The 41,856-nt window shown below is 63.1% G+C and carries 40 protein-coding genes; 11 read left to right on the forward strand and 29 right to left on the reverse strand.

Going from position 1 to position 41,856, the window contains the following annotated elements:
* Nucleotides 1-49: 49 nt before the first annotated feature.
* The 6 genes from IAE39_RS16080 to nhaB form a co-directional block, all read right to left on the reverse strand.
* Entirely contained in the window at nucleotides 50-589 is a 540-nt protein-coding gene (locus IAE39_RS16080) for an AAA family ATPase (RefSeq protein ID WP_201204097.1), read from the reverse strand.
* 35 nt (nucleotides 590-624) lie between these two features.
* A complete protein-coding gene (locus IAE39_RS16085; protein WP_201204099.1) occupies nucleotides 625-1,584 on the reverse strand; it encodes a ribonuclease Z in 960 nt (319 codons plus the stop codon).
* A 16-nt stretch (nucleotides 1,585-1,600) separates the two neighbouring features.
* Nucleotides 1,601-2,047, reverse strand: a complete 447-nt coding sequence (locus IAE39_RS16090) for an NUDIX hydrolase (RefSeq protein ID WP_201204191.1) — start codon at nucleotides 2,045-2,047, stop codon at nucleotides 1,601-1,603.
* 84 nt (nucleotides 2,048-2,131) lie between these two features.
* Nucleotides 2,132-2,677, reverse strand: coding sequence for a lipocalin family protein (locus IAE39_RS16095; RefSeq protein ID WP_201204102.1), 546 nt, complete (start codon nucleotides 2,675-2,677; stop codon nucleotides 2,132-2,134).
* Nucleotides 2,678-2,753: 76 nt separating this feature from the next.
* A complete protein-coding gene (locus IAE39_RS16100; protein ID WP_201204104.1) occupies nucleotides 2,754-3,371 on the reverse strand; it encodes a dihydrofolate reductase family protein in 618 nt (205 codons plus the stop codon).
* Between the two features lie 197 nt (nucleotides 3,372-3,568).
* The gene (nhaB, locus tag IAE39_RS16105; RefSeq protein WP_201204113.1) at nucleotides 3,569-5,071 is read right to left on the reverse strand and encodes a sodium/proton antiporter NhaB; all 1,503 of its coding nucleotides are present in this window, start codon (nucleotides 5,069-5,071) and stop codon (nucleotides 3,569-3,571) included.
* A gap of 150 nt (nucleotides 5,072-5,221) precedes the next feature.
* On the opposite strand from nhaB, the gene IAE39_RS16110 reads away from it, so the two are divergent.
* Together IAE39_RS16110 and nudC are read left to right on the forward strand one after the other, a co-directional pair.
* Complete coding sequence (locus IAE39_RS16110) at nucleotides 5,222-6,034, forward strand: crotonase/enoyl-CoA hydratase family protein (RefSeq protein ID WP_201204115.1); 813 nt, start codon at nucleotides 5,222-5,224, stop codon at nucleotides 6,032-6,034.
* A 36-nt stretch (nucleotides 6,035-6,070) separates the two neighbouring features.
* Nucleotides 6,071-6,901 (forward strand): NAD(+) diphosphatase, encoded by an 831-nt coding sequence (gene nudC / locus IAE39_RS16115; protein WP_201204117.1) that lies wholly within the window; start codon nucleotides 6,071-6,073, stop codon nucleotides 6,899-6,901.
* On the opposite strand, the gene IAE39_RS16120 is transcribed toward nudC, so the two are convergent.
* The 12 genes from IAE39_RS16120 to IAE39_RS16175 form a co-directional block, all read right to left on the reverse strand.
* Nucleotides 6,869-7,648, reverse strand: a complete 780-nt coding sequence (locus IAE39_RS16120) for a TSUP family transporter (protein ID WP_201204126.1) — start codon at nucleotides 7,646-7,648, stop codon at nucleotides 6,869-6,871. The genes nudC and IAE39_RS16120 overlap by 33 nt on opposite strands.
* 125 nt (nucleotides 7,649-7,773) lie before the next feature.
* Nucleotides 7,774-8,658, reverse strand: a complete 885-nt coding sequence (locus tag IAE39_RS16125) for an RHS repeat-associated core domain-containing protein (RefSeq protein ID WP_201204128.1) — start codon at nucleotides 8,656-8,658, stop codon at nucleotides 7,774-7,776.
* Nucleotides 8,659-8,887: 229 nt separating this feature from the next.
* The gene (locus IAE39_RS16130) at nucleotides 8,888-9,718 is read right to left on the reverse strand and encodes an alpha/beta fold hydrolase (protein WP_201204131.1); all 831 of its coding nucleotides are present in this window, start codon (nucleotides 9,716-9,718) and stop codon (nucleotides 8,888-8,890) included.
* A gap of 208 nt (nucleotides 9,719-9,926) precedes the next feature.
* The gene (locus IAE39_RS16135) at nucleotides 9,927-11,216 is read right to left on the reverse strand and encodes an NAD(P)/FAD-dependent oxidoreductase (RefSeq protein ID WP_201204133.1); all 1,290 of its coding nucleotides are present in this window, start codon (nucleotides 11,214-11,216) and stop codon (nucleotides 9,927-9,929) included.
* A 280-nt stretch (nucleotides 11,217-11,496) separates the two neighbouring features.
* Nucleotides 11,497-13,452, reverse strand: coding sequence for a DNA topoisomerase III (locus tag IAE39_RS16140; RefSeq protein WP_201204135.1), 1,956 nt, complete (start codon nucleotides 13,450-13,452; stop codon nucleotides 11,497-11,499).
* Nucleotides 13,453-13,560: 108 nt separating this feature from the next.
* The gene (locus IAE39_RS16145; protein ID WP_201204137.1) at nucleotides 13,561-13,950 is read right to left on the reverse strand and encodes a GNAT family N-acetyltransferase; all 390 of its coding nucleotides are present in this window, start codon (nucleotides 13,948-13,950) and stop codon (nucleotides 13,561-13,563) included.
* The gene (locus tag IAE39_RS16150) at nucleotides 13,943-15,109 is read right to left on the reverse strand and encodes a ribosomal protein uL16 3-hydroxylase (RefSeq protein WP_201204145.1); all 1,167 of its coding nucleotides are present in this window, start codon (nucleotides 15,107-15,109) and stop codon (nucleotides 13,943-13,945) included. Before IAE39_RS16150 ends, IAE39_RS16145 begins: the two co-directional genes overlap by 8 nt.
* A gap of 81 nt (nucleotides 15,110-15,190) precedes the next feature.
* A complete protein-coding gene (gene purB, locus IAE39_RS16155) occupies nucleotides 15,191-16,561 on the reverse strand; it encodes an adenylosuccinate lyase (protein WP_201204147.1) in 1,371 nt (456 codons plus the stop codon).
* A 201-nt stretch (nucleotides 16,562-16,762) separates the two neighbouring features.
* Nucleotides 16,763-17,389 carry a high frequency lysogenization protein HflD gene (gene hflD, locus IAE39_RS16160; protein WP_201204149.1) on the reverse strand — a complete coding sequence of 209 codons (627 nt, stop codon included), beginning with the start codon at nucleotides 17,387-17,389 and terminating at the stop codon, nucleotides 16,763-16,765.
* Nucleotides 17,386-18,510, reverse strand: coding sequence for a tRNA 2-thiouridine(34) synthase MnmA (gene mnmA, locus IAE39_RS16165; RefSeq protein WP_201204151.1), 1,125 nt, complete (start codon nucleotides 18,508-18,510; stop codon nucleotides 17,386-17,388). Before mnmA ends, hflD begins: the two co-directional genes overlap by 4 nt.
* A gap of 59 nt (nucleotides 18,511-18,569) precedes the next feature.
* Complete coding sequence (locus IAE39_RS16170; protein ID WP_201204152.1) at nucleotides 18,570-19,010, reverse strand: NUDIX hydrolase; 441 nt, start codon at nucleotides 19,008-19,010, stop codon at nucleotides 18,570-18,572.
* A 187-nt stretch (nucleotides 19,011-19,197) separates the two neighbouring features.
* A complete protein-coding gene (locus tag IAE39_RS16175) occupies nucleotides 19,198-21,423 on the reverse strand; it encodes an NADP-dependent isocitrate dehydrogenase (RefSeq protein ID WP_201204154.1) in 2,226 nt (741 codons plus the stop codon).
* 427 nt (nucleotides 21,424-21,850) lie between these two features.
* On the opposite strand from IAE39_RS16175, the gene icd reads away from it, so the two are divergent.
* Nucleotides 21,851-23,107: an NADP-dependent isocitrate dehydrogenase gene (gene icd, locus IAE39_RS16180; protein WP_201204156.1), complete on the forward strand. Its 1,257-nt coding sequence runs from the start codon at nucleotides 21,851-21,853 to the stop codon at nucleotides 23,105-23,107.
* A 73-nt stretch (nucleotides 23,108-23,180) separates the two neighbouring features.
* On the opposite strand, the gene cspD is transcribed toward icd, so the two are convergent.
* On the reverse strand, nucleotides 23,181-23,435 hold the full coding sequence (gene cspD, locus IAE39_RS16185; RefSeq protein WP_201204158.1) for a cold shock domain-containing protein CspD: 255 nt from the start codon (nucleotides 23,433-23,435) through the stop codon (nucleotides 23,181-23,183).
* A 230-nt stretch (nucleotides 23,436-23,665) separates the two neighbouring features.
* On the opposite strand from cspD, the gene clpS reads away from it, so the two are divergent.
* The gene (clpS, locus tag IAE39_RS16190) at nucleotides 23,666-24,028 is read left to right on the forward strand and encodes an ATP-dependent Clp protease adapter ClpS (RefSeq protein WP_003251220.1); all 363 of its coding nucleotides are present in this window, start codon (nucleotides 23,666-23,668) and stop codon (nucleotides 24,026-24,028) included.
* A gap of 30 nt (nucleotides 24,029-24,058) precedes the next feature.
* Nucleotides 24,059-26,329, forward strand: a complete 2,271-nt coding sequence (gene clpA / locus IAE39_RS16195; RefSeq protein ID WP_201204160.1) for an ATP-dependent Clp protease ATP-binding subunit ClpA — start codon at nucleotides 24,059-24,061, stop codon at nucleotides 26,327-26,329.
* Nucleotides 26,330-26,512: 183 nt separating this feature from the next.
* Here the strand turns inward: clpA and infA are convergent, their stop codons facing one another.
* The 3 genes from infA to aat form a co-directional block, all read right to left on the reverse strand.
* Nucleotides 26,513-26,731: a translation initiation factor IF-1 gene (gene infA / locus IAE39_RS16200; RefSeq protein ID WP_002553999.1), complete on the reverse strand. Its 219-nt coding sequence runs from the start codon at nucleotides 26,729-26,731 to the stop codon at nucleotides 26,513-26,515.
* Nucleotides 26,732-26,833: 102 nt separating this feature from the next.
* A complete protein-coding gene (locus IAE39_RS16205; RefSeq protein WP_201204162.1) occupies nucleotides 26,834-27,541 on the reverse strand; it encodes an arginyltransferase in 708 nt (235 codons plus the stop codon).
* 57 nt (nucleotides 27,542-27,598) lie between these two features.
* Complete coding sequence (gene aat, locus IAE39_RS16210) at nucleotides 27,599-28,282, reverse strand: leucyl/phenylalanyl-tRNA--protein transferase (RefSeq protein WP_201204164.1); 684 nt, start codon at nucleotides 28,280-28,282, stop codon at nucleotides 27,599-27,601.
* Between the two features lie 399 nt (nucleotides 28,283-28,681).
* On the opposite strand from aat, the gene IAE39_RS16215 reads away from it, so the two are divergent.
* From IAE39_RS16215 to cysG, 6 genes are all read left to right on the forward strand, one after another.
* Nucleotides 28,682-31,249 carry a DNA translocase FtsK gene (locus IAE39_RS16215; protein WP_442968446.1) on the forward strand — a complete coding sequence of 856 codons (2,568 nt, stop codon included), beginning with the start codon at nucleotides 28,682-28,684 and terminating at the stop codon, nucleotides 31,247-31,249.
* A gap of 62 nt (nucleotides 31,250-31,311) precedes the next feature.
* Nucleotides 31,312-31,935 carry an outer membrane lipoprotein chaperone LolA gene (gene lolA / locus IAE39_RS16220; RefSeq protein WP_201204174.1) on the forward strand — a complete coding sequence of 208 codons (624 nt, stop codon included), beginning with the start codon at nucleotides 31,312-31,314 and terminating at the stop codon, nucleotides 31,933-31,935.
* 12 nt (nucleotides 31,936-31,947) lie between these two features.
* The gene (locus IAE39_RS16225; RefSeq protein ID WP_201204176.1) at nucleotides 31,948-33,273 is read left to right on the forward strand and encodes a replication-associated recombination protein A; all 1,326 of its coding nucleotides are present in this window, start codon (nucleotides 31,948-31,950) and stop codon (nucleotides 33,271-33,273) included.
* Nucleotides 33,270-33,644 carry a fluoride efflux transporter CrcB gene (gene crcB, locus IAE39_RS16230; RefSeq protein ID WP_201204178.1) on the forward strand — a complete coding sequence of 125 codons (375 nt, stop codon included), beginning with the start codon at nucleotides 33,270-33,272 and terminating at the stop codon, nucleotides 33,642-33,644. The genes IAE39_RS16225 and crcB overlap by 4 nt, the downstream gene beginning before the upstream one ends.
* Before the next feature lie 30 nt (nucleotides 33,645-33,674).
* Nucleotides 33,675-34,955, forward strand: a complete 1,281-nt coding sequence (gene serS / locus IAE39_RS16235; protein ID WP_201204180.1) for a serine--tRNA ligase — start codon at nucleotides 33,675-33,677, stop codon at nucleotides 34,953-34,955.
* Nucleotides 34,956-36,347: a siroheme synthase CysG gene (cysG, locus tag IAE39_RS16240; RefSeq protein WP_201204182.1), complete on the forward strand. Its 1,392-nt coding sequence runs from the start codon at nucleotides 34,956-34,958 to the stop codon at nucleotides 36,345-36,347.
* Nucleotides 36,348-36,471: 124 nt separating this feature from the next.
* On the opposite strand, the gene IAE39_RS16245 is transcribed toward cysG, so the two are convergent.
* The 7 genes from IAE39_RS16245 to IAE39_RS16275 form a co-directional block, all read right to left on the reverse strand.
* A complete protein-coding gene (locus IAE39_RS16245; protein ID WP_201204183.1) occupies nucleotides 36,472-37,431 on the reverse strand; it encodes a glutathione S-transferase family protein in 960 nt (319 codons plus the stop codon).
* Between the two features lie 94 nt (nucleotides 37,432-37,525).
* On the reverse strand, nucleotides 37,526-38,527 hold the full coding sequence (locus tag IAE39_RS16250; RefSeq protein WP_201204193.1) for a glycosyl transferase family protein: 1,002 nt from the start codon (nucleotides 38,525-38,527) through the stop codon (nucleotides 37,526-37,528).
* Nucleotides 38,528-38,538: 11 nt separating this feature from the next.
* Nucleotides 38,539-38,874 carry a TusE/DsrC/DsvC family sulfur relay protein gene (locus IAE39_RS16255; RefSeq protein WP_029887836.1) on the reverse strand — a complete coding sequence of 112 codons (336 nt, stop codon included), beginning with the start codon at nucleotides 38,872-38,874 and terminating at the stop codon, nucleotides 38,539-38,541.
* Nucleotides 38,871-39,167, reverse strand: a complete 297-nt coding sequence (gene tusB / locus IAE39_RS16260; protein WP_201204185.1) for a sulfurtransferase complex subunit TusB — start codon at nucleotides 39,165-39,167, stop codon at nucleotides 38,871-38,873. The genes IAE39_RS16255 and tusB overlap by 4 nt, the downstream gene beginning before the upstream one ends.
* Nucleotides 39,167-39,526, reverse strand: coding sequence for a sulfurtransferase complex subunit TusC (tusC, locus tag IAE39_RS16265; protein ID WP_201204187.1), 360 nt, complete (start codon nucleotides 39,524-39,526; stop codon nucleotides 39,167-39,169). The genes tusB and tusC overlap by 1 nt, the downstream gene beginning before the upstream one ends.
* A gap of 1 nt (nucleotide 39,527) precedes the next feature.
* Complete coding sequence (gene tusD, locus IAE39_RS16270) at nucleotides 39,528-39,920, reverse strand: sulfurtransferase complex subunit TusD (RefSeq protein ID WP_110676046.1); 393 nt, start codon at nucleotides 39,918-39,920, stop codon at nucleotides 39,528-39,530.
* A 304-nt stretch (nucleotides 39,921-40,224) separates the two neighbouring features.
* Complete coding sequence (locus IAE39_RS16275) at nucleotides 40,225-41,604, reverse strand: nucleobase:cation symporter-2 family protein (RefSeq protein ID WP_201204189.1); 1,380 nt, start codon at nucleotides 41,602-41,604, stop codon at nucleotides 40,225-40,227.
* Between the last annotated feature and the right edge of the window lie 252 nt (nucleotides 41,605-41,856).

Consider the following 41,856-nt stretch of genomic DNA (forward strand, 5'->3'; position numbering starts at 1 on the left):
CCGCGGGGGGCGCGGGCGGCGGCGCCCCCCCACACACCCCCCCCCGCTCCTACAAGGACCGCGCAATCGGTGCAGGTGGCGTTAGGCTCGTTAAAAACGCCGCAATCTGCCGCCCACCGCACAAACGCACCACCGGCACCTGCGGCCCGACTGCCTGGCGGTTCGCCTCGATCCCTGGCCGATACCCCCGGTCAAACGTCCATACAAACTTCAGGAACTCCACAAACGCCCGGTCCAGCCGTTCGGTACAACCCGCCGGCAGGTCCGGCCGTGGCCGGTTCAGCACGCTGCGCATGATCACCCGCTTCAGGCAAGTCAGCCGTGGCGTATCCAGCCAGATCACCAGGTCGGCCCGTGGCAAGCGCAAGTCGAACGTACGCCGGGAGTAGTTGCCTTCACACACCCAGGCATCACCGGCCACCGCATCACGCACCCGGCTACGGAACGTCTCGGCATCCGGCTCTACCCAGCCGGCCTCCCAGAACAACGTATCGAGGTGCACCACCGGCGCGCCCAGGCGTTCGCCGATCTGTCGGGCCAGGGTCGATTTGCCACTGCCGGCGTTGCCGAGAATCACGATGCGTTGCATGGCCAAGTCCTTTTGCAAAAACCGGCCATGCTAATTCATCCCGCCGGCTCAAGACAGCCATCACGGCCAATGTGATAGCGCTGCAGGTCCTGCGCCAGGATCAATTGGCCACTGTAGTGGGCCAGCGCTTCGGCACGCACATCGTTGATGCTCGGGCTGCGCCGTGGGTCGCTCTGGTAGCGGGCGCTGAAGTGCGTCAGCACCAGGTTGCGCACGCCAACTGCCTCGGCAAAGCACGCCACCGCTGCGGCGGTGCTGTGGCCGAAGGTGACCCCGGTACGCTCCACCACCGCCTGGGTGAAGGTGGCTTCGTGCACCAGTACATCGGCACCCTTGGCGGCGTTGGCCAGCAGCTCGGGGGTGTCGTTGTCGCCGCACACGATCACCCGCCGGGGTGGGCGCGAAGCGCGCAGGTAGTGGTTGCCGTTCAGCAACTGCCCGTCGTGTTGCACCGACAGGCCTTTGGCCAGCTCGCCCCATAACGGGCCACGCGGGATGCCTTCGGCTTCCAGGCGCGCAATGTCCAGGCGCGGTTCAGGGTTGAGCTCGGTGAACACAAAGCCCACGCTGGGTACCCGGTGCGACAACTGCACCGCAGTCACTTGCAAGGTCTGGTTACGCCACTCGACCAGGTCTTCCACGGCCAGCAAGCGCAGCTCGAACGGCAGGAACGTGTCGCTGGCCACCAGCCCGAGGCGTACCCAGTCATGCAGCGCGGCGGGCAGGACAATATCCAGCGGCTGGGTGCGCCCGCTCATGCCGGCGCTGGCCAGCAGGCCGGGCAGGCCGAAGCAATGGTCGCCGTGCACGTGGGTAATGAAGATCGCCTGCAGGTCGCGGATCGACAGCGGCGTGTGCAGCAACTGGTGCTGAGTGCCTTCGCCGCAATCGACCAGGTACCAGTGGCTGCCACTGGCTTCGATCACCGCAGTGGCGCTGACGTTGCGGGCCTTGGTCGGCACGCCGGCGGAGGTACCGAGGAACAGCAGGTCCATGTTCAGGCTCCTTGTTTCAGCCTAACAGCGCCAGGTCGCGCAGCAGTGCCTGCAGCCCTTGCGGCACCAGCGGGCCGATGCGGGCGAAATCGTCGCTGTCGCACCAGCGGGCGCGGAACGGGCTGCCGTTCGATTCATGGCCGTCCAGCCAGTCCCGCTGGTACAGGGTGGTATCGACGAAGCGCGCATCGTACACCTGCACAATCTCATGCCCCGGCTTGCCGGCATAGGTGAACAGGCTTTCCAGCGTACCGAGCAGGCGCACATCGCTGATCGGCTGGCCCAGTTCCTCAAGAATCTCCCGGGCGATGGCGTCCACGCCCAACTCACCAAATTCGATTCCCCCTCCCAGCGGGCGGCACAGGGTCTGGCCGTTGGCCGGGTCGTCGAACACATTGACCAGGATCCTGCCCTGGTGATGGAACACACACAGGGCAAGAAAACGGATACGGGGGGCTTGCAGCGGCGCGGTACTCACGGTCTCGTTCCTTCGAGGCAATAAAGGGCGCACACCTTAGCCTGATTGCCGCAAACCGTCGATGGCCCGCTACTCGGCCTGCCGCCAGATCAGCTTGCTGGTGTCATAGCCCTGTTCGCGGGCAATCTTCAGCAGCTGTTCGCGCTGCTGGTCGGTCACCGCCGGCGTGCGTGAAAGCAGCCACAAGTACTCGCGGTTGGGGTGGCCGACCAGTGCCACGCGGTAGTCCTTGTCGTGGTACAGCACCCAGTACTCGCCCTTGGTCAGGTCGGGGGCCAGGCGGCTGAACCAGTTGTCGAAGCGCACCCACAGCTTGTCGGTGCTGCCCGATTGCTGGGCCTCGGCGATGCCCTTGGCTTCATTCCACTGGCCGTCCTTTTCCTGGCAGCGGTTGGTCACGTCGATCCGGCCATCCGGGCGCAGGCCATAGTGCGCCTCGGACTGCACACAGTTGCGCTGGAAGAACATCGGCAACCGCGCCAGTTCATACCAGGTGCCCTGGTAGCGTTGCAGGTCGACCTGCTGCGTGCGCGGCGGCGCCGGGTGATCGTTGCCTGCGCAGCCGAGCAGGGCCAGGGTCATGCAGGAAAGCAGCAGCGTGGTGCGCAGCGCCATGGTCAACCTCCTTGAAGCGGATGGGCTTACCTGTGCTTCGATACCGGTGCGGGGCAAAAGTTGTACGTAATTACACTCAGTCGAACGAACCGGTCTGCACCTGGCCGGCACGCACGTAGCGGGCGATGATCACACCTGTGGGCGTGACCTGCGAGTGCTGCAGGGTGAAGGCTGCCGCTGCCGCGTCGTCGCCGAACAGGCGTTTGCCGTGGCCCAGCAGTAGCGGGTGAACCAGCAGCTGCAGTTCATCGACCAGGCCGGCGGCCAGCAGTTGCTGCACCAGGTCGGCGCTGCCCTGGGTCAGCAGGTCGGCGCCGTCCTGCTGCTTGAGTGCACGCACCGCGGCGGCAACGTCCGTGCCGAGGGCGTGGCTGTTGTGCCAGTCGAGGGTAGCGGGGGTATGAGTGGCCACGTGCTTGGCCACACTGTTGAACAGGTTGGCGATGGAGAAGTCTTGCGAATCGTCTTTTATCTTTGGCCAGTAGCCGGCAAAGATGTCGTAGGTGCGCCGGCCCAGCAGCAGTTCGAAGGGCTGTGTGAACAGGTCCTGCATGGCTTGGCCAAACACTTCTTCGGCGTAGGGCACCAGCCAGCCGCCATAGTTGAAGCCGCCACTGGTGTCTTCCTGCGGGCCGCCAGGGGCCTGCATGACGCCGTCGAGGCTGACGAAGGCGGCTACGATGAGTTTGCGCATGGGGACTCTCCTGATGGCAGCCGGGGTGGCTGTGGGCATGGGATAGTCGAATGGCGCAGGGCAGAATCGACAGGGTAGTCCTGTGCCGGCCTCTTCGCGGGTAAACCCGCTCCTACACAGGTATCGCCGTATTCGAAAGCGGTGCAAAACCAGTGTAGGAGCGGGTTCACCCGCGAATAGGCCGGCACAGGTTCACATCACAGCCAGTAAGTCACCGCCCACCATCCCAACCCACCCATCACAACGGTATAGGGCAATGCCATCCACACCATCCGCCCATACGACAGCCGTATCAACGGCGCAATCGCCGAGGTCAGCAGAAACAGGAACGCCGCCTGCCCATTCGGGGTCGCCACGCTGGGCAGGTTGGTGCCGGTGTTGATCGCCACCGCCAGCGTTTCGAAGTGCTCGCGGCTCATGCCACCATTGAGAAACGCCTGCTTCACCTCGGTGATATAGATGGTGGCAACAAACACGTTGTCACTGATCGCCGACAGCAAGCCATTGGCCAGGTACAACATGCCCGGCTGCTGCTCGGCCGGCAGCGTCAGCACCCAGCTGATCAACGGGCTGAACAGTTGCTGCTGGTGAATCACCGCCACTACGGCAAAGAACACCACCAGCAACGAGGTGAACGGCATGGCGTCCTGGAAAGCGCGGCCCAGGCGGTGTTCGTCGGTGATGCCGGTAAACGCGGTAATCAGCACGATCACCATCAGGCCGATCAGGCCAACCTCGGCCACATGCAGCCCCAGGCACACGATCAGGACCAGTGCAGCCAACCCTTGCACCCACAGCGCAATGCGCTGGGCCTGGGTACGCGCGGCGTCGTCTTCGGCGGCACAGGCAGCCAGCACCTGGCGCACCGGCTCAGGCATCAGCGTGCCGTAGCCGAACAGGCGCAGCTTCTCCAGCAACACACAGGTCAGCAGGCCGGCGCCGAGCACCGGCAGCGATACCGGTGCCACCTTGAAGAAGAAGTCGGCGAAATGCCAACCCATCTCATGGCCAATCAACAGGTTCTGCGGCTCGCCCACCAGCGTACACACGCCGCCCAGGGCAGTACCCACCGCGCCATGCATCAGCAGGCTACGCAGGAAGGCGCGGAACTGGTCCAGGTCGTCACGGTGCAACGGGGCGATCTGCTGGTCGCTGTCCAGTGCGCTGTCCTCACGGGGATCGGCGCCGGAGGCAACGCGGTGGTACACCGCATAGAAACCGACTGCCGCGCTGATGATCACCGCCGTTACGGTCAGCGCATCGAGAAACGCCGAGAGAAACGCCGACAGCACGCAGAACAGCAGCGACAGCATGGCTTTTGAGCGCACGCCCAACAAAATGCGCGAGAACAGGAACAGCAGCAGTTCCTTCATGAAATGGATGCCGGCCACCATGAACATCAGCAGCAGGATCACCGGGAAGTTGTGCTGCAGCTCTTCGTACAGCGCCTGTGGCGTGGTCATCTGCAACAGCAGGGCTTCGATCAGCAACAGCCCGCCGGGCATCAGCGGGTAGCACTTCAGCGCCATGCCCAGGGTGAAGATGAACTCGATCACCAGCGCCCAGCCGGCTGCGGCCGGGCCCACGGTTACCAGCAGCAGCGGGTTGAGTACCAGGAACAGGCAGATGACCGCCTTGTACCAAAGCGGCGACTGGCCCAGGAAACCATGGGCGAGGGCGCCGGGCAGGGAGCGCGACATGAATATGTATCCTTATGATTCAGCGATGGCGCACGGTGCCGGATCGGCACGCCTTAGGCAAGGCGCGCAGTCCCGTTTTTGGCACAAGTACGGTCACCGGCCTGGGTTACCATCCGCGCTATGAACCCTTCACCCGCAGGAGTACAGCCCGTGACCGAGTACAGCGCGTTCAAGGTCGAACTGACCGACAGCATCGCCCACGTCCAGATCAACCGCCCGGAAAAGGTCAACGCGATGAACGCGGCCTTCTGGGAAGAGATCGTCGACATCTTCCAGTGGGTCGACGACACCGATGCCGTGCGTGCGGTGGTCATCAGCGGTGCCGGCAAGCATTTCTCGGCTGGCATCGACCTGATGATGCTGGCTTCGCTGGCCGGGCAGATGGGCAAGGACGTGGGCCGCAACGCGCGTTTCCTGCGCAAGACCATCCAGCGCCTGCAGGCCTCGTTCAATGCTGTCGACAACTGCCGCAAGCCGGTCCTGGCTGCGGTGCAGGGCTACTGCATCGGTGGCGCCATCGACCTGATTTCGGCTTGCGACATGCGCTACTGCAGCAGTGATGCGCAGTTCTCGATCAAGGAAATCGACATGGGTATGGCCGCCGATGTCGGCACACTGCAACGTTTGCCACGTATCATCGGCGACGGCATGATGCGTGAGCTGGCCTTCACCGGGCGCAATGCAGCGGCTGACGAGGCGCTGCGCATCGGCCTGGTCAACCGGGTCTATGATGATCAGGCTGCGCTGCTGGATGGGGTCTTTGCCATCGCCCGCGAGATTGCGGCAAAATCGCCGATCGCCGTGGCCGGCACCAAGGAAATGCTCAGCTACATGCGTGACCATCGCATCGACGATGGCCTGGACTACATCGCCACCTGGAACGCCGCGATGCTGCAGTCCGAAGACCTGCGCGTGGCCGTGGCGGCGCACATGAGCAAACAGAAACCGACGTTCGCCGACTGATCAAACCGGGGGACGTGCAGTCAAGGAACCCCCGACATGTCAGCACGCTGGACTACCGCAGTACTCGACCCGCAGATCACCGGGGGGCTGGCCGTGGCGCGCAGCCCGGAAGGGTTCCTGGTGGACGCCAACGGCGCGCTGTTCCCCCGCGACTGGCTCAAGCGCCAGGACCTTGACGTGCTGTGCGAGCACGGCATCGGCCACTTCGACGGCCAGCCGGTGTTCCTGCTGGAGCTGCGCAGCGCCACTGACGTGCCAGGCTGCAGCTGGCGCGGGTTGCGCGCGTTCATGCTCGAAGGCGACTTCGACACCTACAAGGTGCTGGGCTACGCCGCACAAATCGGCACCTGGGCCCGCGAGCACCGCTTCTGCGGCAGCTGCGGCCAGGCGATGGCGCAAATCCGCTGGGAGCGGGCAATGTACTGCCAGCCCTGCGACCTGCGCAGCTACCCGCGCATCTCACCCAGCATGATCGTGCTGGTGACCCGTGGCGACGAAATCCTGCTGGCACGCTCGCCGCGCTTCGTCACCGGGGTGTACAGCACCCTGGCAGGCTTTGCCGAGCCGGGCGAGTCGGCCGAGGACTGCCTGGTGCGCGAAGTGCGTGAAGAAGTGGCGGTGGAGGTGCAGAACATCCAGTACGTCGGCAGCCAGTGCTGGCCGTTCCCGCACTCGATGATGCTCGGCTTCCATGCCGAATACGCTGGCGGCGATATCGTCATGCAGCCGGACGAGATCGAGGACGCCCAGTGGTTCAGCGTCCACGACTTGCCACCGCTGCCGGCCGGGCGGTCGATTGCCCGGTACCTGATCGATTTGTACGTGGCTCGCCGTTTAGGCCTGCCCGAACCAGTGTTGCCACGCTAGGCGCACGGTCAACGCCAGCACCACGGTGATGAAGACGGGGCGGATGAACTTGCTGCCGCCGCTGATCGCCGTGCGTGCGCCGAAGAAGGCACCGACCATCACAGACATGCCCATGCACAGGCCGACGATGTAGTCCACCTGCCCGGAAATGATGAACACCGTCAGCGCCGCGATGTTGCTGACGAAGTTCATGCTGCGCGCCACGCCGCTGGCGCGTACCAGGTCGATGGGGTACAGCAGCAGGGTGCTGACCGTCCAGAACGCCCCGGTCCCAGGGCCGGCAACGCCATCATAGAAGCCCAGGGTGAAGCCTTGCGGTACCTGCCACTTCTTCTTGATCGGTGCGTCGGCGTCCAGCGGCGCCTTGGGCGTGCCGCCGAACAGCAGGTAGATGCCACAGGCGAAGACGATCACCGGCAGCATCTTGTTCAGCCATTCGGCCGGCATGTAGTGGGCGATGACGGCGCCCAGCAATGCGCCGGTCAAGGTGGCGAACAACGCCGGGCGCCATTGTGCCGGGTGGAACAGCTTGCGCTTGTAGTAGGTGAAACCGGCGGTGGCCGAGCCGAAGGTGGAGCTGAGCTTGTTGGTGCCCAGTACCAGGTGTGGCGGCATGCCGGCGGTGAGCAGCGCCGGGGTGGTGAGCAGGCCGCCGCCGCCGGCGATGGCATCAATGAAACCGGCGACGAAGGCGACCAGGGCCAGGATCAGCAGGGTTAGGGGTTCTACGGTGAGTTCGAAGGGCATGGGAGGCTTCAGGCAGTGAGTTCGCAGCTCAACCTGCTGCGGTTTGGGCGCTATGTTAATGCCTTTGGGCTTCGACTGTCAGTGGCTTAATTGCCAGATAGCGTGGTTCGATTTTCTTGGTTTTACTACGTTCTGATCAATTTGTTTGCTGCTGTTGGAGAAGACGAAGAATGCGAGGTGAACGATGTGCTAGGTAGGGGTTCTTGAACTGCAGGGTAAGACGGCAAAATGCTCTGCAGATTTTTTTCATTTTCTGCCACTATCCCCTCTAGGGATTGGCGGCTTTCACGTTCAAAAGGGTCAATGATTCGATCGTATGCAAGGTTGCCTCTACTATCGATGTAGATTTCACCCTTGTTCAGCGAACTCTTAAGGACGCCCAAGGCTTTGCCTGTGTCCGAAATATATTTCAGTTCTTCTGGATTTGTACTTTGGTTAGCGATAGTTCGATATTTTTCCAGTTTTGGGTTTTTCTCTATCGCAGCGAGTGCTAGATCACGCCGCTGCATTACTGATTTACCCTTGAATAACGACTTAAGCCATGCGATCGGGCTGTGACCCGAGGGGTCGTGATAGTTTAGTGGGTCCCCACTGCAATAAGCATAGGTGTTATGCCCCCCCCTGCCGAACGGGCTTTCACTATCGGGTGAATGAAATCTCATTAACGCAGGGCTGTAAGTACGGTAGCCATTACCAAGGAAATAGCAGTGGGTGAGACGGTCATGCCGCTGTCCGGTGAATGCTAGAAAAACGTCGGTGGCATGGAGTCTGCTGGTTTGGCCGTAAGCGGTATAAATGAGGTTGATTGTGTGGCCGTGATAAGTGCTGTTCAAAATGGATAATTGTGCATCTGTGATCAATAGTGGTGTTTCGATGGAATGTTCGTTTGTGCGTCGTTCTGCGAAAGGTGTACTTAAGTTTGAGAATACCGTAACGGACTGATCGCTGCCAATTGCTGAGGACAGATGGCCATTTTTGTAGAATAAACGCTGCTTGCTGTTCTGTGGCATGGTCAGCCTGCTGGTGCGGGAAGTGATTGATTGGGACTAACTTCGGACAAAATGGACAGGCGCGCAACTGACAGATTTGCTAGTTGCATACAGACATAAGAAACTGTGTTGCCTGTACCGGCCCTTTCGCGGGTGAACCTGCTCCTACAGGTTATATGCACGTCTGAAGATTTGTGCGGTCCCTGTGGGAGCGGGTTTACCCGCGAAGAGGCCAGTGCAGGTGATTGCATCAGCTACGAATAAACGCCAGCAAATCCGCATTGATCACATCGGCATGAGTGGTCGGCATGCCATGCGGGTAGCCTTTGTAGGTTTTCAGCGTGCCATTGGGCAGCAGCTTCGCCGACAGCGGTCCGGCGTTTTCATACGGCACGATCTGGTCATCGTCGCCGTGCATCACCAGTACGGGCTGCTGGATGCCTTTCAGATCCTCGGTAAAGTCGGTCTGGGAAAACGCCACGATGCCATCGTAATGGGCCTTGGCGCTGCCAATCATGCCCTGGCGCCACCAGTTGCCGATGATGCCCTCACTGGCTTCGACACCTGGGCGGTTGTAGCCGTAGAACGGCCCGGTCGGCACATCCCGGTAAAACTGCGCGCGGTTGCTGGCGACCTGGGCCTGGAAACCGTCGAACACCGACTTGGGCAAGCCGCCGGGGTTACCGGGTGTTTGCACCATCAAAGGCGGTACGGCGGCGATCAGCACTGCCTTGGCCACCTTGTCGCCGGGGTGGCGGGCCATGTAGCGCACCACTTCGCCACCGCCGGTGGAGTGGCCGACATGCACGGCGCCCTGGGTGCCCAGGTGGGCGACCACGGCGGCCACATCGTCGGCATAGTGGTCCATGTCGTGGCCGTCCCATACCTGGCTGGAGCGGCCATGGCCACGGCGGTCGTGGGCGACCACGCGGTAGCCGTGGGCGAGGAAGAACAGCATTTGCGCGTCCCAGTCGTCGGCGCTGAGTGGCCAGCCGTGATGGAAGTGGATCACCGGCGCGTCGCGGGGGCCCCAGTCCTTGTAGAAGATCTGTACGCCGTCCTTCGTGGTTACATAGCTCATGGTCGTGTCTCCTGGGTGCAGGAAGCGAAGGGAGCTATTGAGAATAGGAGGGATTGCCAAAGCCATCAGGGCCATGCGTCACCCTGTGCGGGCCTCTTCGCGGGTGAACCCGCTCCCACAGGTACTACACAGTATTTAAAATCTGTGCGGTCCCTGTGGGAGCGGGTTCACCCGCGAAGGGGCCCGCACAGGCGACACAAATTACCCATCAGACACGGTCGCGCATCCGGTACCAGGCTTTCGCGGCTGCTTCTAGCGGCGCGGCCAGCAGGTCGCCACCAGGGAAGCGGCCGTTGTCGATGCCCTGGTACAACTCAAGCAGGTCTTCATCGCCAAGAATGGCATCGCTCACCGCGCGCGCCGCCGCCAGGGTCGGCAGCACGCCGTGGCCGGAAAAACCCTGCAACCAGTAACGCTGGCCGTCGCGGCCGACGTCCGGGGTACGTTGCATGCTGCAATCGATATGTCCACCCCAGGCATAGTCGATGGCCACCCCGGCCAGTTGCGGGAACACGCGCTCCAGGTAGGGGCGGGTCGCACTGGCGACATCTTTGGGAATACCGCCCAGGTAGGTGCAGCCGCCGCCGAACAGCAGGCGATTGTCCGGGGTCAGGCGGAAGTAGTCGGGTACGAACTGGTTGTCGATCACGCAATTGTTGCGCGGCAGCAGCGAACGGGCGAAATCGGCCTCCAGCGGTGCGGTGGCGACCTGGTAAGAGCCGACCGGCAACAGGCGACGCGACAGTTCACGGTCGAGGCGGTCGATGTAGGCGTTGCAGGCCAGTACCAACACCTGGCAGCGTACTTCTCCATGGTCGGTGCGTGCGACGTACCCGTCGCCAGCTGCTTGGTAGCTGAGCACCTGGCTCTGTTCATGGATGCGCCCACCGCCAGCTTCGATGGTGTTGGCCAGGCCCTGGGCCAGCTTCAACGGGTTGAGGTGGGCACCTTTGGCGTCGTACAGCGCAGCCTGGTAGCGCGGGCTGTCGATCCATTGTGGCAGCTCGTCCCGGTCGATCAGGCGCAGAGCGTCGTAGCCCCATTTGTGTTCAGCCTCGTGCAGGGCTTCTTCAAGCATTTTCACCCGGCGCGGCATGACCGCAGTCCACAGGCTGCCCAACCGGTAGTCGATGTCGAAGCCGTGGCGCTGGGGCAGTTCGCGCATTTCGTCGGCGGCCCAGCACATGCTGGCCCACAGGCGTTGGGTACGTTCGACGCCCAGGGCCCTTTCCAGCGGCGGCATGTCGCAAGACCAACCCAGCAACGCCTGGCCGCCGTTACGCCCGGACGCGGCCCAGGCCACCCGGCTGGCTTCCAGCAGCGTTACGCGCTTGCCGGCCTGGGTCAGGCGCAGGGCGGTGTGCAGGCCGCTGAAACCGGCGCCGATGATCAGTACATCGGTGTCGTGGGTGCCTTGCAGGGTAGGGCGTAGCGGGATGTTGGCGGGGTAGGTCTGGGCGTAGTAACTGGCGACGTGCTGGGCGGACTGCTTGAACATGCAAAGGCCTCATGAAAATTATTGTGATTATTTTCATGAAAACTTAGCAGGTTAATTTCATGCTGCCAATGTGTTGGGTGGGATTTGTAGTTTGCCTGTGGGTGAAGTGTTGATTGGGCTGGCCTCTTCGCGGGTGAACCCGCTCCTACATGGATCGCGCAGTTTTCAAAAATTGTGCATGACGCAATATTGCAGGTCCGACACGAATCCTGAGGCAAATGGAGAACCCTGTAGGAGCGAGTTCACTCGCGAAGAGGCCGGACCTGAGATTGCAATAACCTCAGGTTGCCGCGTTTCTACGGGGCTGCCGCGGCTTGCTGGCTGTCTTGGCCCCGGCCGCCTTGCTCTTCCCGCCACTGCGCCGCTTCTTCTTCCACGGCGGCGCCGCCCCGGCCGCCGGCCCACTGATGGTCATGCGCATGCCGCTGCAACGCTCCACCAGCTTGCCCATCCACGCCGACTGCCGGGCGACGAACTCTTCCAGGGTCATCTCGCCGCTCTGCACCATGTCCAACGCCTGCTCCCAGATCGCCGTAGTGCCGGGGTCTGCAATGGCGCGCGGCACTGCATCGATCAGGCTGAACGCCGCAGGGGTGGCCGACAGTGCCTTGCCGTTCTTTACCAGATAGCCCCGGTCAAGCAGCCCCTGGATGATGCTGGCACGGGTGGCCTCGGTGCCGATACCGGTGGTTTCCTTGAGCTTCTGTTTCAGCCGCGGGTCATCCACCAGTTTGGCCACGTTCTTCATCGCCTTGATCAGGTCGCCTTCGGTGAACGGTTTGGGCGGCTGGGTCCACAGGTCTTTCAGTTGCAGGCCCTGCACGCTGCAGTCCTGGCCTTCGCGCAACGCAGGCAACACCTGGGCCGGTGGCGCCTCGCGGCCCTTGGTTGGGGTCAGCGCCTCGGGCAGGGCGCGGCGCCAGCCGGGTTCGACGATCTGCTTGCCCACAGCGCGCAGGGCATGCCCGGCACAGTCGAAGTCGGCCTGGGTGCGGTCGTACTCGTGGTTGGGCAGGAACTGCGCCAGGTAGCGGGCGCGGATCAGGGTATACACCGCCTTGTGCTTGGCTGGCAGGCGCGAGGGGTCGCTGGCCGCGGCGGTGGGGATGATGCCGTGGTGGGCGCTGACTTTGGCGTCGTTCCAGGCGCGCGAGCGGCGCTGCGGTTCCAGGTAGGGCTGCAGGGGTGCCAGGCTGGTATCGGCGCGTTGCAGGGCAGCGAGGATGCCCGGCGCCTCGGCGTGCTGGCTTTGCGGCAGGTAGCCGCAATCGCTGCGCGGGTAGGTGATCAGCTTGTGGGTTTCGTACAGCGCCTGGGCGATGTCGAGGGTTTCCTGGGCGCCGAGGCCGAACTTTTTCGAGCACAGCTCTTGCAGGGTGCCAAGGTCGAAGGGCAGCGGTGCCGCTTCGCGTACACGTTCGGTGGCGACCTTGACGGCCCGGGCCGTGCCGGCCTGGTGGATGTCGGCGGCAGCCTGCTGTGCCAGCGCCTGTTTCAGGCAGCGGCCTTGATCGTCACAAGCGTCTTCGGGCGCGCGCCATTGGGCGTTGAAGCGCTGGCCGGCGTGTTCCAGTTGCACGTCGATGGCCCAGAACGGCACCGGCACGAAGTCGGCGATGCTGCGATCACGGTCGACCACCAGGCGCAAGGTAGGCGTTTGCACCCGGCCCACCGGCAGCACGCCCTGGTAGCCGGACTGGCGGCCCAGCAGGGTGAACAGCCGGCTCATGTTCATGCCGATCAGCCAGTCGGCGCGCGAGCGGCCCAGCGCCGAGTGGTACAGGTTGAAAGTTTCGTGGCCGGGCAGCAGGCGCGCCAGTGCCTTACGGATGGAGGCGTCGTCCAGTGCCGACAGCCACAGGCGCTGCACCGGGCCGCGGTAGCGGCAATGTTCTACCAGCTCGCGGGCGATCATTTCGCCCTCGCGGTCGGCGTCGGTGGCGATGACCAGCTCCCGTGCTTCGCCGAGCAGGCGCTTGACCGCCTTGAACTGGCTGGCGGTCTTGGGTTTGACCAGCATCTTCCATTTGTCCGGGATGATCGGCAGGTCGGCCAGGTTCCAGCGCTTGTAGCGCTCGTCGTAGCTGTCGGGCGGGGCGGTTTCCAGCAGGTGGCCGATGCACCAGGTCACGCAGACGTCAGTGCCTTGCCAGCAGCCGTCGCCCTTGCGGGTGGCGCCGAGCACTTTGGCGATGTCTTTTGCCTGGGAGGGTTTTTCGCAGAGGAACAGGCGCATGGCCGGGGACGCTTTATCGGGGGTGATGGGCACTAGGATGCGCAAGCGGGGGCGCGGAGGCAAGTTTTATCTGGATGGATGTACAGGTTTTTGTCAGCAAGCATGTCTTCAGCCAGTGCTGGCCTCTTCGCTGACTACGCGAAAGCCCAGCCGTTCGTAGAACGGTGTGGCATGCACCTGGGCGCTGAGCATCTGCTGCTTCAGGTCGCGGTTCTGCGCTTCGGCGATCACGGCGTTCATCAGTGCATCACCCACCTTCAGCCCGCGCCAGTCCTTCAACACCGAGATGCGCCCGATGGTGCCGTCGGCCAGCAGGCGCGCGGTGCCGATCGGGTAGTCGCCTTCCAGGGCCAGGAAGTGTTGGGCTTCGTGGTCTTCCGAGTCGAACTCCAGTTCTGGCGGAATGTGCTGTTCGGCAACGAACACCGCTTCACGAATACGGCGGATGTCGGCGTTGTCCTTGTGCCAGTCGGCGAGGCGAACGCTGATCTTATTCATTGGCAAATCCCAGGCTTCCTTGTTTGACCAGCTGCTGTACCAGCATAAGGCCATCTTCGTCTTGCAGCCAGTCTGCCAGGTTTTCAATGTGCAGGGCGTCGGCCGCGCACACCAGCTTCAGCAGCTCGCGCAGCTTGCCCGGCAGCGGGCAGCTGCGGCCGCTGGCGAACAGCAACAGGTCGTCTTCGAACTCCGACCAGGCCAGGCGTGCAGCCGGGTTGCGGATCAGGATGGCGCCTTGTTCAAGGGCGTCGATCAGCTCTTCCTCGCTCAGCTCCTCGCCCGCGATCTGCTCCGGGTAGCGCGGCTCGGTCATGAATTGGCCGAACCAGGTCAGCAGCAGGTCCTTGTCGCCCATGTGCTTGTCGAGCAGCGCCTTGAGGCGGTCGAGGGCGTCGTGCTGGATCTGGTGCGGGTCGCTGACCGGCTGGGCGTCGGCGTCGCTGTAACGCTCTTCGTCAGGCAGGAACTGGCCGAGGAAGTCGGTGAAGTGGGTCAGCACTTCGGCGGCGCTCGGGGCGCGGAAGCCGATCGAGTAGGTCAGGCAGTCATCCACGGCCACGCCGTAGTGGGCCAGGCGCGGTGGCAGGTAGAGCATGTCGCCCGGTTCCAGGGTCCATTCTTCGCTCTGCTCGAACTCGGCCAGGATGCGCAGGTCGGCGTGCTCCAGCAGCGGGCTGTCGCTGCTGCACATCTGGCCGACTTTCCAGTTGCGCTGGCCGTCGCCTTGCAGCAGGAACACGTCGTAGTTGTCGAAGTGCGGGCCAACGCTGCCACCCGGGGTAGCAAAGCTGATCATCACGTCATCGATGCGCCAGCTTGGCAGGAAGCGGAAGTGCTCCAGCAGTTCGGCCACTTCCGGGACGAACTGGTCCACGGCCTGCACCAGCAGGGTCCAGTCCTTTTCCGGCAATTCGGCGAAGGTGTCTTCGTTGAACGGGCCGCGGCGCAGTTCCCACGGGTGGGTGCCGTGCTCCAGCACGATACGCGACTCGACTTCTTCTTCCAGGGCCAGGCCGGCCAGTTCGTCGGGGTCGATCGGGCTGATGAAGTCCGGGAAGGCCTGGCGCACCAGCAGCGGCTTCTTCTGCCAGTAGTCACGCATGAATTCGCGGGCCGAGATGCCGCCGAGCAGCTGCAGTGGAGTATCAGGATTCATGGTCAACCTATTGAAAAAACGTAATTTTCGTCCGGGAATAAAAACGCCCGGCCAGGCCGGGCGTTGTACGCGACGGTCAGCTTAGATGCGTTTGGCCTGGGCTGCCGCGTTACCGATGTAGGTAGCGGGGGTCAGCAGCTTGAGCTCGGCCTTGGCGTCGGCGGGCATGTCCAGGCCGTCGATGAAGGTCAGCAGCGCTTCAGGGGTGATGCCCTTGCCACGGGTCAGCTCTTTGAGCTTCTCGTAGGGGTTTTCGATGTTGAAGCGGCGCATTACTGTCTGGATCGGCTCGGCCAGCACTTCCCAGCAGGCGTCCAGGTCGGCAGCGATGCGGGCTTCGTTGACTTCCAGCTTGCCGATGCCTTTCAGGCTGGCTTCGTAGGCGATAACGCTGTGGGCAAAGCCCACGCCCAGGTTGCGCAGCACGGTGGAGTCGGTCAGGTCACGCTGCCAGCGCGAGATCGGCAGCTTGCTGGCCAGGTGCTGGAACAGTGCGTTGGCGATACCCAGGTTGCCTTCGGAGTTTTCGAAGTCGATCGGGTTGACCTTGTGCGGCATGGTCGACGAGCCGATTTCGCCAGCAACGGTCTTCTGCTTGAAGTAGCCCAGCGAAATGTAGCCCCACACGTCACGGTCGAAGTCGATCAGGATGGTGTTGAAGCGGGCGATGGCGTCGAACAGCTCGGCGATGTAGTCGTGCGGCTCGATCTGGGTGGTGTACGGGTTGAACTGCAGGCCCAGTTCGTCTTCGATGAAGGCGCGGGCGTTTGCTTCCCAGTCGATCTGCGAGTAGGCCGACAGGTGGGCGTTGTAGTTGCCCACGGCACCGTTGATCTTGCCCAGCAGCGGCACGGCGGCAACCTGGGCGATCTGGCGCTCCAGGCGGTACACGACGTTGGCCAGTTCTTTACCCAGGGTGGTCGGCGAAGCTGGCTGACCGTGGGTGCGCGACAGCATTGGCACGTCGGCGTGGGCGTGGGCCAGGGCGCGGATGGCGTCGGCGATCTGGCGCATCAGCGGCAGCAGCACGTCGTCACGGCCGGCGCGCAGCATCAGGGCGTGGGACAGGTTGTTGATGTCCTCGCTGGTGCAGGCGAAGTGGATGAATTCGCTGACCTTGGCCAGCTCAGGCAGCTGGGCGGCCTGCTCCTTGAGGAGGTATTCGATCGCCTTGACGTCGTGGTTGGTGGTGCGCTCGATTTCCTTGACACGCTCGGCGTGCTCAACCTTGAAATCGGTGGCCAGGTTGTCCAGCAGGGCGTTGGCTTCGGCGGAGAACGCCGGCACTTCGCCGATCTGCGGGTGGGCGGCCAGGCGCTGCAGCCAGCGTACTTCGACCAGGGCGCGGAAACGGATCAGGCCGAATTCGCTGAAGATGGGGCGCAAGGCCTGGGTTTTGCCGGCATAACGGCCGTCTACAGGGGAAACCGCAGTGAGCGAAGAAAGCTGCATGGGGTGTTCTCGGACAGTCAGGCTTTTGGAAGGGCGCATATCATACATGAAATTTGCGCCCGGGTCGGGTGGCTGACCAAAGGTCGGCCCTTTAAAACCGTATCGTGGCCCCTGTGGGAGCGGGTTTACCCGCGAATGCGGCGGCGGGTCCAGCATCGCATTCGCGGGTGAACCCGCTCCCACAGGGTTTGGTGTCGCCTGTCAGGAAGGCGAACGCATCATGTCGTACAGTTCGTTAAGCAACTTGCGCCGGCTGAATACCAGCTGCCAGCGATGCCCGCCCAATTGGCGCCACAGGCGCGCAGCACGGATGCCGGCCAGCAGCAGGGCGCGGATCTTGGAGGCGTTGCTGGCCTGCTGCAGGAAACGCATGTCGCCATGCACCTGGATGCGCTGGCGCAAGGTGCTGAGGGTGTCCTGGTACAAGGCGCCACTGGAAGCGATGACGTTTTCATGAACCAGGCCGAAATGCTCGGCCTGCGACTGGATCTGCGGCAGGCGGTTGCCGATGGTGTCGAGCAGGTCGCCACGCTTGTTCAGCTGACGCTCCAGGCCCAGCATCGACAGGGCATAGCGCAGCGGCTCGCGCTGCAGGCTGCTGGGGTCGCGCTCCAGCGCGCCCGCCAGCGCACGGTAGCCGTCGCGCAGGTTCAGGTCGTCACCACCAAACACCTCCAGGGTGTCCTTGGGGTCGCGCACCAGCAGGCTGCCGAGCATGCAGCCGATGTCGGCCTCGCCGGCCTGGCCGGTGCGGGCGATGCGGTCGACCAGTACGGCGGCTTGAAATACGCCGCCCAGGGCAATCAATTGCTCCTGCAGGTTGCTCATGCGCGCGGGCTCCACGGCTCGGCGGCTTCGATCACGCCGCCGCCCAGGCACACTTCGCCGTCATAGAACACCACCGACTGGCCCGGGGTCACGGCGCGCTGCGGTTCGTCGAACACGGCGCGGTAGCCGCTTTCGGTCCGCTCCAGGGTGCACTGCTGGTCGCTCTGGCGGTAGCGTACCTTGGCAGTGAGCTGGCGCGGGCTGCTGAGGTCGATCGGGTTGACCCAGAAGATTTCCGAGGCCAGCAGGGCGCGGGAGAACAGCCACGGGTGTTCGTTGCCCTGGCCAACCACCAGCACGTTGCGGGTCAGGTCCTTGTGCAGCACGTACCACGGCTCGTCACCGGCGTCTTTCAGGCCGCCAATGCCCAGGCCCTGGCGCTGGCCGATGGTGTGGTACATCAGGCCATGGTGGCGGCCGATCACTTCACCTTCGGTGGTTTCGATGTTGCCTGGCTGGGCCGGCAGGTACTGCTTGAGGAAGTCGCTGAAGCGGCGTTCGCCAATGAAGCAGATACCGGTGGAATCCTTTTTCTTGGCGGTGGCCAGGCCGTGCTTTTCGGCGATGGCGCGTACTTCGGGCTTTTCCAGTTCGCCAACCGGGAACAGCGTACGGGCGATTTCCTTGCCGCCGACGGCGTGCAGGAAGTAGCTCTGGTCCTTGTTCGGGTCCAGGCCCTTGAGCAGTTCGGTCAGCTCGCCAGTGTCGCGCCGGCGCACGTAGTGGCCGGTGGCAATCAGGTCGGCACCCAGCGACAGGGCGTAGTCGAGGAACGCTTTGAACTTGATTTCGCGGTTGCAGAGGATGTCCGGGTTGGGCGTGCGGCCGGCCTTGTACTCCTCCAGGAAGTGCTCGAATACGTTGTCCCAGTATTCGGCGGCGAAGTTGGCGGTGTGCAGCTTGATGCCGATGCGGTCGCACACGGCCTGGGCGTCGGCCAGGTCTTCACGGGCGGTGCAGTATTCGGTGCCGTCGTCTTCTTCCCAGTTCTTCATGAACAGCCCTTCCACCTGGTAGCCCTGTTCGATAAGCAGAAGGGCGGAGACGGAAGAGTCCACGCCGCCGGACATGCCGACGATGACGCGGGTCTTGGCGGGGTCTTTGAGTGCTGGGCTGGTCATGGGTACCGGTGTGTATCAAGGGGGAAAAACGCCGATTCTATCAAACCCTCAGCGCCGCGTCAGTCGCGCAGCAGGTCAAGGCTGTGCAGCGGGCCTTTGAGGTAGTCGTCCAGGCAGCGCGGCACCAGTTCGCTGCGCCAGCGGGTGGGGTCGGCCAGCAGTTCTTCGCGGGTCAGCCACACGGCGCGGACGATGTCGCTGTCCAGGGCCAGGTCGGCGTGGTGGCGCACGGGGCGGGCGGCAAAGCAGATGCGCTGGTAGGTCACGCCGTTGCTGGGGGCGGTGTAGAGGTAGATGCCGACTACGCCGGTGAGCTCCACTTCCCAGGCGGTTTCCTCCAGGGTTTCGCGCAGGGCGGCCTGGGGCAGGGTTTCGTTCGGTTCGAGGTGGCCGGCGGGCTGGTTGAAAACGTGCTGGTTGGCTTTGAATTCCTCGACGAAGAGGAATTTGCCGTCGTGTTCAACGATGGTGGCGACGGTGATGTGGGGTTGCCAGGTCAATTCTTGTGCTCCATGGAGGACTCTGTGGGAGCGGGTTCACCCGTGAATGCGATGCTGAATCCACTGACGCATTCGCGGGTGAACCCGCTCCCACAGGGAAGGGCGTTTTGGCCGCAGGAAATCGGTTATCCAGAAAGCACAAACCCCGGTGCGTGGCCGGGGTTTGGGCTGTTACTTCAAGCGAACCTTACAGGGCAGCAATGGCGCTGTTCAGGGTCTGGCTTGGGCGCATCACCTTGGCGGTCAGCTCGGCATCCGGGGCGTAGTAGCCGCCGATGTCAGCTGGCTTGCCCTGAACGGCGTTGAGCTCGGCGACGATGGTCTCCTCGTTCTCGGTCAGGGTCTTGGCCAGTGGGGCGAAGCGTGCCTGCAGGGCAGCGTCGTCGTTCTGCGCAGCCAGCGCCTGGGCCCAGTACAGGGTCAGGTAGAAGTGGCTGCCGCGGTTGTCGATACCACCGACTTTGCGCGAAGGCGACTTGTTGGTGTCGAGGAACTTGCCGGTAGCCTGGTCCAGGGTGTTGGCCAGAACCTTGGCACGCGGGTTGGCGTAGGTGTTGCCCAGGTGCTCCAGGGAAGCGGCCAGGGCCAGGAATTCACCCAGCGAGTCCCAACGCAGGAAGTTCTCTTCAACCAGCTGCTGCACGTGCTTCGGTGCCGAACCGCCGGCGCCGGTTTCGAACAGGCCACCGCCGTTCATCAGCGGCACGATCGACAGCATCTTGGCGCTGGTGCCCAGCTCCATGATCGGGAACAGGTCGGTGAGGTAGTCGCGCAGCACGTTGCCGGTCACCGAGATGGTGTCCTTGCCTTCGCGGATGCGGGCCAGGGAGAACTTGATGGCGTCGACCGGGGCCAGTACACGGATGTCCAGGCCAGCGGTGTCGTGATCCTTCAGGTACTTCTGTACTTTTTCGATCATCACGCCGTCGTGGGCGCGGGCCGGGTCCAGCCAGAATACCGCCGGGGTGTTGCTGAGGCGGGCACGGTTGACGGCCAGCTTGACCCAGTCCTGGATCGGCGCGTCTTTGGTCTGGCACATGCGGAAGATGTCACCGGCTTCGACGTTCTGCTCCAGTACGACGTTGCCTTTGCCATCGACCACACGAACGACGCCGTCGGCCTTGATCTGGAAGGTCTTGTCGTGGGAGCCGTACTCTTCGGCCTTTTGCGCCATCAGGCCAACGTTCGGCACGCTGCCCATGGTGGTTGGGTCGAAGGCACCGTTGGCCTTGCAGTCTTCGATGGTGGCCTGGTAGATACCGGCGTAGCAACGGTCCGGGATCACGGCCTTGGCGTCTTGCAGTTCGCCAGCGGTGTTCCACATCTTGCCCGAGTCACGGATCATGGCCGGCATCGAGGCGTCGACGATCACGTCGCTCGGCACGTGCAGGTTGGTGATGCCTTTGTCGGAGTTGACCATGGCCAGCGCTGGGCGCTGGGCGTACAGGGCCTGGATGTCGGCTTCGATCTCGGCCTGCTTGTCAGCTGGCAGGTCCTTGATGCGGGCGTACAGGTCGCCGATACCGTTGTTGGCGTTGAAGCCCACCTGGGCCAGCGCAGCGGCGTGCTTTGCCAGCACGTCGTTGTAGAACTCTTCGACGATGACGCCGAACATGATCGGGTCGGAGACCTTCATCATGGTGGCTTTCAGGTGCACCGACAGCAGCACGCCGGCGGCCTTGGCATCGGCGATCTGCTCGGCGATGAAGGCTTTCAGGGCTTTGCGGCTCATGGTCGCGCAGTCGATGATTTCGGCGGCTTTGACTGCGGTCTTTTCTTTCAGGACGGTGGTGTTGCCGTCTTTGCCGACCAGCTCGATGCGCAGGCTGTCGTCAGCTTCGATCAGTGCGGCTTTCTCGCTGCCGTAGAAGTCGCCCTGGGTCATGTGGGCAACGTGCGACTTGGAGTCGGCGGCCCAGGCGCCCATCTTGTGCGGGTGCTTGCGGGCGTAGTTCTTGACCGACAGCGGCGCGCGGCGGTCGGAGTTGCCTTCGCGCAGCACCGGGTTCACGGCGGAACCCTTGATGCGGTCGTAGCGGGCACGGGATTCTTTTTCTTCCGCGGTGGCCGGCTCGTCGGCGTAGTCAGGGATGTTGAAGCCCTTGCCTTGCAGCTCCTTGATCGCGGCTTTGAGCTGCGGTACCGAGGCGCTGATGTTCGGCAGCTTGATGATGTTGGCTTCAGGGGTGGTAGCCAGCTGGCCCAGTTCCGCCAGGTGATCGCCTACTTGCTTCTCTGCGCCCAGTTGCTCCGGGAAGGCGGCAAGGATACGGCCAGCCAGGGAGATGTCGCGAGTTTCGACGGCGATGTCAGCCGAAGCGGTGAACGCTTCGATGATCGGCAGCAGCGAGTAGGTGGCGAGGGCGGGGGCTTCGTCGGTGAAGGTATAGATGATCTTGGAACGGGTGGGCATGCGGGTTAACTCTCTGTGTGCTGAGCGTGCTCGAGTCTCGTGGTGCGCAGGGTAGGCGCATCGCCCTGGCAACGCCATGAGCGGAAAGTCGAGAGGCTGCGAGCGGTGATGGTGGATGCATCAGTCGAGCGTCAATGCTGAACTGCGGTAACAGTCCAGGCTTTTCTGGCCAGGCTTTACGGCCATTCATGGCCTAGGGCGGTCCGCATTTTCCTGGGATTCGCCCCGATGACCCTTCGGTCGCGGCGGAGTATACCAAACCATTCGGGCTAATCAGCAAGGCCAAGTGATATCGGCCCGTTTATAAGACCAAAGACTAAGCGGCAATGTGGCGTAATGCCGCATGCCTTGCAGGTCGGCAGATGTGGTTTAGGCTCATTGCAGCGCATGATGTCCAAACCACACCCGACAGCGGAGTAGTGCAAGCATGGGATACCAGAAAATCAAGGTTCCGACCGACGGCACCAAGATCACCGTCAATGCCGACCATTCGCTCAACGTACCTGACCACCCGATCATTCCTTATATTGAAGGCGACGGCATTGGCGTCGATGTCTCGCCGGTGATGATCAAGGTGGTCGACGCCGCCGTGCAGAAGGCCTACGGCGGCAAGCGCAAGATTGCCTGGATGGAGGTGTACGCCGGCGAAAAGGCCACCCAGGTGTACGACCAGGACACCTGGCTGCCACAGGAAACCCTCGATGCCGTGCGTGATTACGTGGTGTCGATCAAAGGCCCGCTGACCACCCCGGTCGGCGGCGGCATTCGCTCGCTCAACGTGGCCCTGCGCCAGCAGCTGGACCTGTATGTGTGCCTGCGCCCGGTGCTGTGGTTCCAGGGTGTGCCAAGCCCGGTGAAAAAGCCTGGCGACGTCGACATGGTGATCTTCCGCGAAAACTCCGAAGACATTTATGCCGGCATCGAGTGGAAGGCCGGCTCGCCCGAGGCGAACAAGGTGATCAAGTTCCTCAAAGAGGAAATGGGCGTCACCAAGATTCGCTTCGACCAGGACTGCGGCATTGGCGTCAAGCCGGTGTCCCGCGAGGGCACCAAGCGCCTGGTGCGCAAGGCCCTGCAATACGTGGTGGACAACGACCGTGAGTCGCTGACGCTGGTTCACAAGGGCAACATCATGAAGTTCACCGAAGGGGCCTTCAAGGACTGGGGCTACGAGGTGGCACGCGACGAGTTCGGCGCCGAACTGCTCGATGGCGGCCCGTGGATGAAGTTCAAGAACCCCAAAACCGGCCGCGAAGTCATCGTCAAGGACGCCATCGCCGACGCCATGCTGCAACAGATCCTGCTGCGCCCGGCCGAGTACGACGTGATCGCCACCCTCAACCTCAACGGTGACTACCTGTCCGACGCCCTGGCGGCGGAGGTGGGCGGCATCGGCATTGCCCCGGGCGCCAACCTGTCCGACACCGTGGCCATGTTCGAAGCCACCCACGGCACCGCGCCCAAGTATGCCGGGCAGGACAAGGTCAACCCGGGCTCGGTGATCCTCTCTGCAGAAATGATGCTGCGCCACATGGGCTGGACCGAGGCAGCCGACCTGATCATCAAGGGCACCAATGGCGCGATTGCGGCCAAGACAGTGACCTACGACTTCGAGCGGCTGATGGACGGCGCTACGCTGGTGGGCAGCTCAGGCTTTGGCGATGAAATGATCAAGCATATGTAAGGCAATAGAAAACCGGCCGCTTCCCTTAAAGAGGCGGCCGGTTTTTTCGTATACCGGCAGACGGCACGGCAAATCAGGCGTCGGCAGTGCTGCTGGCCTGCTGTGCGCTAACGGCTGTGGTGGCAGTGGCATTGCTGATATTGACCGCGTGCAGGCCTTTGGGGCCCTGGACGATGTCGAAGCTCACGGCCTGGCCGGCCTTGAGCGTCTTGTATCCGTCCATCTGGATGGCTGAGTAATGAGCGAACAAGTCGTCACTCTTGCCCTCTTCATTGATGAATCCATAGCCCTTGGCATTGTTGAACCACTTGACTTTACCGCTTGCCATCCCTATGTCCCTCTGCAAAGGACTCCATCACTGGAGTATCATCCACTTCATCCGCATACGAACCTTGCGAAAAATCTGGTTGACTGCGCGGATCTTTATCGCCCACGGTGGGTTCTTATTGGTTGTAACACCGTTTTGCCGATAGTCAAGGTCACGCGGCGCCTGCGCTGGCGGTGGCCTGTGCAGCCAACCCACAACCTTAACCTGACGCTCATGATGAAATTCTTTCCATGCATGCACCTAGTGAGATTCGACTAACATTCAATCAGGATCGCCCGCAATCGAATGAGGACGACGGCTCGGGTCTTGCAGTACAGGAAGCCAAGCCGATCCTGCAGGCGCCACCGATGTACAAGGTGGTTTTGTTCAACGATGACTACACGCCGATGGATTTCGTCGTCGAAGTGCTCGAGACGTTCTTCAGTCTGAACCGCGAGCTGGCGACCAAGATCATGCTGACCGTCCATACAGAAGGGCGGGCAGTGTGCGGATTGTTTACCCGTGACATCGCCGAAACAAAGGCTATGCAGGTCAACCAATACGCCAGGGAAAGCCAGCATCCGCTACTCTGTGAAATCGAGAAGGACGGTTAATCGCCGACCACTTGGGTATGAGGTGAAGCTATGTTAAACCGCGAGCTCGAAGTCACCCTCAATCTTGCCTTCAAGGAGGCCCGTTCGAAACGTCATGAGTTCATGACCGTCGAACATCTGCTGCTGGCACTCCTTGACAATGAGGCTGCCGCGACCGTTCTGCGCGCCTGTGGCGCCAATCTCGACAAGCTCAAGCATGACCTGCAAGAGTTCATCGATTCCACTACGCCGCTGATTCCTGTCAACGACGAAGACCGTGAAACCCAGCCAACCCTGGGCTTCCAGCGCGTGCTGCAGCGTGCCGTGTTCCACGTGCAAAGCTCTGGCAAACGCGAAGTCACCGGGGCCAATGTGCTGGTGGCGATCTTCAGCGAACAGGAAAGCCAGGCCGTGTTCCTGCTCAAGCAGCAGAGCGTGGCCCGCATCGACGTGGTCAACTACATCGCTCACGGTATCTCCAAGGTGCCAGGGCATGGTTCGCAGTCTGAAAGCGACCAGGACATGCAGGACGAAGAGGGCGGCGAAACCTCCTCTTCGAGCAACCCGCTGGACGCCTATGCCAGCAACCTGAACGAGCTGGCCCGTGCCGGCCGTATCGACCCGCTGGTCGGTCGCGAGCAGGAGGTGGAGCGCGTCGCGCAAATCCTCGCCCGCCGCCGCAAGAACAACCCGTTGCTGGTGGGTGAAGCGGGCGTGGGCAAGACCGCCATTGCCGAAGGCCTGGCCAAGCGCATCGTCGACGGCCAGGTGCCTGACCTGTTGGCGCAAAGCGTGGTCTATTCGCTCGACCTCGGCGCGCTGCTGGCCGGTACCAAGTATCGCGGCGACTTCGAGAAGCGCTTCAAGGCCCTGCTCGGCGAGCTGCGCAAGCGCCCGCAGGCCATCCTGTTCATCGACGAGATCCACACCATCATCGGTGCCGGTGCGGCGTCGGGCGGGGTGATGGATGCCTCCAACCTGCTCAAGCCGCTGCTGTCGTCGGGTGAAATCCGTTGCATCGGCTCGACCACCTTCCAGGAGTTTCGTGGCATCTTCGAGAAAGACCGTGCCTTGGCACGGCGCTTCCAGAAGGTGGACGTCAGCGAGCCGTCGGTGGAAGACACCGTGGGCATCCTGCGCGGCCTGAAGGGGCGCTTCGAAAGCCACCACAACATCGAGTACAGCGACGAAGCCCTGCGCGCCGCCGCCGAACTCGCCTCGCGTTACATCAATGACCGGCACATGCCGGACAAGGCCATCGATGTGATCGACGAAGCCGGCGCCTACCAGCGCCTGCAACCGGAGGCCAACCGCGTCAAGCGTATCGACGTGCCGCAGGTCGAGGACATCGTAGCCAAGATCGCGCGGATACCGCCGAAGCACGTCAGCAGCTCCGACAAGGAACTGCTGCGCAACCTGGAGCGCGACCTGAAACTGACCGTGTTCGGCCAGGACCAGGCCATCGACTCGCTGTCCACGGCCATCAAGCTGTCGCGTGCCGGCCTCAAGGCGCCCGACAAGCCGGTTGGGTCGTTCCTGTTTGCCGGCCCGACCGGTGTCGGCAAGACCGAAGCGGCGCGGCAGCTGGCCAAGGCGCTGGGCGTGGAGCTGGTGCGTTTCGACATGTCCGAGTACATGGAGCGCCACACCGTGTCGCGCCTGATCGGTGCCCCGCCTGGTTATGTCGGTTTCGACCAGGGTGGCTTGCTGACCGAAGCGATCACCAAGCAACCTCACTGCGTGCTGCTGCTCGATGAAATCGAGAAGGCCCACCCGGAAGTCTTCAACCTGCTGCTGCAGGTGATGGACCACGGTACCTTGACCGACAACAACGGGCGCAAGGCCGACTTCCGTAACGTGATCCTGATCATGACCACCAACGCCGGGGCAGAAACCGCGGCGCGGGCCTCAATCGGCTTCACCCATCAGGACCACGCGTCCGATGCCATGGAAGTGATCCGCAAGAGCTTCACGCCGGAGTTCCGCAACCGCCTGGATACCATTATCCAGTTTGGCCGCCTGAGTACCGAAACCATCAAGAGCATCGTCGACAAGTTCCTTATCGAACTGCAGGCGCAGCTGGAAGATAAACGGGTGCTGCTGGAAGTCAGCGATGATGCCCGTGGCTGGCTGGCGGCGTCGGGCTACGACGTGCAGATGGGTGCGCGGCCGATGGCGCGGCTGATCCAGGACAAGATCAAGCGGCCGCTGGCCGAGGAGATCCTGTTTGGTGAGCTGGCCGAGCATGGCGGCGTGGTGCATGTCGACCTGCGCGATGGCGAGTTGGTGTTCGACTTCGAGACCACGGCTGAGGTTGCGTGACGCAAGGGCGGGGCTGTGCCTGTGGGAGCGGCTTTAGCCGCGAACACCGGCGCAGCCGGTGCCATCCACCGCGTTGGGTTCTTCGCGGGTGAACCCGCTCCCACAGGGCTGCAGCGCAGCCCCCTGCAATCTTGAAGGCACAAAAAAGCCCGGCACATGGCCGGGCTTTTTCATGGCTGGAGCTTAGCGCGCACGGTAGGTGATGCGGCCCTTGCTCAGGTCGTACGGCGTCAGTTCGACGCGGACCTTGTCGCCAGTGAGAATACGAATGTAGTTCTTGCGCATCTTTCCGGAGATGTGCGCGGTTACGACGTGCCCGTTTTCCAACTCCACGCGGAACATGGTGTTGGGCAGGGTGTCGACGACAGTACCTTCCATTTCGAAGCTGTCTTCTTTCGACATGCAGTTGAGCCCTCGGTATCCAGTGTTGGCCCGACGCATAACCGCACCGGGCAAAAAAGTGGCGTGGATTATGCCCGAAAACTGTGTGTCAAGCCAATGCTTTCAGTTGAGGGTGACCCAGCGCTGGTTTATCAACAACTCGATAGGCCGATACTGTGTCTTGTAGTTCATTTTCTTGCAGTTCTTGATCCAGTAGCCCAGGTAAACCGCCTCCAGGTCCTGGCGCAGGGCTTCGGTGATCTGCCACAGAATGGCAAAGCGCCCCAGGCTGCGGCGCTTTTCGTCGGGCTCGTAGAAGGTGTATACCGCCGACAGGCCGTTGGGCAGCAGGTCGCACACTGCCACCGCCAGCAGGCGGCCTTCCAGGCGAAACTCGTAGAACCAGCAGAACGGCAGGTCGCGCACCAGGAAGGTGGAAAACTGGTCGCGGCTGGGCGGGTACATGTCACCGTCGGCGTGGCGCGTTTCGATATAGCGCCGGTACAGCTCGAAGTACTCTTCCTTGAACGCCGGGCGCGCAGCGGTCACGGTCAGGTCGGCGTTGCGCTTGAGAATGCGCCGCTGCTGGCGGTTGGGGATGAAGCGCCCAGCGGGTATGCGCGCCGGCACGCAGGCATTGCAGTTCTGGCAGTGCGGGCGATACAGGTGGTCGCCACTGCGGCGAAAACCCATTTCCGACAGGTCGGCGTACACGTTCACGTCCATCGGCTGGCTGGGGTCGAGGAACAGTGTGGTCGCCTGCTCGTCAGGCAGGTAGCTGCAGGAGTGGGGTTGAGTGGCATAGAACTTCAACCGCGCCAACTCTGTCATGATCAACCCCCATCGGTGAGACTTTGTTTTAAGTGTAAGCCAGCTATGGCAAACCGCCTAGGCAACCACCCATGTAGCGCTGTTGGGTTGGTCGAGGTGGCGGGCCAGGTAGCCCGCGAACTCGGCGCGGCTGATGGCATGCGCGCCCAGGCTGTGCAGGTGGTTGGTGGGCATCTGGCAGTCGATCAGCACAAAACCGGCCTGGCGCAGGTGCTCTACCAGGGTCACGAAGCCGACCTTGGAGGCATTGTCGGCACGGCTGAACATCGACTCGCCGAAGAACAGCTGGCCCATGGCTAGCCCGTACAGGCCGCCGACCAGCTCGCCCTCCTGGCGGACTTCAACCGAGTGGGCGATACCGCGCCGGTGCAGTTCGCAGTAGGCATTGCGCATGGTGTCGGTGATCCAGGTGCCGTCGGCGTAATCGCGCGGTGCCGCGCAGGCGGCGATCACCGCCGGGAAGTCGCTGTCGAAGCTGACCTGGTAGCGGCCCTGGCGCATCAGTTTGGCCAACGAGCGTGACACGTGCAGTTGCTCTGGCAGCAAGACCGTGCGCGGGTCGGGTGACCACCACAGGATCGGTTGGCCGTCCTGGTACCACGGGAAGCAGCCATGGCGGTAGGCCTGCACCAGGCGCTCGGGGCTCAGGTCGCCGCCGGCGGCCAGCAGGCCGTTGGGGTCGTGCAGGGCCTTTTCCAGGGGCGGGAAGGTCAGCGAGTCGCGGGTCAGCCAGGTGAGCATGGTCTATCGTGCGGTGGGGGAGGGGAGCGGTCAGCATGGCTTGCGCGCATGACAGGGTCAATGGTTGTGGCTTGTTCGCGGCGGTTCGACGCCTCGATGAACCCGCTCCCACAGGTATTGCACAGGTACTGAAGGCAGTGGGGCATCTGTGGGAGCGGGTTCACCCGCGAAGAGGCCGCCACAGACAATCAAAATAGGCAATTTCCTACACATTCATGAAACCACAGGCACCATCCGCTACATTTGCTGTCACACCTGTGCAAAAACACAGCATAAGCCTTTGTCACAGAAGGCAATGCATGCTCAAATTGCAGTCATACGAAAGTCGCCTCCACTCAAGCGCCTTACGGCGTGCCGTCATGGCAGTGGGCGGGCAGTAATGTTAAAAGTAGTGGTTCATTGGCCGCACCGCCGGCCGATCACTATTGGACGCGCAGCACGCGCAGGAATAGACGCGTTTTGAAGAAATCCACCGCAACCCCAGCTCCCTTGCCCGTGCCCCTGTGGCGGCAGCAGCTGCACTATCGCCTCAAGGAAGGTGCGTTGATCGCTGTCGGCGCCCTGTGCCTGTACTTGTGGATGGCGCTGCTGACCTACGACACGTCCGACCCGGGCTTCAGCCACACCGCGACCGTCGACCAGGTGCAGAACGCCGCCGGGCGAGCCGGTGCCTACTTTGCCGACATCCTGTTCATGGTGCTGGGCTACTTCGCCTATATCTTCCCGCTGTTGCTGGCGGTGAAGACCTGGCAGATCTTCCGCCAGCGCCACCAGCCATGGGACTGGAGCGGCTGGCTGTTCTCCTGGCGGCTGATCGGCCTGGTGTTCCTGGTGCTGTCGGGCGCCGCATTGGCGCATATCCACTTCCACCCGCCGGCCAGCCTGCCGTTCTCCGCCGGTGGCGCGCTGGGTGAAAGCTTGGGCGACCTGGCGCGCAACCTGCTGAACGTGCAAGGCAGCACTTTGATGTTCATTGCCTTGTTCCTGTTCGGCCTGACCGTGTTCACCGACCTGTCGTGGTTCAAGGTAATGGACCTGACCGGCAAGATTACCCTCGACCTGTTCGAACTGGTGCAGGGCGCGGCCAACCGCTGGTGGGAAGCCCGCAACGAGCGCAAGCGCCTCGAGGCACAGCTGCGCGAGGATGAGCCGGTGGTCAAGGCTGCGCCCATGGCCGCCGAGAAGCGCGAGCCGGCCAAGCCGGCGTTGCGCGAGCGTATTTTCAAGCGTGAAGAGGCGCCGGCCCCGGTGGTTGAACCCCGTGAGCCAACCCTCGGCCGCGAGCCTGTGGTGCCGCCACGCGAGCCAACCCTTGCCCGCGAACCGGTCGTGCCGCGCGAAACGGCGGTGCCCCGTGCGCAGCCTGCTACCCCGATGATTGTGCCGCCGGTTGCCGACAAGGCGCCAGAGCCGAGCAAGCGGGTGATGAAAGAGAAACAGGCGCCGCTGTTCATCGACAGCGCCGTGGAAGGCACCTTGCCGTCGATTTCCATCCTCGACCCGGCCGAGCAGAAAAAGATCGAGTACTCGCCAGAGTCCCTGGCCGGTGTCGGCCAGCTGCTGGAAATCAAGCTCAAGGAATTCGGTGTGGAAGTGGCGGTGGATTCGATCCACCCCGGCCCGGTGATTACCCGTTACGAAATCCAGCCGGCCGCCGGCGTCAAGGTCAGCCGCATCGCCAACCTGGCCAAGGACCTGGCGCGTTCCCTGGCGGTGACCAGCGTGCGCGTGGTCGAAGTCATCCCTGGCAAGACCACCGTCGGTATCGAAATCCCCAACGAGAACCGGCAGATGGTGCGTTTCTCCGAGGTGCTGTCGTCGCCGCAGTTCGATGAGTCCAAGTCGCCCGTCGCCCTGGCCCTGGGCCATGATATCGGCGGCAAGCCGGTCATCACCGACCTGGCCAAGATGCCCCACCTGCTGGTGGCCGGTACGACCGGTTCCGGTAAGTCGGTAGGTGTCAACGCCATGATCTTGTCGATCCTGTTCAAGTCCGGCCCGGAAGACGCGCGGCTGATCATGATCGACCCGAAAATGCTCGAACTGTCGATCTACGAAGGCATCCCGCACCTGCTGTGCCCGGTGGTCACCGACATGAAGGACGCCGCCAACGCGCTGCGCTGGAGCGTGGCCGAGATGGAGCGGCGCTACAAGCTGATGGCGGCCATGGGGGTGCGTAACCTGGCCGGCTTCAACCGCAAGATCAAAGACGCCGAAGAAGCTGGCGAGATCATTCACGACCCGCTGTACCGTCGCGAAAGCATGGATGATGAGCCGCCGGCACTGAAAACCCTGCCAACCATCGTGGTGATCGTCGACGAATTTGCCGACATGATGATGATCGTCGGCAAGAAGGTCGAAGAGCTGATCGCCCGTATCGCGCAGAAGGCGCGGGCGGCCGGTATTCACCTGATCCTTGCCACCCAGCGCCCGTCGGTGGACGTGATCACCGGCCTGATCAAGGCCAACATCCCGACCCGCATGGCGTTCCAGGTATCCAGCAAGATCGACTCGCGCACCATCATCGACCAGGGCGGCGCCGAACAGCTGCTGGGCCATGGCGACATGCTGTACATGCCGCCAGGCACCAGCCTGCCGATCCGTGTGCATGGCGCGTTCGTTTCCGACGATGAAGTGCACCGCACGGTCGAGGCCTGGAAGCTGCGCGGTGCCCCGGACTACAACGACGACATCCTCAACGGCGTCGAAGAGGCCGGCAGTGGCTTCGATGGCGGCGGCGGTGGTGGCGATGGTGACGATGCCGAAACCGATGCGCTGTATGATGAAGCGGTGCAGTTCGTGCTTGAGAGCCGCCGTGCTTCCATTTCTGCCGTGCAGCGCAAGCTGAAGATCGGCTACAACCGTGCCGCACGCATGATCGAGTCGATGGAAATGGCCGGCGTGGTCACCCCCATGAACAGCAACGGCTCGCGGGAAGTGATTGCCCCGGGCGGCCCGCGCGACTGATGAACACCCTGCCGGGCGCCAACGGTGGCGCCCGGCCTTTTCAATGCTCAATGAGGATTCCCATGCGCGCGATTCGCATGCTGTTGGTTTCTGCCCTGACCCTGGGCACTGTTACGGCTTATGCCGGTGAGCAAGACGTACAACGCCTGACCCAGTTGCTGGAAAAGTCGCAGACCATCGAGGCCAACTTCTCCCAGCTGACCTTGGGTGCCGACGGCACCAGCCTGCAGGAAACCTCTGGCAAGATGACCGTCAAGCGCCCGGGCCTGTTCTACTGGCACACCGATGCGCCGCAGGAGCAGGTGGTGGTGTCGGACGGCAAGAACGTCACCCTGTGGGACCCGGACCTGGAACAGGCCACCATCAAGAAGCTCGACGTGCGCCTGAACCAGACCCCGGCGCTGCTGCTGTCCGGTGACGTGTCGAAGATCAGCCAGAGCTTCGACATTGCCTCGAAGGAGCAGGGCGAAGTAATGGACTTCACCCTCAAGCCGAAAACCAAGGACACCCTGTTCGACTCGCTGCGTGTGTCGTTCCGCAAGGGCCTGATCAATGACATGCAGCTGATCGACAGCGTCGGCCAGCGCACCAATATCCTGTTCAATGGCGTCAAGGCCAACCAGGCGGTGCCGGACAGCACGTTCAAGTTCGACATCCCCAAAGGCGCGGACGTGATCAAGGAGTAACCAGAGCCCGTCATGGACCTGTTTCGAAGCGAACCCGTCGCCCAGCCCCTGGCCGCACGCCTGCGCCCGTCCAACCTGGATGAATACGTCGGCCAGGAGCACCTGCTGGCGCGTGGCAAACCGCTGCGCGAGGCACTGGAGCAGGGTGCGCTGCATTCGATGATCTTCTGGGGGCCGCCCGGGGTGGGCAAAACCACCCTGGCGCGGCTGCTGGCACAGTTCTGTGATGCGCACTTCGAGACCGTGTCGGCGGTGCTGGCCGGGGTCAAGGAGATTCGCCAGGCCGTCGAGGTGGCCAAGCAGCAGGCTGGCCAGTATGGCCGCCGCACCATCCTGTTCGTCGACGAAGTACACCGCTTCAACAAGTCGCAGCAGGATGCCTTTTTGCCCTACGTGGAAGACGGCACCCTGCTGTTCATCGGCGCCACCACCGAAAACCCGTCCTTCGAGCTGAACAACGCGCTGCTGTCGCGGGCACGGGTATACGTGCTCAAGAGCCTCGACGAGCCTGCGCTGCGCAAGCTGGTCAACCGCGCGCTCAGTGAAGAGCGTGGCCTGGGCAAGCGCAACCTGCGGGTCGGCGATGAAGCCTTCAAGATGCTGATGGCTGCCGCCGACGGTGACGGCCGGCGCATGCTCAACTTCCTCGAAAACGCCTCGGACCTGGCCGAAGACGGCAGCGAGATCGACGTCGAGATGTTGCAGAGCCTGCTCGGCGACAGCCGCCGCCGCTTCGACAAGGGCGGTGAGGCGTTCTACGACCAGATTTCCGCCCTGCACAAGTCGGTGCGCGGCTCCAACCCCGATGGCGCCCTGTACTGGTTCGCGCGCATGCTCGACGGCGGCTGCGACCCGCTGTACATCGCCCGCCGCGTGGTGCGCATGGCCAGCGAAGACATCGGCAACGCCGACCCACGCGCGCTCAGCCTGTGCCTGGCGGCGTGGGATGTGCAGGAGCGCCTGGGTAGCCCCGAGGGCGAGCTGGCGGTGGCCCAGGCCATTACTTATCTGGCCTGCGCGCCGAAGAGCAACGCGGTGTACATGGGCTTCAAGACCGCCCTGCGCGAAGCCGCAGAACATGGCTCGCTGGAAGTGCCGCTGCACCTGCGCAATGCGCCGACCAAGCTGATGAAACAACTGGGCTACGGCGACGAGTACCGCTATGCCCACGACGAACCCGACGCCTATGCCGCCGGTGAAGACTACTTCCCCGACCAGCTCGAGCCGCGCCAGTACTACCAGCCGGTGCCGCGAGGGCTGGAACTGAAGATTGGCGAGAAGCTGCGCCACCTGGCCGAGCTCGACCGCAACAGCCCCCGCCAGCGGAGAAAACCATGATTGCCTTGATTGCCGCCGTCAGCGCGGGTGGTATCGCCGGCACTTTGTTGCGCTTTGCCACCGCCAACTGGGTAACGGCCCACTGGCCACGGCACTTCTATGCCGGTACGCTGGCGGTCAACCTGGTCGGCTGCCTGTTGATCGGCCTGCTTTATGGCCTGTTCCTGCACAAGCCGCTGGTGCCGGTCGAATTGCGCGCCGGCCTGATTGTCGGCTTCCTTGGCGGCCTGACAACCTTTTCCTCCTTCTCGCTCGATACCGTGCGCCTGATGGAAAGCGGGCAAGTGCCCCTGGCCTTGGGCTATACCAGTATCAGCGTGGTGGGTGGGCTGCTCGCAACTTGGGCCGGCCTGTCCCTGACCCGATTCTGAACCAACACCAACACATAACGAGAGAACGATATGCTCGATTCCAAACTGTTACGCGGCCAACTTCAGGAAGTGGCGGATCGCCTGGCCTCCCGTGGCTTCAGCCTGGATGTCGCGCGCATCGAATCACTGGAAGAGCGCCGCAAGGCGGTGCAGACCCGCACCGAACAACTGCAGGCCGAGCGTAATGCCCGTTCCAAGTCCATCGGCCAGGCCAAGGCCAAGGGCGAAGACATCGCGCCGCTGATGGCCGACGTCGAGCGCATGGCTAACGAACTGGCTGCCGGCAAGGCCGAACTGGACGAGATCCAGGCCGAGCTGGATGGCATCCTGCTGACCATCCCCAACCTGCCGGACGCCAGCGTACCGGTCGGTGCCAGCGAAGACGACAACGTCGAAGTGCGCCGCTGGGGTACGCCTAAAGCGTTCGACTTCGAAATCAAGGACCACGTTGCCCTTGGCGAAGTCAGCGGTGGCCTGGACTTTGAAGCCGCGGCCAAGCTGTCTGGCGCGCGCTTTGCCGTGCTGCGCGGGCCGATCGCCCGCCTGCACCGCGCCCTGGCGCAGTTCATGATCAACCTGCACACCGGCGAGCACGGCTACGAGGAGCACTACACCCCGTACCTGGTGCAGGCCCCGGCCCTGCAGGGCACCGGCCAGCTGCCGAAGTTCGAGGAAGACCTGTTCAAGATCACCCGCGAAGGCGAGGCTGACTTCTACCTGATCCCGACTGCCGAAGTGTCGCTGACCAACCTGGTGGCCGGGGAAATCCTCGATGCCAAGCAGCTGCCGCTGAAACTGGTCGCCCACACCCCGTGCTTCCGTAGCGAAGCCGGTGCTTCTGGCCGTGACACCCGCGGCATGATCCGCCAGCACCAGTTCGACAAGGTCGAGATGGTGCAGGTGGTCGAGCCGGCCAAGTCGATGGAAGCCCTGGAAGGCCTGACTGCCAACGCCGAGCGCGTGCTGCAGCTGCTTGAACTGCCGTACCGCGTGCTGGCCCTGTGCACCGGCGACATGGGCTTCGGCGCCGTGAAAACCTACGACCTCGAAGTGTGGGTTCCAAGCCAGGACAAGTACCGCGAAATCAGCTCCTGCTCCAACTGCGGCGACTTCCAGGCGCGCCGCATGCAGGCCCGCTGGCGCAACCCGGAAACCGGCAAGCCAGAGCTGGTACACACCCTGAACGGCTCCGGTCTGGCCGTAGGCCGCACCCTGGTGGCCGTGCTGGAGAACTACCAGCAGGCCGACGGTTCGATCCTGGTGCCGGATGTGCTGAAGCCATACATGGGCGGCGTCGAGGTCATCCGCTAAATGAATTACCTGCCGCTGTTCCACAAGCTGCAGGGCGGCCGCGTGCTGGTCGTCGGCGGCGGTGAGATCGCCTTGCGCAAGGCGCGCCTGCTGGCCGACGCCGGCGGCGTGCTGCGCGTGGTGGCGCCGGACGTCGACGGCCAGTTGGCTGCGTTGGCCCGGGAAGGTGGCGGTGAGGTGCTGGTGCGTGGCTATCAGGCAGCCGACCTAGTCGGTTGCCGGCTGGTGATCGCAGCTACCGACGACCCTGGGCTGAACGCCCAGGTGTCGGCGGATGCGCAGGCCCTCAGCCTGCCAGTCAACGTGGTGGATGCACCGGCCTTGTGCACGGTGATTTTCCCGGCGATTGTCGACCGTTCACCGTTGGTGATTGCGGTGTCCAGCGGCGGCGACGCCCCGGTCCTGGCGCGCTTGATTCGTGCCAAGCTGGAAGCCTGGATCCCGTCCGCCTACGGCGAGCTGGCCGGGCTGGCAGCGCGTTTCCGGCACAAGGTGAAAACCTTGTACCCGGACGTCAACCAGCGCCGTGGCTTCTGGGAAACCGTGTTCCAGGGGCCGATTGCCGAGCGCCAGCTGGCCGGGCAGGGCGCAGAAGCCGAACGCTTGTTGCAGGCGATGGTCGACGGTGCGCCTGTGCAGCAGGGGGGTGAGGTGTATCTGGTAGGTGCGGGGCCGGGCGATCCGGACTTGCTGACCTTCCGTGCCTTGCGCCTGATGCAGCAGGCCGATGTGGTGCTGTACGACCGTTTGGTGGCGCCGGCGATCATCGAAATGTGCCGGCGTGATGCCGAACGCATCTACGTAGGCAAGCGCCGCGCCGACCATGCCGTACCGCAAGACCAGATCAACCGCCTGCTGGTCGACCTCGCCCAGCAAGGCAAGCGCGTGCTGCGCCTGAAGGGCGGCGACCCGTTCATCTTCGGCCGGGGTGGCGAAGAGATCGAAGAGCTGGCCGAGCATGGCATTCCGTTTCAGGTGGTGCCGGGCATTACCGCGGCCAGTGGCTGTTCCGCCTACGGCGGGATTCCGCTGACTCACCGCGATTATGCCCAGTCGGTGCGTTTCGTGACCGGGCACCTTAAAGATGGCACCAGCAATCTGCCTTGGGATGACTTGGTGGCGCCGGCGCAGACCCTGGTGTTCTACATGGGCTTGGTGGGCTTGCCGACCATTTGTGCCGAGCTGATTCGACACGGGCGTGCGGCCAGTACCCCGGCGGCCTTGGTGCAGCAAGGCACTACGCGTAACCAGCGGGTGTTCACCGGTACCCTGGCGGACTTGCCGGACCTGGTGGCCCAGCATGAAGTGCATGCGCCCACCTTGGTGATAGTTGGGGAAGTGGTGCAGTTGCGTGACAAGCTGGCCTGGTTCGAAGGTTCGCAGCACAGCTGAAATCGTTGGGGCCGCTTTGCGGCCCTATCGCGACGCAAGGCCGCTCCCACAGGTCCAGGCATTGCGCGGTCCTTGTGGGAGCGGCCTTGCGTCGCGAAAGGGCTGCAAGGCAGCCCCGGCTATCTCAACCCTGCCAAATCCCTTTACCCACCAACCGCTCCCGATCATGCGGCTGGTTGAAATCCTGCAACGGCCCTTTAGGCACGATCCCGTTCGGGTTGATGGTCTTGTGGCTCATGTAATAGTGCTTCTGGATATGCTCCATATCCACAGTCCCCGCCACCCCCGGCCACTGGTACAGCTCACGCAGCCAGTTCGACAAGTTGTGGTAATCGCCAAGCCGGCGCAGGTTGCACTTGAAGTGCCCGTGATAAACCGCATCGAAGCGCACCAAGGTGGTGAACAGGCGTACATCGGCTTCGGTCAGGTACTCACCCGCCAGGTAGCGATTGCGGCTTAGCAAGTCTTCCAGATAGTCCAGCTCATTGAACACATCATCAAACGCCGCTTCATAGGCATCTTGCGTGGTAGCAAAGCCCGCCCGGTACACGCCGTTGTTCACCGCCGGGTAAATACGCTCGTTCAGCGCCTCGATGGTCGGGCGCAGCGGCTCTGGGTAAAGGTCCAGGGTATTGCCGGTCAGCTCGTTGAACGCGCTGTTGAAGATGCGGATGATCTCCGATGACTCGTTGTTGACGATGCGCTTCTCTTTCTTGTCCCACAGCACCGGTACAGTCACCCGGCCAGTGTAGTGCGGGTCGTCCTGGGTGTAGCGCTGGTGCAGGAACTGCAGGGCATCGAGGTGATCGCCGCTGGAGCCTTGCTGCTGGTCGAAAGTCCAGCCATGGTCCTGCATCAGCCAGCTGACCACCGATACATCGATCAACGGCTCCAGGCCCTTGAGGGCGCGCAAGATCAGGGTGCGGTGGGCCCATGGGCAGGCCAGCGACACATACAGGTGGTAGCGGCCGGCTTCAGGTGCGGGCAGCTGGTTGCGGCGCTGGGCGTTTTCGCGTTTGAACGTACCGTCCTTGCCGTTTTCATACCACTGGTCATGCCAGCGGCCGTCAATCAAAAGGCCCATGGTGAGCTCCAGAAACAAAGTTGTTTGTCGTTGGAGCCCAGTCTAGGCCAAATCGTTCGAACAAATAGCGCAAAGATCGGGGTGGTATTATCGGTTAAATCGATCGGTTACGGGCATTCCAATAGCTTTGGGCGGTGGCGAATGCCTGCTCACGGTCCTGCCCCCGGCCGCGCAGGGCCAACGCCATGGTGGCGATCAGGGCCTTCTCGCCGTAGCTGTCTTCCACTTCGCCGCGCCAGAACGCCAGCAAGTGCTCGGGCTGCAGGCTAGGTGGTTTGACATGGCGGCGTTCGCTCAGCGCCGGCCATTCTTCGTCCCATGCTTCCCCTGCGGTGGTGCCGTAGAGGTGGCTGATGACATCGGGGTTGACCTCGATCTCGCCGCCATCGCCCTTGATCACCACAGCATGGTCGCCGAGCAGGCGGCTGGCCTCGCGGTGCACCGCCTGGTAACCCGGGTGGAAGATGCTCTGCAGGCCACAGCGTGCGCCCAGTGGGTTGAGTACCCGGGCCAGCGAGTGGATCGGCGAGCGCAGGCCCAGGGTGTTGCGCAGGTCGATCATGCGCTGCAGTTGCGGTGCCCAGTCGTGCAGCGGGAAGAAGGCCAGCTGATGCTGGGCCAGCGCATTGTCGACAGCAGCCCAGTCGCGGCACAGCGGGATCTGCAACAGGTCGAGCAATTGCTCGGTGTACAGGCGCCCGGCCGTGTGTGCGCCGCCGCCGTGCATCAGAATGCGCACGCCATTGCCGGCCAGGCACTTGGCGGCCAGCAGGTACCAGGGCAGGTGGCGCTTCTTGCCGGCGTAGGTCGGCCAGTCGAGGTCCACGGCAATGCGCGGCGCCTGCAGGTGGGCGCGCAGGGCCTCGGTGAAGCCGGCCAGCTCTTCGGCGCTTTCTTCCTTGTGCCGCAGCAACATCAGGAAGGCACCGAGTTGGGTGTCCTCCACCTTGCCTTCCAGCAGCAGGGTCATGGCGGCGCGGGCTTCTTCGCGGGTCAGGCCACGCGCGCCGCGCTTGCCTTTGCCAAGAATGCGCACGAACTCGGCGAACGGGTGTTCGGCCGGGGTTTCCAGGGTAAGCGGGCGAGCTTCATTCAAGGGTGGCTGGGTCATATGCAATTGGTCGGCTTGGGCAGGCCCGCCAGCTTGGCGGCAAGTTTGGCGGGGGTGCCATTGAACAGGCGGTTCAGGTGCGGGCTGTTGCCCTTGTCCGGGCCCAGTTTCAGGGCGGTGTACTTGATCAGTGGGCGGGTGGCCGGAGACAGTTGGTACTCCTGGTAGAACTGGCGCAGCAGTTCGAGGATTTCCCAGTGGTCCGCGGTCAGCGCAATGCCCTCGCGCTCGGCCAGGGCCTCGGCGGCTGCATGGGACCAGTCTTGCAGGTCGACCAGGAAGCCGTCCTTGTCCAGGGCGATCGCCTGATCGGCAACGGTGAGGGTATTCATAGCCAGCTGTTGACCTTGTCGTAGTGCAGCGACAGTTCGACGAACCCGGCGTAGTCCACGGCCTTGGCCAGGTCGTTGCCGACCGCGCGGGCTTGCAGGTCTTCGTCCAGGGCGAACAGGCGCTGGGCCAGGCTGGCGGCTTGCAGCTGGCGGTACGCTTCGCTGCCGCTGCGCAGGGCGTACACCGCATCGCCGCACAGCAGCAGGGCGTCGTCCGCGCCAAGCAGGCGCAGGCAACTGGCCAGGCGCTCGTCGCCGAACGGGGAGTGGGCAATTACGTGCAGGGTCGTCATCAGAGCGTTACCACCTGGTCGAAACGGGCGATCAGTGCGGTCAGTGCCGCGTCATCCAGCACTTGCACTGGCAGTGCCAGGCTGTCGGCGGCCAGGCCACGGCGGGTGAGGCTGTGGTTGCAGGCGAACAGTTCTTCGACACCGAACATCGGCAGCGCCTGCAGGTTGGCGGCCAGGTTCTTCTGTTGCACGGCGGCAGGTTGCTGGTTTGGCGCCAGCTGGAACACACCATCGTCGAGGAACAGCATGCCCAGCGGCAGGTCGAACGCGCCACCGGCCAGGGCGATGTCCAGCGCCTCGCGGGCAGATGGGCCGTTCCACGGCGCCTGGCGGCTGATGATCAACAAGGATTTGGCCATTTCAGTCGCCTCCAAAGCAGACAAGCCGATCGGCAACTTGCGCGGCCTCATGCAGCTGTCCCAGGCCGGACAACTCCCATGGTTTGGGCAGGTTCACGGCCGGGCGCTGATAGCGGTTGGCCTCGGCCTCGTCGAGCACGCCACGGCGCAAGGCGGCGGCGATGCACACCACGGCGTCCAGCTGGTGGGTCTCGATAAAGGCACGCCACTGGGCGGCGACGTCCACTTCATCCTGGGGCGCGACCACGTTGGCCGAGGCACTGTGTACCCCGTCTTGATAGAAGAACAGCCGGGCAATCTCATGCCCGCCGGCCAGCACCGCCTCGGCATAGCGCAGGGCGCGCCGCGAAGAGGGCGCATGGGCCGGGGAGAACACCGCGATAGCGAATTTCATGGATAACTCATGCAAAGGAATGCCGCCATGATAAAGCAAAAAAGCCCGCGCCCGCTTGTGCAAGCGGGCGCGGGCTTTTGTAGGAGCGGCCTTGTGTCGCGATGGGCTGCAAAGCAGTCCCGGGACTTCAGCGCAAATGCACAAATTGCTGGGGCCGCTTCGCAGCCGTTTCGCGACACAAGGCCGCTCCTACAGGGATTGCGCGAGTCCTGAAGCTTACGCGCTCGGTGTAGGAGCTGGCTTGTCGTGGCGACGAACCGCTGCGATGGGCCGCACAGCGGCCCCATTGGCCCTATATCCGGCCTCAAGCCTGCTCCTTGCTCTCCGGCAAGAACCAGTTCAGCACCAGTGCACAAATCCCCCCGGTAGCCACACCCGACTCCAGCACATTGCGAATCGCCGCCGGCATATGCGCCAGGAACTCCGGCACCTGCGCCACGCCCAGGCCCAAGGCCAGGGAAACAGAGATAATCAGCAAAGCCCGACGATCCAGCCGCGTACTGGCCAGGATATTGATCCCAGAAGCCGCAACCGCGCCAAACATGACCATGGCCGCACCACCCAGCACCGGTTCCGGCACCGCCTGGATCACCCCGGCAACACTCGGGAACAGCCCCAGCAGCACCAGCATCACGGCAATCCACATGCCGATATGGCGGCTGGCGATACCGGTCAGCTGAATCACCCCGTTGTTCTGGGCAAAGATCGAGCTCGGGAAGGTGTTGAACAAGCCCGCCAGCAGCGAGTTGGCGCCGTTGACCAGCACGCCACCCTTGATCCGCTGCATCCACACCGGGCCTTCGACTGGCTGGCGCGACACCTTGCTGGTGGCGGTCACGTCACCAATGGCTTCCAGCGACGTCACCAGGTAGATCACCAGCATCGGAATGAACAGCGCCCACGAGAAGCTCAGGCCGAAGTGCAGCGGCGTCGGCACCTGGAACAGCGCGGCCTCACGCATGCCGGTGAAGTCCAGGCGGCCCATGTAACCCGCCAGCGCATAGCCGACCGCCAGGGCAATGACGATGGCACAGCTGCGCATCCACACCACCGGAATACGGTTGAGGATCACGATAATGGCCAGCACCACACCCGACAACAGCAGGTTCTCGCCATTGGCGAAGGTACCATTGGCCATGGCGCCAAAGCCGCCGCCCATGCTGATCAGGCCAACCTTGATCAGGGTCAGGCCGATCATGAGCACGACAATGCCGGTCACCAGTGGGGTGATCAGGCGTTTGACGAAGGGCAGGATGCGCGAAACGCCCATCTCGACGAACGAGCCTGCAATCACCACACCAAAGATGGCCGCCATCACGCCCTCAACCGGCGTGCCTTGCTTGACCATCAGCGCACCGCCGGCAATCAGCGGCCCGACGAAGTTGAAGCTGGTGCCCTGCACAATCAGCAGTCCGGCGCCAAACGGCCCGAAGCGTTTGCATTGCACGAAGGTGGCGATGCCCGAGATCACCAGCGACATGGAAACGATCAGGTTGGTGTCCCGCGCCGAAACGCCCAGCGCCTGGCAGATCAGCAGGCCAGGGGTAACGATTGGCACGATGATCGCCAGCAGGTGCTGCAGGGCAGCCAGCAGGCCGATCAACAGCCGAGGCTTGTCCTCGAGGCCAAGCACCAGTTCATTGGCAGGCGCCGCCGCGCCTGGGCTGTGTTCGTGTGAGCTCATTGCTGAAAGCTGCCCCGGAAGAAAAAAGGAGCGCATTCTACGGGGTGATGGCGGATTGGGGTAGAGAAAAGCACGATAGCGGCATGATCGGCGACCATTTGCCTGGTTTTCTGACTTTTAAGTCAGTGTTTAGGGGTTGTCAGGGGATGGGGCTGACAGGTGCCTGGCTGGGGTATTGAGGTGGGGCAGAAATCGAGCGCCGCCCGCGCGGCGCATCGCGGATAAATCCGCTCCTACATTTGTTGCAACGTG

Source organism: Pseudomonas sp. S37 (assembly GCF_016658545.1).
In the GTDB taxonomy this organism is placed as follows: domain Bacteria; phylum Pseudomonadota; class Gammaproteobacteria; order Pseudomonadales; family Pseudomonadaceae; genus Aquipseudomonas.

Bases quoted from the DNA above. Each gene is read 5' to 3' on its own strand.
- IAE39_RS16135 (WP_201204133.1), bottom strand. From the start codon at position 11,216: ATGTTCAAGCAGTCCGCCCAGCACGTCGCCAGTTACTACGCCCAGACC.
- tusC (WP_201204187.1), bottom strand. From the start codon at position 39,526: ATGGCCAAATCCTTGTTGATCATCAGCCGCCAGGCGCCGTGGAACGGC.
- aat (WP_201204164.1), bottom strand. From the start codon at position 28,282: ATGCTCACCTGGCTGACCCGCGACTCGCTGACCTTCCCGCCCCTGGAA.
- cysG (WP_201204182.1), top strand. From the start codon at position 34,956: ATGAATTACCTGCCGCTGTTCCACAAGCTGCAGGGCGGCCGCGTGCTG.
- IAE39_RS16140 (WP_201204135.1), bottom strand. From the start codon at position 13,452: ATGCGCCTGTTCCTCTGCGAAAAACCCTCCCAGGCAAAAGACATCGCC.
- IAE39_RS16130 (WP_201204131.1), bottom strand. From the start codon at position 9,718: ATGAGCTATGTAACCACGAAGGACGGCGTACAGATCTTCTACAAGGAC.
- hflD (WP_201204149.1), bottom strand. From the start codon at position 17,389: ATGAGCAACCTGCAGGAGCAATTGATTGCCCTGGGCGGCGTATTTCAA.
- IAE39_RS16225 (WP_201204176.1), top strand. From the start codon at position 31,948: ATGGACCTGTTTCGAAGCGAACCCGTCGCCCAGCCCCTGGCCGCACGC.
- IAE39_RS16085 (WP_201204099.1), bottom strand. From the start codon at position 1,584: ATGGACCTGCTGTTCCTCGGTACCTCCGCCGGCGTGCCGACCAAGGCC.
- tusB (WP_201204185.1), bottom strand. From the start codon at position 39,167: ATGACGACCCTGCACGTAATTGCCCACTCCCCGTTCGGCGACGAGCGC.
- nhaB (WP_201204113.1), bottom strand. From the start codon at position 5,071: ATGTCGCGCTCCCTGCCCGGCGCCCTCGCCCATGGTTTCCTGGGCCAG.
- IAE39_RS16080 (WP_201204097.1), bottom strand. From the start codon at position 589: ATGCAACGCATCGTGATTCTCGGCAACGCCGGCAGTGGCAAATCGACC.
- IAE39_RS16120 (WP_201204126.1), bottom strand. From the start codon at position 7,648: ATGCCCTTCGAACTCACCGTAGAACCCCTAACCCTGCTGATCCTGGCC.
- purB (WP_201204147.1), bottom strand. From the start codon at position 16,561: ATGCAGCTTTCTTCGCTCACTGCGGTTTCCCCTGTAGACGGCCGTTAT.
- IAE39_RS16100 (WP_201204104.1), bottom strand. From the start codon at position 3,371: ATGCGCAAACTCATCGTAGCCGCCTTCGTCAGCCTCGACGGCGTCATG.
- IAE39_RS16125 (WP_201204128.1), bottom strand. From the start codon at position 8,658: ATGCCACAGAACAGCAAGCAGCGTTTATTCTACAAAAATGGCCATCTG.
- IAE39_RS16275 (WP_201204189.1), bottom strand. From the start codon at position 41,604: ATGAGCTCACACGAACACAGCCCAGGCGCGGCGGCGCCTGCCAATGAA.
- IAE39_RS16175 (WP_201204154.1), bottom strand. From the start codon at position 21,423: ATGCCCACCCGTTCCAAGATCATCTATACCTTCACCGACGAAGCCCCC.
- IAE39_RS16245 (WP_201204183.1), bottom strand. From the start codon at position 37,431: ATGGGCCTTTTGATTGACGGCCGCTGGCATGACCAGTGGTATGAAAAC.
- tusD (WP_110676046.1), bottom strand. From the start codon at position 39,920: ATGAAATTCGCTATCGCGGTGTTCTCCCCGGCCCATGCGCCCTCTTCG.
- IAE39_RS16255 (WP_029887836.1), bottom strand. From the start codon at position 38,874: ATGAATACCCTCACCGTTGCCGATCAGGCGATCGCCCTGGACAAGGAC.
- crcB (WP_201204178.1), top strand. From the start codon at position 33,270: ATGATTGCCTTGATTGCCGCCGTCAGCGCGGGTGGTATCGCCGGCACT.
- IAE39_RS16205 (WP_201204162.1), bottom strand. From the start codon at position 27,541: ATGACAGAGTTGGCGCGGTTGAAGTTCTATGCCACTCAACCCCACTCC.
- IAE39_RS16095 (WP_201204102.1), bottom strand. From the start codon at position 2,677: ATGGCGCTGCGCACCACGCTGCTGCTTTCCTGCATGACCCTGGCCCTG.
- IAE39_RS16145 (WP_201204137.1), bottom strand. From the start codon at position 13,950: ATGAATAAGATCAGCGTTCGCCTCGCCGACTGGCACAAGGACAACGCC.
- IAE39_RS16150 (WP_201204145.1), bottom strand. From the start codon at position 15,109: ATGAATCCTGATACTCCACTGCAGCTGCTCGGCGGCATCTCGGCCCGC.
- clpA (WP_201204160.1), top strand. From the start codon at position 24,059: ATGTTAAACCGCGAGCTCGAAGTCACCCTCAATCTTGCCTTCAAGGAG.
- nudC (WP_201204117.1), top strand. From the start codon at position 6,071: ATGTCAGCACGCTGGACTACCGCAGTACTCGACCCGCAGATCACCGGG.
- cspD (WP_201204158.1), bottom strand. From the start codon at position 23,435: ATGGCAAGCGGTAAAGTCAAGTGGTTCAACAATGCCAAGGGCTATGGA.
- mnmA (WP_201204151.1), bottom strand. From the start codon at position 18,510: ATGACCAGCCCAGCACTCAAAGACCCCGCCAAGACCCGCGTCATCGTC.
- lolA (WP_201204174.1), top strand. From the start codon at position 31,312: ATGCGCGCGATTCGCATGCTGTTGGTTTCTGCCCTGACCCTGGGCACT.
- clpS (WP_003251220.1), top strand. From the start codon at position 23,666: ATGCATGCACCTAGTGAGATTCGACTAACATTCAATCAGGATCGCCCG.
- serS (WP_201204180.1), top strand. From the start codon at position 33,675: ATGCTCGATTCCAAACTGTTACGCGGCCAACTTCAGGAAGTGGCGGAT.
- icd (WP_201204156.1), top strand. From the start codon at position 21,851: ATGGGATACCAGAAAATCAAGGTTCCGACCGACGGCACCAAGATCACC.
- infA (WP_002553999.1), bottom strand. From the start codon at position 26,731: ATGTCGAAAGAAGACAGCTTCGAAATGGAAGGTACTGTCGTCGACACC.